The organism is Streptomyces sp. NPDC048566 (assembly GCF_043199735.1).
Lineage (GTDB): Bacteria > Actinomycetota > Actinomycetes > Streptomycetales > Streptomycetaceae > Streptomyces.
The window spans coordinates 1-48,056 of the sequence record NZ_JBICWL010000037.1; the positions used below are offsets into that span (position 1 = coordinate 1).

Consider the following 48,056-nt stretch of genomic DNA (forward strand, 5'->3'; position numbering starts at 1 on the left):
ACGCCCGGTTACATTCCGAACCCGGAAGCTAAGCCTTACAGCGCCGATGGTACTGCAGGGGGGACCCTGTGGGAGAGTAGGACGCCGCCGAACTAAATTTAGAGCTCCGGCTCTCAGGGATCTTTCCCTGAGAGCCGGAGCTTTTTTGTTTTCCGGAGGAATTCCCGGAGCGTTTTCGCCGACGCCTCCACCCCTCTGCTCGGGTACGTCGACGCTGCGGGTAAGGTCAGGGGGCATCGTCGGCTCGTTCACCACAGGAGGCCCCCGGGTGGAGGTCCAGGAGACCCGTGTCCAGACGGACCGGGTCCTCACCATCCCGAACATCCTCAGCATGGCGCGCCTCGTCGGCGTCCCCGTCTTCCTGTGGCTGATCCTCAGGCCGGAGTTCGGCGGCCCCAAGAGCGACGGGTGGGCCCTGCTCGTCCTCATGCTGAGCGGCATCAGCGACTACCTGGACGGCAAGCTCGCCCGGCGCTGGAACCAGATCAGCAGCCTCGGCCGGCTGCTGGATCCCGCGGCCGACCGGCTCTACATCCTTTCCACGCTCGTCGGTCTCACCTGGCGCGAAATCCTCCCCCTCTGGCTCACGGCCACACTCCTGGCGCGCGAACTCGTCCTGCTCGTGATGGTCGGCATCCTCCGGCGCCACGGTTATCCGCCGCCGCAGGTGAACTTCCTCGGGAAGGCGGCCACCTTCAACCTCATGTACGCCTTCCCGTTGTTGCTGCTCAGCGATGCCAGCGGTTGGATCGCGTCAGTCGGAGCCATTTTCGGATGGGCGTTCGCCGGGTGGGGTACAACCCTCTATTGGTGGGCAGGAGTCCTCTACATGGTGCAGGTCCGCCGGCTCGTCCGAGCGGACACCGTGACCGATTGAGCTCGGCCCCCCGAGGGGCGGCTTCCGGAACGCCCCGATGGCCCCCGCCCGGGAACTGCGGGACAATCAGGACGGGTGAAGTCGGCTGTACCGTCGTCTCTTAGAGGAGGACGCTTCCGACATGAAGGCCGTCGTGATGGCCGGCGGCGAAGGCACACGCCTTCGCCCGATGACCTCAAGCATGCCCAAGCCGCTCCTGCCCGTGGTGAACCGCCCGATCATGGAGCACGTGCTCAGGCTGCTCAAAAGGCATGGTCTCAACGAGACCGTCGTTACCGTGCAGTTCCTGGCCTCCCTCGTCAAGAACTACTTCGGTGACGGCGAAGAGCTCGGCATGGAGTTGACCTATGCCAATGAGGAGAAGCCACTCGGTACCGCCGGAAGCGTCAAGAACGCCGAAGAGGCGCTCAAGGACGACGCCTTCCTCGTCATTTCCGGTGACGCCCTCACCGACTTCGACCTCACCGAACTCATCAATTTCCACAAGGAGAAGGGTGCACTCGTCACCGTCTGTCTGACGCGTGTGCCCAATCCGCTCGAATTCGGCATCACCATCGTGGACGAGGAAGGCAAGGTCGAGCGCTTCCTGGAGAAGCCGACCTGGGGCCAGGTCTTCTCGGACACGGTCAACACGGGCATCTACGTCATGGAGCCCGAGGTCTTCGACTACGTCGAGGCCGACGTCTCCGTCGACTGGTCCGGCGACGTCTTCCCCCAGCTGATGAAGGAAGGCAAGCCGATCTACGGCTATGTCGCCGAGGGCTACTGGGAGGACGTCGGCACCCACGAAAGCTACGTGAAGGCCCAGGCGGACGTCCTCGAAGGCAAAGTCGACGTGGAGATCGACGGCTTCGAGATATCGCCGGGCGTGTGGGTCGCCGAGGGTGCGGACGTCCACCCCGACGCCGAACTCCGCGGGCCGCTCTACATCGGTGACTACGCCAAGGTCGAGGCGAACGCGGAACTCCGTGAGCACACGGTGATCGGCTCCAACGTCGTCGTCAAGAGCGGCGCCTTCGTCCACCGGGCCGTGGTGCACGACAACGTGTACATCGGGCAGCAGAGCAATCTGCGCGGCTGCGTCGTCGGCAAGAACACCGACATCATGCGAGCCGCGCGGATCGAGGACGGCGCCGTGATCGGCGACGAGTGCCTCGTCGGCGAAGAATCGATCATCCAGGGCAACGTCCGGGTCTATCCCTTCAAGACCATCGAGGCCGGCGCCTTCGTCAACACGTCGGTGATCTGGGAGTCCCGCAGCCAGGCGAACCTTTTCGGCGCCCGCGGTGTGTCCGGCATCCTGAATGTCGAGATCACCCCGGAACTCGCCGTACGGCTGGCCGGCGCCTATGCCACGACCCTGAAGAAGGGGTCCACCGTCACCACGGCGCGGGACCACTCCCGAGGCGCCCGCGCCCTGAAACGGGCGGTGATCTCGGCCCTGCAGGCCAGCGCCATCGACGTTCGCGACCTGGAGAACGTACCGCTGCCGGTGGCCCGCCAGCAGACGGCCCGGGGCAGTGCCGGCGGCATCATGATCCGCACGACCCCCGGAGTGCCCGACTCCGTCGACATCATGTTCTTCGACGAACAGGGCGCCGACCTCTCGCAGGCCGGGCAGCGGAAGCTGGACCGGGTGTTCTCCCGCCAGGAGTACCGCCGGGCGTTCCCCGGCGAGATCGGCGATCTGCACTTCCCCGCGAGCGTCTTCGACTCGTACACCGGGTCGCTGCTGCGCAACGTCGACACCACCGGCATCTCCGAATCCGGTCTCAAGGTCGTCGTCGACGCCTCCAACGGAAGTGCGGGCCTGGTGCTCCCCAGCCTGCTGGGCAAGCTCGGCGTCGACTCGCTGACCATCAACCCCGGTCTGGACGAGTCGCGGCCGACGGAGACCGCGGAGACGCGGCGGGCCGGACTGGTCCGGCTCGGTGAGATCGTCGCGTCGGCGCGCGCCGCGTTCGGTGTCCGGTTCGACCCGGTGGGTGAGCGTCTCTCGCTGGTCGACGAGAAGGGCCGCATCGTCGAGGACGACCGCGCCCTGCTCGTCATGCTCGACCTGGTGGCCGCGGAGCGGCGCAGCGGCCGGGTGGCACTGCCCGTCACCACGACGCGGATCGCCGAACAGGTCGCGGCGTATCACGGTACGCAGGTGGAGTGGACGACGACGTCCCCAGACGACCTGACGAGGGTCGGCCGGGAGGACGCCACCATCTTCGGAGGCGACGGTCGCGGCGGGTTCATCATTCCCGAGTTCAGCGGCGTCTTCGACGGCGCGGCCGCGTTCGTCAGGCTCATCGGCCTGGTCGCACGGACCCAGCTCACGCTCAGCCAGATCGACGCGCGGATCCCGCGGGCGCACGTCCTGAAGCGGGATCTCGCGACCCCGTGGGCGGTCAAGGGACTGGTCATGCGCCGGGTCGTGGAAGAGGCGGGAGACCGGTCCGTGGACACCACGGACGGGGTGCGTGTGGTCGAGGCCGACGGGCGCTGGGTCATGGTGCTGCCCGACCCCGCCGAAGCCGTCACGCACCTGTGGGCCGAGGGCCCGGACGACGCCTCCGCCGAGGCGCTGCTCGATGAGTGGGCGGCCGTGGTGGACAGCGCCGGCCGCTGAAACGAGCTTCACCCGTGCGTGTCGGACAAGTGCCCTCAAAGGGGCCTGTCCGGCACGCCGGTGGGGCCGTTCGGAGGTAGTACCCGCGGCGTGCGACGATGTGCGGCATGCCGCAGCAGCCCCCCGTTCGGAGCAGCGCTCCGCGCCCCCCGCGCCCGGACGCCTCCATGTCGCTGCTCACCAATGTCATGGACCACAGCCTCGACGACGGATACGCCGAGGCCGCGGCGCGCAAGCGGTCCGCGGGCGACGGCGGGCTCCCCAAGACGGTGCGGGCGAAGCTCGGTCTCGCCGCCGGCCTGGTCCTGGCCGGGCTCGTGGTCACGGTGGGAGCGGCGAACGCGCGACTGGCGGCGCCCGTCGTCGCCAAGGAGCGCCAGGAACTCATCGACCGCATCGAGCGGGAGTCGGCGTCCGCCGACAAGCTGGAGAACAACGTCGACACCCTGCGGGCCGAGGTCGACGCACGCCAGCGCGAGGCGCTGAAGACGACCGGAGACAAGCAGGCCGATTTGGTCGGCATCCTGTCGGGTGCCGTCGCCGTACACGGTCCGGGCGTGAAGCTCGTCGTGAACGACGCCAAGGAGGCCAGCACCGGGGGAGACGGCACCAACCCTCGCGAGACGTCCGGTTTCTCCGACACCGGACGCGTGCGGGACCGGGACATGCAGCGGGTGGTCAACGGGCTGTGGGAGTCGGGAGCCGAGGCGGTCTCCATCAACGGACAGCGGCTGACCGCCCTGTCGGCGATCCGCGCCGCCGGTGACGCGATACTGGTCGACAACAAGCCGCTGGTGCCGCCGTACACGGTGCTCGCGGTGGGGGACGGCAAGCGGCTCGCCACCCGCTTCCAGGACAGTGCCGACGGGCTGTATCTGCATGCCCTGGAGGAGAACTACGGCATCCGGACCGGGATTTCCGCCGAGGACGACGTCCGGTTGTCGGCCGCACCGAGTGTGATCGTACGTACAGCAGAGCCGAGAACAGAGAAGGGCACATCGTGATCGCCGTACTGGGCCTCGTCGTGGGAGTCGTGGCTGGACTGTTGGTCCGTCCCGAGGTTCCGGCGGTGGTGGAGCCGTACCTCCCGATCGCCGTGGTGGCGGCGCTCGACGCCGTGTTCGGCGGGTTGCGGGCGATGCTGGACGGCATCTTCGACGACAAGGTGTTCGTGGTCTCGTTCCTGTCGAACGTGGTCGTCGCCGCGCTGATCGTCTTCCTCGGCGACAAGCTGGGCGTGGGCGCCCAGTTGTCCACGGGTGTGGTGGTCGTGCTCGGCATCCGCATCTTCTCCAACGCCGCCGCCATCCGGCGGCACGTCTTCCGGGCGTGAGGCCGATGAGCAACGGTGACGAGACCCCGGGGACGCCCGAGACCTCCGGGACGCCCGACACGCCGGCAGCCCCCGCAGCGCCCGGCAACCCCCTGCGCAGGGAACTGCCGGAAGAGGTGCCCGCCGCGTCCGCGCAGGCTCCCGGAGCGGAGTCGGCGCAGGCGAGCGCCAGGCCGTCGTCGGCGGGCCGGCGGCGACTGGTCGAGGGGCTGTGGCCGCCGCGCGTGTCGCGCGCCCAACTGATCGTCGCCGTGCTGCTGTTCGGACTCGGCTTCGGTCTGGCCGTCCAGGTGGCGTCGAACAGCGACGGGGACAGCGCGCTGCGCGGCGCACGCCAGGAGGATCTCGTACGCATCCTCGATGAACTCGACAACCGCACGCAGCGTCTGGAAGACGAGAAGCAGGGTCTGGAGGACCAGCGGACCGAGCTGGAGAACAGCTCGGACCAGGCCGAGGAGGCCCGCCGGCAGACGGTCGAGAAGGAGAAGCAGCTCGGCATCCTCGCGGGCACCGTGGCCGCCCAGGGGCCCGGCATCACGCTGTCGATCGACGACACGAAGGGGACGGTCGAGGCGGACATGCTGCTCGACGCGATCCAGGAGCTGCGCGCCGCCGGTGCGGAGGCGATCCAGGTGAACGGCGTGCGTGTGGTCGCCGGGACCTACCTGGCCGACTCCGGGAGCGGGGTGAAGGTCGACGGGAACAAGATCGCCCAGCCGTATCGTTTCAAGGTCATCGGCAAGCCGCAGGATCTGGAGCCGGCGCTGAACATTCCGGGAGGCGTGGTGCAGACGCTGGAGAAGGAGCAGGCCACGGTCGCGGTGGAGCGGTCGACGAAGATCGTCGTGGACGCCTTGCGACCGGCGGAGCGGCCTGACTACGCTCGGTCGTCCTCCCCGTGAGGTGGGGCGCATGAGGTCGGCCGGGCGAGGGCATGAGGTTGCGGGGGGTCGACGCACCGAATGGGTGGTGCGTGGTGGAAACTGTCTGGTGGATACGGACGTTGTGAGGATGTCCGGGTCGACCGGTGTGTTCAATCAGTGTTCGTCCTGCCCCACGGGCGGGTCTGTTTCGGTCAAGGGGAATCGCCCGTGAAGTTGTTTGCGAAGTTGTTCGGCAAGAGCACGCGAGAGGGCAGCGGTGACAACGCGACCGCCCGTCACCGTGCACCGCGCCAGGCGGAGGGTGCGGACGCCCAGAGCGGCGACCGCCCGCTGTTCCGGGACCAGGTCGGCGATGCCGGTGGTCAGGGCGCGTCGTCTGTTGACCCTGCCCAGTCCGGCCGCATAGGTTTCGGGGAACCGTCAGCCTCAAGCTCGGGTGGAGGGTTCGCCTCCGACCCGTATGCGTCCCAAGCCCCCGGTGGGCAGCCGCGGCAGGAGGATCCGTCCATGTCGGCGCTGGTGTGTACGAGGTGCGGGAACCGGAACGCGGAGAACAGCCGGTTCTGCTCCAACTGCGGAGCTCCGCTGCGAGGTGGCGCCGAGCGCCCCTCCGAGACGACGTCGACGATCTCGATCTCCGGTATCGAGGCCTACGACGCCGAGGTGACGGGGCAGACGCCGTCCCCGACGCTGTCGCCCGAGGCGCAGGCGGCGGTCGACGCGCTGCCGCTGGGCTCGGCCCTCCTGGTGGTGCGCCGCGGTCCGAACTCGGGCAGTCGCTTCCTGCTGGACAGCGACCTGACCACGGCCGGGCGTCATCCGCAGAGCGACATCTTCCTCGACGACGTGACCGTGTCGCGCCGTCATGTGGAGTTCCGGCGCGGGACGGACGGGTCGTTCACCGTCGCGGACGTCGGCAGCCTCAACGGTACGTACGTCAACCGGGAGCGCATCGACCAGGTCGCGCTCTCGAACGGTGACGAGGTGCAGATCGGCAAGTACCGGCTGGTGTTCTACGCGAGCCAGCTGGGCGTCTGACCCTCCCCCAACTCCGTCCGGGGGGACACCGAGGGAATGTCCATGCTTCAAACACCGAGCGGCGGTGCCGGCAGCGGCACCGCCGCGGACAGCGGTCTGATGAGCATCGGCGCGGTGCTGAGCGTGCTCCGCGACGAGTTTCCCGAAGTAACCATCTCCAAGATCAGATTTCTGGAGTCGGAGGGGCTCGTCGAGCCGCGGCGGACCCCTTCCGGGTATCGCAAGTTCAGCGCCGGTGACGTCGAGCGCCTCGGGCACGTCCTGAGGATGCAGCGTGACCACTACCTCCCGCTCAAGGTGATCCGCGAGCACCTGGACGCCCTGGAGCGCGGTGAGCGGGTCCGTCTGCCCGCCGTGGGCCGTCCCCGCGGCTCGGGGGAGGAGGCGCCCTCCGCGGAGCTCTACGGAGAGCCACAGGAGCCCACCGCGGCCCGGGTCGGCCGTGCGGAACTGCTGGCCGCCGCCGAGATCGGTGAGCAGCAGCTCGCGGAGTGGGAGTCCTACGGCCTGATCGGGCCCCTGCCGGACGGCGTGTACGACGCCGAGGCGGTGACCGTGGCCGCCCTCGTCGTCGAGCTGGGGCGCTTCGGGATCGAACCGCGCCACCTCAGGGCGATGAAGGCGGCGGCCGAGCGCGACGCCGGCCTCGTGGACCAGGTGGTGGCTCCGCTGCGGCGGCATCGCAATCCGCAGACGCGGGCGCACGCGGAGGCCCGTACGAAGGAGCTGGCGGGGCTCACGGTGAAGCTGCACGCGGCGCTCGTGCAGACCGCGCTGGGCGTACGACTTCCCTGATCGGGGGCGCCCGCGGGGGTGGCGGATCGGGCACCCGTTCTGTGCCCGACTACCCAAACGTCCCGGGCACGGCCTAGGGTTGCTGTGTGAACGAGCTCGATGTCGTAGGTGTCCGGGTGGAAATGCCCTCCAACCAACCGATCGTGCTTCTGCGTGAAGTGGGAGGCGACCGCTACCTCCCCATCTGGATCGGGCCGGGGGAGGCGACGGCGATCGCCTTCGCCCAGCAGGGCATGGCCCCCGCTCGACCGCTGACCCACGACCTGTTCAAGGACGTGCTGGAGGCGGTCGGCCAGGAGCTCACGGAAGTGCGGATCACCGACCTCCGCGAGGGCGTCTTCTACGCCGAGCTCGTGTTCGCCAGCGGGGTCGAGGTCAGCGCGCGTCCCTCCGACGCCATAGCGCTCGCCCTGCGCACCGGCACGCCGATCTACGGCAGCGACGGCGTCCTGGACGACGCCGGGATCGCGATTCCGGACGAGCAGGAGGACGAGGTGGAGAAGTTCCGCGAGTTCCTCGACCAGATCTCGCCCGAGGACTTCGGGACCAACAGCCAGTGACGCCGTGAGCCCCGCGCGTTCCCGGCGGCATTTGCCCGCGGCGCGTGGGGTGTGGCGCGGCCCGCGCCGAGCGCATTCGGCTAGCCTTTCCCCGCGGTAGGACACGACAAACCACTCGTTGGGTGATTATCACCCGGCGTGCCGAGTGTGGCGATCGTTGACGCGCCCCTGGTGACTGCCTACCGTCGAGAAGGCAGGTCAAGGACGGAGGTCGGCGTGAGAAGCAGCGGCGACGGTACGGCTGGGGGTGCTCCCGGACGCGGTCTGGGGGAGAGCGGCCCGTACCCGCTTCATGGCAGCGCGGCCGATCACGCTCCGCGTCGGCCGGCGGCAGTGTCCGACGAGGGAGGGGCCGTTCCCGACGAGGTCGGATACCGGGGCCCCACGGCGTGCGCCGCGGCGGGCATCACCTACCGGCAACTCGACTACTGGGCGCGCACCGGCCTGGTCGAGCCCAGCGTGCGGCCCGCCTACGGGTCGGGGACCCAGCGGCTCTACAGCTTCCGCGACGTGGTGGTCCTGAAGATCGTCAAGCGCTTCCTGGACACCGGGGTCTCCCTCCAGAACATCCGCACCACGGTCCAGCACCTCAGAGAGCGCGGTTTCCAGGACCTCGAACGCATGACGCTCATGAGCGACGGCGCGACGGTCTACGAGTGCACCTCGCCCGACGAGGTCCACGCGCTGCTCCAGGGCGGCCAGGGCGTGTTCGGCATCGCCGTGGGGGTGGTCTGGCGGGATGTGGAGAGCGCCCTGTCGCAGCTCCACGGAGAGCGCGTGGACACCGGCGAGACCCTCCTCGCCCACCATCCCGCGGACGAGCTGGCCCGCAGGCGCAACCGCGCCGTGTGAGCGCGCTCCCCGTACCGGCATCCCGCCCCCGGCGTCGCCGGGGGCGTTGTCAGTGGCATGGGGCAGCATCGGACACGTGAGAAGCGCCCCGACGATCCTGCATCTCGACATGGACGCCTTCTTCGCCTCGGCGGAGCAGGCGTCCAAGCCGAGCCTGCGCGGGAAGGCCGTCGTCGTGGGCGGGCTGGGACCGCGCGGGGTCGTCGCCACGGCCTCCTACGAGGCGCGGGTGTACGGGGTGCATTCGGCGATGCCGATGGCGCAGGCGCGACGCCGGGCGCCGAACGCCGCGTATCTGGTGCCGCGCTTCGCTCTCTACCGGGAGATCAGCGAGCAGGTGATGGGTCTGCTGCGGGCCCTGTCGCCGCTGGTGGAGCCGCTGAGCCTCGACGAGGCGTTCGTGGACCTGGAGGCCGGTGGGGCGGCCCGGGACGCGCACTCGGCGCGCGAGGCCGGGGTACGGCTGAGGGCCGACATCCGCGCCGTCACGGGGCTCACCGGGTCGGTGGGGCTCGCCGGGTCGAAGATGCTGGCCAAGATCGCCTCGGAGCAGGCGAAGCCGGACGGCCTGGTGCTGATCGAGCCGGGCACCGAACGGGAGCTGCTGGGGCCGATGTCCGTGCGGACCCTGCCGGGGGTCGGGCCCGCGACCGGCGACCATCTGCGCCGCGCCGGGATCACCACCGTCGGGGAGATCGCCGAGGCCGGCGAGGACGAGCTGGTGCGGCTGCTGGGGAGGGCCCACGGGCACGCGCTGTTCGCGATGGCGCTGGCGCACGACGACCGGCCCGTGGTGTCCGAGCGGGAGACGAAGTCGGTGTCCGTCGAGGACACCTACGACGTGGACATCCACGATCGGGTCCGGGTGGGCCTGGAGGTGCAGCGGCTGGCCGACCGCTGTGTGGGGCGGCTGCGCGGGGCCGGGCTCTCGGGCCGCACCATCGTGCTGAAGGTGCGCCGGTTCGACTTCTCCACGCTGACCCGGTCCGAGACGCTGCGCGGCCCCACGGACGACCCCGGGGTCGTCCGGGAGGCCGCCGCGCGGCTGCTGGACGGTGTGGACACGACCGGAGGTGTGCGGCTGCTCGGCGTCGGGGTCTCCGGGCTCGCCGACTACACGCAGGAGGACCTGTTCGCCCAGGCCCACGCGCGGCAGATCCACGCCGAGGCCGCGGCCGAGGCCCCGGCGGCGGTGGAGCCGGCGGGAGGACCGCCGGTCGAGGGGCAGGCGGACGCCGGCCCGGCGGGCGGGAGGGAGCCGTCGGCCGAGCGGCGCTGGCCCGCGGGGCACGACGTCCGGCACGCCGAGTTCGGGCACGGATGGGTGCAGGGGAGCGGCCTGGGCCGGGTCACGGTCCGCTTCGAGACGCCGTACTCGGAGCCCGGCCGGGTCCGGACCTTCCGGACGGACGACTCGCGGCTGGAACCGGCCGATCCCCTCCCGCTGGTCCGGCCGGGGCGGTCGCCCGTGTCCGGAGACCACGGGCGGGCGGCCGGGGAGGTCGCCGAGGGGACGGCGGGAACCGGCGCTCCCGGCCGCGGTCCGGTGGCCCCGGCGCCGCTCCCGGAGTGCGGCCGTCAGGCGTCCTCGGAGCCCGCGAGCCGGCCGAAGTCGCGGTCCGGCGGCGGGGGAGGGGAGGCGACGTCGAGCCCGTAGTGGTGGTAGAGCTGGAGTTCCTGCTCGGGCGAGAGGTGCCGGCCCACGCCGAAGTCGGGGGCGTCCTTGATGAGCGCGCGGTCGAAGGGGATCCGCAGGGTTCCCTCGACGATCTCGCTGGGTTCCAGGGGCACGAACGCGTCCCTGCTGAACAGCCCGGTGCGTATGGCCGCCCACTCCGGGACCCCGGTCGCGTCGTCGAGATAGACCTCGTCGATGGTGCCGATCTTGGTGCCCTTGCGGTCGAACGCCTTGCGGCCGATCAGGTTGCGCGGATCGATGTCGGTCTGCACGGTCCCTCCTCGTGGTCGCAAACTCATCCGTAAGCACTACATCCGTAAGCACTACAAAAGAGCACATTCGGATGGGCGGCCACTCGAAAGCAGGCGTCTTGTCCCCGCTGGTAGGCTGGCGATGGCCGCTGATCCCGTGCGGGAGAGTCCTCCGGACGCCACCGGAGGCGCCGAAGGAGCAAATCCTCCCCGGAATCTCTCAGGCTCACGTACCGCACGGACGAGGTCACTCTGGAAAGCAGGGCGGGCGCCACGGGCTTCCGCTCTCACCGACGGTGAAAGCCGGGACGTCAGCGCACGGACCGGTGAAGCTCTCAGGTTGAGATGACAGAGGGGGAGGCCGTCGGGGTACCCGTGCCGGGGTACCCCTCGAAGGTCGCGTCAGACCAGGAGGCCTCCGCAATGACCGCCCCCCGCATTCCGCTCTCCGAGCTCGAACAGGGCATCCCCTTCGAGCAGCGCCACATCGGGCCCGACTCCGAAGCCCGGGCCAAGATGCTCGCGCAGGTCGGCTACGGCTCCCTCGACGAGCTGACGGCCGCCGCGGTGCCCGACGTGATCAAGAACGTCGACGCGCTGGACCTGCCGGCCGCCCGGACCGAGGCCGAGGTGCTCGACGAGCTGCGCTCGCTCGCGGACCGCAACCAGGTACTCGGGTCGATGATCGGCCTCGGCTACTACGGCACGTTCACCCCGCCGGTGATCCTGCGCAACGTCATGGAGAACCCGGCCTGGTACACGGCCTACACCCCCTACCAGCCGGAGATCTCGCAGGGCCGTCTGGAAGCCCTGCTGAACTTCCAGACCGTCGTCGCCGAACTCACCGGACTGCCCACCTCGGGCGCCTCGCTGCTCGACGAGGGCACCGCCGCCGCCGAGGCGATGGCGCTGTCCCGCCGCATGGGCAAGAACAAGAAGGGCCTCTTCCTGGTCGACGCGGACGCGCTGCCGCAGACCATCGCCGTCATCCAAACCCGGGCCGAGCCGACCGGCGTCGAGGTCGTCGTCGCCGACCTCGGCGACGGCATCCCGGCCGACCTCGCCGACCGGGAGATCAACGGCGTACTCGTCCAGTACCCCGGCGCCTCCGGTGCCGTACGCGACATCAAGCCGCTCGTCGAGCAGGCGCACGCGCTGGGGGCGGTCGTCACCGTCGCGGCCGACCTGCTGGCCCTCACGCTGCTGACCTCCCCCGGCGAACTGGACGCCGACATCGCCGTCGGCACCACGCAGCGCTTCGGCGTCCCGATGGGCTTCGGCGGGCCGCACGCCGGCTACATGGCGGTGCGCGAGAAGTTCGCCCGCAGCCTGCCCGGCCGGCTGGTCGGCGTGTCCGTGGACGCCGACGGACACAAGGCCTACCGCCTCGCCCTCCAGACCCGCGAGCAGCACATCCGCCGCGAGAAGGCGACCAGCAACATCTGCACCGCGCAGGTGCTGCTCGCCGTGATGGCCGGCATGTACGCCGTCTACCACGGCCCCGACGGTCTGCGGACCATCGCGCGGCGCACCCACCGCTACGCCACGGTCCTGGCCGCCGGGCTCACCGCCGGCGGTGTCGAGGTCGTGCACGGCGCGTACTTCGACACCCTCACCGTGCGGGTGCCGGGCCGCGCCGCCGCGGTCGTGGAGGCCGCCCGCGGCCTCGGCGTCAACCTCCACGGCGTCGACGACGACCACGTGTCGATCTCCTGCGACGAGACGACCACGCGCGGGCAGCTGGCCGCCGTGTGGACCGCGTTCGGCGTCGACGGCGACGTCGAGGCGCTGGACGCGAGCGCCGAGGACACCCTGCCGGCGGCGCTGCTGCGCGGGGACGACTACCTCGCCCACCCGGTGTTCCACCAGTACCGCTCCGAGACCGCGATGCTGCGCTACCTGCGCCGGCTCTCCGACCGCGACTACGCGCTCGACCGCGGCATGATCCCGCTGGGCTCCTGCACGATGAAGCTCAACGCGACCACGGAGATGGAGCCGGTCACCTGGCCGGAGTTCGGGCAGCTGCACCCCTTCGCGCCCGCCGAGCAGGCCCAGGGCTACCTCTCGCTCATCCATCAGCTGGAGGACCAGCTCGCCGAGGTCACCGGCTACGACAAGGTGTCGCTCCAGCCCAACGCGGGCTCGCAGGGCGAGCTGGCCGGTCTGCTGGCCGTCCGCGGCTACCACCGCGCCAACGGCGACGACCAGCGCACGATCTGTCTCATCCCGTCCTCCGCGCACGGCACCAACGCGGCGAGCGCCGTGATGGCCGGCATGAAGGTGGTCGTGGTGAAGACGGCCGACGACGGCGAGATCGACGTCGAGGACCTGAGGGCCAGGATCGAGCAGTACCGCGACGAGCTGTCGGTGCTGATGATCACCTACCCCTCGACCCACGGTGTGTTCGAGGAGCACGTCGCCGACATCTGCGCCCGGGTGCACGAGGCCGGCGGCCAGGTCTACGTCGACGGCGCCAACCTGAACGCCCTGGTGGGCCTCGCCAAGCCGGGCCACTTCGGCGGCGACGTCTCGCACCTGAACCTGCACAAGACGTTCTGCATCCCGCACGGTGGCGGCGGTCCGGGTGTGGGACCGGTCGGAGTGCGCGCCCACCTCGCGCCGTACCTGCCGAACCACCCGCTCCAGCCCGAGGCGGGCCCGGAGACCGGTGTCGGTCCGGTCTCCGCCGCGCCCTGGGGATCGGCGGGCATCCTGCCCATCTCCTGGTCCTACGTCCGGCTGATGGGCGGCGAGGGCCTCAAGCGGGCCACGCAGGTGGCCGTGCTGTCCGCCAACTACGTCGCCCGCCGCCTGGAGCCCCACTACCCGGTGCTCTACACGGGCCCCGGGGATCTGGTGGCGCACGAGTGCATCATCGACCTGCGCCCGCTGAGCAAGGCGACCGGGGTCAGCGTGGACGACATCGCCAAGCGGCTGATCGACTACGGGTTCCACGCGCCGACGATGTCGTTCCCGGTGGCCGGGACGCTGATGATCGAGCCGACCGAGTCCGAGGACCTCGGTGAACTCGACCGGTTCTGCGACGCGATGATCGCGATTCGCGCGGAGATCGAGAAGGTCGGTTCCGGTGAGTGGACCGCCGACGACAACCCGCTGCGCGGAGCGCCGCACACGGCCGCCGCGCTGAGCGGGGACTGGGAGCACGCCTACAGCCGGGAGGAGGCCGTCTTCCCGGCCGGGGTCTCGGCGGCCGACAAGTACTGGCCGCCGGTCCGCCGCATCGACCAGGCCTACGGCGACCGCAACCTCGTCTGCTCCTGCCCCCCGCTGGACGCCTACGAGGACTGATCACCGCCGTGTACGCGGGCGCCTGCGGACGGTGACACCCCGCGGGCAGGCGTCGGGGCCGGTACGGAGCGCAAGGCTCCGCACCGGCCCCTGATGCGTCCTGCCGGGTGTGCCGGCTCAGGCGGCCGTCATCACCGTGGCGCTGCCCAGCGGGCGGTGCGGGGCGATGATCCGGCCGTCCGGCAGGAGCTCACCGGTGTCCTCGAAGAGCAGAACGCCGTTGCACAGCAGGCTCCATCCCTGCTCGGGGTGGTGCGCCACGAGACGGGCGGACTCCCGGTCGGCGGACGCGGCTGACGGGCACGGCGGCTGGTGCTGGCACATGGAAGGGATCTTTCGCTGGGTCGAGAGGTCTGCGATGGCTGTGGTGTCTGTTCCGCGGCTCGGTGCACTCATGGCCGCTCCCCCGTTGATGTGTGGTCTGGAACCCAGTGTTGCCCTACGGGCGTCGATCCGCAGGGATTTGACGGCACCGCTTCTCACAGGTTCATGACGCATCACCCGAGCGGACGGTTCAGCCCAACTGGGCCGTCCCTTCGGGTGGTTCGCGGTGGCCGGATAGGGCTAGTCCGGTCGGGTCCGCGGGACGTTCCGCCTCGTACGAGCGTGGTGCCGCCCCGATGAGCGATCGGCCGCCGGGCAGCGGTGTGCCCCGCGACCGGCGGGCGGTCGCGGGGCACGGGGCGTGGTGTCAGGCGGGTGAGCCGAGCAGGGGGCCGGGGGTGACGGGTGCGACGGGGGTGACCCGGTGGGTGATCACCGGGAGGAGTTCGGCGACACGGTGCGGGCAGTGCGCGGCGATGCCGGGGGGCGCGGGGGCCAGCGGCACGAGGAGGTCGGCGGACGCGGGATGGCCGTCGGCGCCGTCGGCGGCGGTGTCCCCGTGCAGCCAGAGGGCGAGCATGTACAGCTCCGGAATCGACAGCAGGCGGGCCTGGTAGGGCTGCTGTAGGGTCTCCGCCTGCCCCAGAGCGTGTTCCGTGGCGGCGATGTAGGGCCCCTCGAAGAAGCGTGAGAAGGCCCAGCCGTCGGCGGTGAGCATGGTGTCGGCCGCGGCCACCGAACGTCCCTGGCTGCGCAGCAGGAACCGCCAGCCGGCGAGCCGGGTGGCGGAGGCGCCGGCAGGAGTGATGCGGTCCAGGACGTGGACCGGCAGGGGGACCTCGGGGGTGATCGGTCCCTGGGCCAGGCGCAGGGAGGGGGTACGGGCTTCACGGACGGCGGTGGGGGAACCGAGTGCCGTGAGGACGGTGCGCAGGGCGGGCGCGGGAGCCGGGGGTACGTGCAGCGGCATGGTGGGTCGCCTCTCATTCGACAGGCACGGTGGCGCGAGGGCGGGGGCGGACGGCGCTGTCAGCTCTCGGGTCAGAGGGGCGTGGGTCTCGATCCGCCGACAGGAATGCCGCCTGTCGTCGTCACGGTGACGACAGGACCTCGACCGCGAGCGCGAACTCTCTGCCTCGGTAGCGGAGTTTATACGACACGTGTTCATGCGATGTTTCGGCTAGTCGTCGCGCATATGAAGAGCAAGGCACTATTCGGTCGCGAAAAAGCGCGCTTCGTCCCGGTTCCGCGCCGCCGTCCCACGGAGTGACCTCGTATTGTTCGCGCTCAGCGGTCGGCCGATACTCGTCGGCGTTTTTCACGAGATCATGCGGGCGGTAAACTTGCTCATTGCCGCATGCCTCGTGAATGTGCCCGGGGAATCCGGTCCCAGGGTAGCGGCCGAAGGGCCGGCGCGGGACGTTATGGATCGCGTTGCCGGGGCATCATCCTCCGTACCCGGGACGCCGACGCCGCCGGAGCGCCGGTCGGCCCAGCCGAGGAGGGACATCGCGATGGGGGAGAAGGTCGTGGCGGGGTCGTTCGACCTGAGCGACCGACAGCGCCACCGGGACAAGCTCCGGCAGTGTCTGACGGTGCTGGAGAGGCTGCTGAAGGAGAAGCGGTTCGATCGGCCGAAGAACCTGATGGGTCTGGAGATCGAACTGAATCTCGCCGGGCCCGACGGCCTGCCGAGAATGATGAATGCGGAAGTGCTTCAGCGGATTGCCAGCCGTGATTTCCAAACAGAACTCGCCATGTTCAACCTGGAAGTCAACATCGCCCCGCACCGGCTGGGCGGCCGGGTATTCGACCGGCTCGCCGAGGAGCTCCGCACCTCCCTCGCGTACGCGCACAGAAAGGCGAGCGAGGTCGACGCGGGCATCGTGATGATAGGAATCCTGCCGACACTCGGCCAGGACGACCTGGTCTCCGCGAACCTGTCGGCCGTCGACCGGTACGCACTGCTCAACGACCAGATCGTGGCCGCGCGCGGCGAGGACTTCCCGCTCGACATCGACGGTGTCGAGCGCCTGGTGTGCCGCTCCGGCTCCATCGCGCCCGAGGCCGCCTGCACCTCCGTTCAACTGCATCTCCAGGTCACCCCGGGGCGGTTCGCCGACGTGTGGAACGCGGCGCAGGTGGTCGCCGCCCCGCAGGTGGCGGTCGGCGCGAACTCCCCCTTCCTGTTCGGGCACGAGTTGTGGCGCGAGTCGCGGCCCCCGCTCTTCCAGCAGTCCACCGACACCCGCCCGCCCGAACTCCAGGCGCAAGGGGTGCGGCCCCGCACCTGGTTCGGCGAACGCTGGGTCACCTCGGCGTACGACCTCTTCGAGGAGAACCTGCGGTTCTTCCCGCCGCTGCTGCCCATCTGCGACGACGAGGACCCGGCCGCGGTCCTGAACGCCGGCGGTGTGCCCCGGCTCGCCGAACTCGTCCTGCACAACGGCACCGTGTACCGGTGGAACCGGCCCGTGTACGACATCGCCGACGGCGTTCCGCACCTCCGGGTCGAGAACCGGGTCCTGCCCGCCGGTCCGACCGTCACCGACGTCGTGGCCAACGCCGCCTTCTACTACGGGCTGGTGCGCGCGCTCGCGGAGGAGTCCCGGCCCGTGTGGACGCGGATGCCCTTCGAGGCCGCCGCCGCCAACTTCGACGCGGCCTGCAAGCACGGCATCGAGGCCCGCCTGATGTGGCCGCGGCGCGGCCGGCACGGGGGCACCACCGAGGTGGACGCCGTGACACTGGTCCGCGACGAACTCCTCCCGCTGGCCTCCGCCGGCCTGGACGCGTGGGGTATCGAACCGGCCGATCGCGACCTGTACCTCGGTGTGATCGAGGACCGGTGCCGCCTGCGCATGAACGGCGCGGCCTGGCAGGCGGCCACCTTCCACCGCGCCCTGGAGAAGGGCCTGGGGCGGGACGCCGCGCTGGCCGCGACGACCCGGCGCTACGGCGAACTCATGCACCTCGGCGACCCGGTGCACACCTGGCCGGTCGGGCTCCTGGAACCCGTCCCGCTGGGATGAGCCGGCCCGGCGACCGGCCACGGCCCGGGCGGCCGGTCACGGCGGCTGGTGACCGGGCCCCGAGGGCCGCGCCGTGACCGGTCGCCGGGCCGGGGCCGGGCCGGGGCCGCGGAACCGCCCGCGGGTCGGTCCGGTCAGTCCGGAGTGCCCGAACCGGCCGCCATGATCGCCCTGAGCATCACCGCGTGGATCTGCGCCGGGTCGGTCACCTGCTGTCCGGAGCCGCCGGTCGCCCTCGCGATCCGGTCGAGTTCCCTGCGGTCGGCGTCGGGGCCCACCGCGATCGCTATCAGCGGCACCGGACGCTCCGGGTCGGCCAGCTTCCGCAGCGCGGCGAGGAGTTCGGAGCGCGAGATGCTGCCCGGGTCCTCGTTGGCGCCGTCGGTCAGGACGACGAGGGCGTTGAACCTGCCCTTCGCGTACGAGGCGACGGCCGCCTTGTACGCGGCCAGGGTGGTGTCGTACAGACCCGTCGCCCCGCCCGCCACGGGCTTGAGGGACCCGAACGCGGCGGACAGCCTCTCGCGCTGCGTGCCGCCGCCCTGAGCGGTGCCCAGCCGCGCGGTCGGCACCAGTACCCGGTAGTCCCGGTCGCCGTCGAGCTTCGTGGCGAACGTCCACACACCGATCTCGTCCTCGGGTGTGAACGTGGCGAGAGCCTGGAGCAGCGACGACTTCGTGACGTCCATACGGGTCTGGCCGGTGTCGCCCACCTGCTCGCCCATCGACGCCGAGGCGTCGACGACCGTGGTGATCCGGGCGCTCTGCACCGTGATCGTCCACATGCCCAGGGCTTCCTGCACGGCCGCCGCCGACTCGGGTCCGGTCGCGGTGCGGGTGTACGGCTGCGGGGAGCGCCCGCCGGCCGCGCGGACCAGGGCGGCGGACGGCCGCTGCGCTTCGGTGCGGAAGCCGTACCGGCGCAGGATGCTCTGCGGCGCCGGCTCGCCGAGCAGGGTCATGAACCGCAGGGCGGCCCGGCTCTGGTCGGTCGTCAGAGCGGACTCGTCGACGAGTGTGTAGGGGTAGTCGAGCAGCGGCGTGCCGTCCGCGGGGTAGAACAGGTCGAGGGCGCCCGGCCCGCCCCCGACCGCCGCGTTGTGGGCGAACGCCGCCTGTTCGGAGAGGACCAGCGCCTGGTTCCGCCTCGGATTGCCCTGTTCGGCTCCGGACGCGTCCCGGGGCAGGGTGTCGAGGAGCTCCGCGTCGCTGTCCGAGACGCGCTGCGAGAGGGACTTGGCCAGGGCCGCGGCCCGGACGCCGCCGTCCTCGGTCCGGGACGCGGCGGCGCTGATCCGGGTCAGGGCGAGCAGGGCGGTGGCGCTTCGCGCCGGGTCGGCGGCGCCGAGTCTGCGGGTGTCGTCCTGTGTCTCCTCGCCGGCCAGTTGCGTCCACGAGTAGGTCTTCCCCGGCCATCCCAGGGCCTTCGCCGCGGCCGGGACCATCGCGACGCCGACCGGGGTGGAGGCGACGTTGCCGGCGCCGGCGACCCGCGTCGCGGTGGCGGACGCGGCGACCCGCTGCACCCACAGTCCGGAATCCGGGACCCACACCTGCGTGCCGCCGGGCCTGCCGGCCCGCAGCGCGTCGGCCACCTCGTACGCGTCGCGAGCGCTCACCCGGACGTCGAGACAGCGGCCGTCCGAGGTGATGCCCCGGTCGCGGGCGTACGTGGCCGCGGCCGTCAGGGCGGGCGTGATGTCCGGCGACGCGGTCACCGCGAGGCGCACGGCGTCCTCCCGGCAGGAGTGACCGAGGGAGAGCATCCCGTCCCGGCCGGCGACGGCCGTGCCGCCGGCGCCGGTCAGGACGAGCACGGCCGCGACGGCCACCGTGCGGCGGCGCGCGCGGGCCCGGGGGTCGGCGGCGCCCGCCCGGGGCCTGTCGGGCAAGCTGTGACGTCCCATGACGGTGTGGTCCCTCCCAGGTGAGCCTGAGCCGTGGGACAACCGCAGAACAGGCGAAGGGGAAGGACACCCCGTACGGCGCCCGACCCCCGACGGCCTGTCGCGCACGATCTTCGTAACTTCTTTCGAGACCCTAGCGGGGCGAAGATGGGGATGAGGCGGGATTACTCAAGTGGAGGCGGGTGTGCAGGTGGAGGCGGGGTCGGTGGCCGGTTCTTTTCCCCAGGAGGGGCTGACGCGACGAATCCTCCGGGACGAGACGGTGCTCGTCCTGGCGTTGTCGCTCGGTGCGAGCGGAGTGTCCGCCCTGATCAGCTTTGTCGGGTCGGTCACCAAACCGGGGGGTCTGAAGGACCAGGCGGCCACCCTCAACGCATCGGCGGCGCCGGGCCGTCCGTGGCTCGATCTGGCCTGGCAGCTCTTCGGTATCGCGTCGGCTCTGGTGCCGGTCGCGCTCGTGGCGCACCTGCTGATGCGCGAGGGCCGGGGCATGCGGCTGATCGGCTTCGACCGCACGCGTCCCTGGCCGGACCTCGGGCGCGGTACCGCGGTCGCCGCGGTCGTCGGCAGCACGGGCATCGCCTTCTACCTGGCCGCCCGCGCGTTCGGCGCCAACCTGACCGTGGTGCCCGAGGCGCTGCCCGACGTCTGGTGGAAGTTCCCGGTGCTGATCCTCTCCGCGGTGCAGAACGCGGTGCTGGAGGAGGTCGTCGTGGTCGGCTACCTGCTGCGCCGGCTCGGGCAGTTGGGCTGGACGCCGGGTGCCGCGCTGGTCGCGAGCGCGGTGCTGCGCGGCTCGTACCACCTCTACCAGGGCATCGGCGGATTCGTCGGCAACATGGCGATGGGCGTCCTCTTCGTCTACCTGTACCGCCAGTGGGGCCGGGTCGGCCCGCTCGTGGTGGCGCACTCGCTGCTCGACATCGGTGCCTTCGTGGGATACGCGCTGCTCGCGGGCCGGGTGGGGTGGCTCCCGACGGCGTGACCCGACGGAAGCGCGGCGCGCCGGGCCCACGACGACAGGGCACTCCGGCGCGCGGCGACATTCCCCCTGCCGCCCCGCGCCGTCCCGTTACGCCAGCAGTTCGCCGTCGACGACCGTGACCGCGTGGCCGGTGAGTGTCGTCCGCTCCCCGCGCAGTTCGGTGCGCACCCGTCCGGAGCGGGGTGAGGCCTGCCATCCGGTGAGGGCCGGCCTGCCGAGGCGCTCGGACCAGAACGGTGCGAGGGCGGTGTGGGCGCTGCCGGTGACCGGGTCCTCGTCGATACCGACGTTGGGGAAGAAGCACCGGGACACGAAGTCGTACCCGCGTGCGGGGTCGCTTGCCCGGGCGGTGGCGATGACGCCGCGTTCCGAGTGGCGGGCGAGCGCCCGGTGGTCCGGGGCCAGGCCCAGGACCGCGCGCTCGTCGGCGAGTTCGACGAGCAGGTCGCCGAGGTTCGGGCCGGTGTCGAAGGCGGCCAGCGGAACGGCTCCGAGGGCCTCGGCGACACCTTCGGGGACGGCGACCTCGGTGAGCGGCGCGGTCGGGAAGTCGAGGGCGACACCACCGTCCTCGCCCGGTGTGGCGATGAGGACGCCACTGCGCGTGGCGAACCGGACCGGCCCCCGGTGCGCGCCGGTGGTGTGCAGGACGTGGGCGGCGGCCAGCGTGGCGTGCCCGCACAGGGCGACCTCGGTGGTCGGGGTGAACCAGCGCAGCGCCCAGTCGGCCTCGCCGCCCTCGGGGAGCGGGTGGGCGAACGCGGTCTCCGCGTGGTTGACCTCCCTGGCGACGTTCCGGAGCCAGGTGTCCTCGGGGAAGGAGTCGAGGAGGACGACCCCGGCGGGGTTGCCGGCGAAGGGCCGGTCGGTGAAGGCGTCGACGATACGTATCCGCATGGTCCGAACCTAGAGCCTCCGCGCGACCGGGGCCGAGGCGAGCCCGTCCCGGACCCCGCGGACGGTCCATGCCCGACCGGCACGGGCGGGCGATCGACACCCATGGGCGCAGGTCATCCGCCCCGTCCGCGACGGCCTTGTCGCGCGAGCGTTTCCGATATATCGTTGAAGCATCGCGATCGATCAACGATGGAATGGAGTGATGGCGATGCGTTCCCGTGGAGAAGACTTCGGATACGAGCATGAGCACGGACACGGACACGGGCGCCACGGAGGGCCCGGCCGTCGCGGACGGGGCGGCTTCGAGGGGCGGCGCGGGGCTTTCGGGCCGTTCGGCCCGGGGGGCCCTGGTGGTCCCGGCTTCGGCGGCCCGGGTTTCGGTCCCGGGCCGTGGGGCGGGCGCGGTGGCCGCGGTGGTCCGCGGGGGCGGGCGCGCCGCGGTGACGTGCGCGCCTCGATCCTCGCCCTGCTCAAGGACCGGCCGATGCACGGCTACGAGATGATCCAGGAGATCGCCGAACGCAGCGGCGGGGCGTGGAAGCCCAGCCCCGGTTCGGTGTACCCCACCCTCCAGATGCTGGAGGACGAGGGCCTCATCGCCAGTGAGGCCGAGGGCGGCAAGAAGCTGTTCTCGCTCACCGAGCCGGGCGCCGCGGCGGCCGAGGAGGGGCCGGACGCGCCCTGGGAGGAGGCCGGGCGAGGGGTCGACTGGGAGACGCTGCACGAGATCCGGCAGGCCGGATTCGGTCTCATGGAGGCCTTCGGCCAGGTCTGGAAGACGGGCAGCAAGGACCAGCGCGACAAGGCGCTCAAGGTCGTCAACGAAGCCCGCAAGAAGCTGTACCTGATCCTCGCCGACGAGGGCTGAGGGCATGCCGTGGTACCTGCCGGCGCCCCGCGGAAGCGTTTCCTCGGGGCGCCTGTCCGCATACGGGGTGGCGCCGGCGTCGCGGACGGCGGCGGCAGCCGCCACGGCCCCACGGACCGGTGGACTGCCGGGCCGCCGGGCACGGACGTCCGCCGAGGGTCTCGGGGGAGCGGGCAAGACGGCGCGCTGAGTGCGCCGCGGATCGGCGTGAAGTCATCCGCAAGGAGGAGGTCCCGCGCGGCCGTGCCCACCCTGTGTCGGACGGCAGGATGCTGCCTGCCGGGGATGTTCCGGCGCGCGCGGGCTGATGAGGTGAGGGTGTGTCCTCCCGTATCCCCCGGCAGTCCGCCGAGAGTGGCCTGACTCCCCCCGACAACGATGCCGGTCTCGGCGCGGAACTCTCTGCGGTGGTCGCGGGTGCGCGAAGACGGGCACTGCGGGACGGCGACCGGCAGATCGACACCGCCCACCTGCTGCACTCGCTGCTGGAGTCGGACGCCGAGGTGCGCGGCCTGTTCGACGAGGAAGGACGACTGGCCCGGCTCCTCGGCTACCTGGTGCAGCGCAGCATCGGCTACGGGCTGCGCTGGCAGGGCACCGTGGAGGATTCCGGCGCGGTCGCGGTGGCCGCCGACCCGGGCTGGTCGCCCGCGGCGGCGGGCGCCATGGAGCGGGCGCGCCGGGACGCGGACGTGCGCGGCGGCGGACCCGCCCGCGGCCTCGACCTGTTCGCCCAACTCGTCGCGGACCCCCGGTCCCGAGCCGTCGAGGTCCTCGCGCACGCCGGGGTCGGCGTCCCGGGGGCGCCGGGCCGGGCACGGGCGGAGTCCAGCCGTTGAGACAGGTGCCATCGAGGGTGACGGTCATGTCATCGCCTGTCATCATGTGGCCGTGCATACGTCTCAGGGGAGCCAGGGCGGCGGCAAGGGGTTCGGCCTCGGCCTCGCCCTCGTGTCGGCGGTCGCCTTCGGCGGATCGGGTGTCGCGGCCAAGCCGCTGATCGAGGCGGGGCTGGACCCGCTGCACGTGGTGTGGCTCCGGGTCGCGGGCGCCGCGCTCGCCATGCTGCCGCTGGCCGTCCGGCACCGCGCCCTGCTGAAGCGGCGGCCGGCCCTGCTCGTCGGATTCGGACTGCTCGCCGTGGCGGGCGTCCAGGCCTGCTACTTCGCCGCCATCTCCCGGATTCCCGTGGGCGTCGCCCTGCTCGTCGAGTACCTGGCCCCCGCGCTCGTCCTCGGCTGGGTGCGGTTCGTGCAGCGCAGGCCCGTCACCCGCGCCGCCGCCGTCGGCGTCGTCCTCGCCGCCGGCGGACTCGCGTGCGTCGTCGAGGTCTGGTCGGGACTGCGCTTCGACCTCGTGGGACTCCTGCTCGCCCTCGGCGCCGCCTGCTGCCAGGTCGGCTACTTCGTCCTCTCCGACCAGGGCAGCGACGCCGGGGCGCAGGCGCCGGACCCCTTGGGCGTCATCGCGTACGGACTGCTCGTCGGCACCGGCGTCCTGACCGCCGTCGCCCGCCCGTGGACCATGGACTGGTCCGTCCTCGGCGGCCGGGCGGACCTGGACGGGACCTCCGTCCCCGCCGCGCTGCTCCTCGGCTGGATCGTGCTGATCGCCACGGTCGCCGCCTACGTCACCGGCGTGCTGTCGGTCCGCAGGCTCTCCCCGCAGGTCGCCGGAGTGGTGGCCTGCCTCGAAGCCGTCGTCGCCACCGTGCTCGCCTGGGTGCTGCTCGGCGAGCACCTCTCGGGACCGCAGATCATCGGCGGCGCGATCGTCCTGGTCGGCGCGTTCATCGCCCAGTCGTCCACACCGGCCAAGCCCTCCGACGGGCCGGTGGCCGGTTCGGGCGGCGACCCCGAAAGGGAGTTGTCGGCCCGCGGAACGGCCGTCTAGCCAGCTAGTGTGCGGATCGTGCCAGTGACGCTCGTACTTCCGCCTCCGGCCGCCTGAGGCGGGCATCCCCGACCGGCCCGGCCCCGCGCCGGGCGGCACGGCGCTGCCCGCAGAAGCAGTCCGAGGACCTTCCCGTACGCCCGCCGTCCCGGCGCGGGCGACGACGTGGTCCCTTCCCCACCTTCCGCGGAGAGAACACGTGTCGAACACGCACACCGCCTCCGGCCTGCCCGTCGGGCGTGGCCTGCTCTACCTGATCGCCGCCGGTGCCGCCTGGGGCACCGCGGGCGCCGCCGCGTCGCTGGTCTACCGGGCCGGCGAGATGGGACCGGTCGCCCTCTCCTTCTGGCGCTGCGCGGGCGGTCTCGCCCTGCTGCTCGCCGCACGTGCCCGGACGCGGCGCCGCCCCGACCACCGGGAGGTGCGGACGCCGCTCGGCACCAGGGCCCTGCGGACGGGTCTCACGGGGCTCGGGCTCGCGGTCTTCCAGACGGCCTACTTCGCCGCCGTCGGGGCCACGGGGCTCGCCGTGGCGACCGTCGTCACCCTGGGCGCCGGCCCCGTGCTCATCGCACTCGGCGCCCGGTTGGCGCTCGGCGAGCGGCTCGGGCGCGGCGGCGCCGCCGCCGTCCTCGGCGCGCTCGCCGGGCTCGGGGTGCTGGTCCTCGGTGACGCGGGCGCGGCCGTGCGCCCCTCGGGTGTGGCGCTCGCCCTGCTGTCCGCGGCCGGCTACTCGGCGATGACGCTGCTTACCCGCCGCTGGGGGCGCGAGGGCGGGGCCGGCGGAGCCGGCACGACCGTGGGGGCCTTCGCCGTCACCGCCGTCTGCCTGCTGCCTTTCGCGTGCGCCGAGGGGCTGGCGCCCGGCTCGGCCCATCCCGTCGAGGTCCTGGCCCTGCTGGCCTATATCGCGGCCGTGCCCACGGCGCTCGCGTACGCCCTGTTCTTCGCGGGCGCCGCCGTGGTCCGTTCCGCGACCGTGTCCGTGATCATGCTGCTGGAACCCGTGAGTGCCGCGGTGCTCGCCGTCGGGGTGCTCGGCGAACGGCTCACCGCGTCCACCGTCGCGGGCACGCTGCTCCTGCTGTGCTCGGTCGGCGGCCTCGCGGTGGCCGAGGCGCGTGCCGCGGGCGCCGGACGGGCCGCGGCGGCGGAACGGGACGCGGCGCTCGTGTGAGAGCGGGGCGTGCGGTGCCGGGGGAGGGTCGGCGGAGGCGGGCACCCCGTTCCCCGGCCGCCGCGCCGTCCGCGTCACCGCCCCCGCCGGGTGCTCCCGGCCGGGGACCCTCGCGGTGAGGCGGTCAGGAGGTCAGATAGGCGGGCAGGCCGATGCCGGGCGCCAGGTCGTCCGCCGGGACCGGGGTGCCGTGTCCCCTGGTCACGGGGATCACACCGGTCCAGTACGGGAGGCCGAGGTCCTCGGCGTCGTCGTTCGGACCGCCGGTGCGCAGCTTGGCCGAGACCTCGTTCAGGTCGAGGCTGATCACGGCGGTGGCGGCGAGTTCCTTGGCGTTGGCGGGGCGGGAGTCGGCCGAGCGGCCCGCGACGACCTGGTCGACCAGCGCGTCGAGCGCCACCCGCTTCTCGTCGGGGTCCGTCACCTGGTGCGCGATGCCGTGCACCACCACCGAGCGGTAGTTCATCGAGTGGTGGAAGGCCGACCGGGCGAGGACGAGTCCGTCGACGTGCGTCACGGTGAGGCACACCGCGAGGCCGGGGTCGGCCTGTCCCGCCATCCGCAGCGGACGCGACCCGGTCGAGCCGTGCACGTAGAGCCGCTCGCCGGCCCGCGCGTACAGGGTCGGCAGCACGACCGGCGCACCGTCGCGGACGAAGCCGAGGTGGCAGACGTAGCCCTCGTCGAGTATCGAGTGCACCAGCGCGGTGTCGTACGCGGCACGCTCCCGGGAGCGGGTGGGGACGGTGCGGTCGGTCGGAGCGTAGGCGGCGGGCCGCGGTGTCCTCGGCTGGGTGGTCGTCTCCGGCATTGCGGCCTCCATTGCACTAGTGCATAATCATGTTTGTGCTAGGAGAGTATCGGATCGAGGGGCGCCGCGCAGCCGACATCGCGGCGGGCGTCGAGCGCGCGGTGGGATCGGGTGAGCTGGAGCCGGGCCACCTGCTGCCGCCGATGCGGGAGTTGGCGCAGCAGCTCGGGGTCAATCCCAATACCGTCGCGGCCGCCTACCGGACGCTGAGGGAGCGCGGGGTCATCGAGACGGCGGGCCGGCGCGGCAGCCGGGTGCGGTCGAAGCCGGTCACCACCGGCCGGGACTCCGTGCGCGTGGAGGTCCCCGAGGGGGTGCGGGACCTGGGCCACGGCAACCCCGACCGGTCTCTGCTGCCGGCCCTCGGTCCCGCCTTCGCGGTGGCGGCCCGGGAGTCCGACCTGCGGCCCGTGCAGTACGGGGAGGAGGCCGTGGAGCCGGAGCTGGCCCGGCTCGCCCGTGCCGACCTCGACGCGGACGGGGTTCCCGCCGGGCCCGTCCTCGTCACCTCCGGATCGCTCGACGCCATCGAGCGGGTGCTGGCCGCGCACCTCAGGCCCGGAGACGCCGTCGCCGTCGAGGACCCCGGGTGGGGCAGTGTCCTCGACCTCGCCCCGGCGCTCGGCCTGCGCACCGTCGGGGTCGGCGTGGACGACGAGGGTCCGCTGACCGACGACGTGCGGCGGGCGCTGGACGGCGGGGCGCGCGCGCTGATCGTCACGGACCGGGCGCAGAACCCGACCGGCGCGTCGGTGAGTGCCGCACGCGCGCAGGCGCTGCGGTCCGTCCTCGCGGACCGTCCCGGGACGCTGCTCGTGGAGGACGACCACGGGCACCGGATCGTCGACCTGCCCCTGCACCCGCTCGCCGGGGTCACCCGCCACTGGGCGTTCGTGCGCTCCGCCGCCAAGGCCTACGGCCCCGACCTCCGGCTCGCCGTGCTCACCGGGGACGCCGTCACCGTCGACCGGGTGCACGGCCGGCAACGGCTCGGTCCCGGCTGGGTGAGCCGGCTGCTGCAGAAGGCCGTGGTCCACCTGTGGTCCTCCGGCGCGATCGACGCCTCCACGGTGGCGGACGCCTACGGCCGGCGGCGGACGGCGTTGATCGCGGCCCTGGAGGCGCGTGGCGTGGCCGCCCGCGGACGGAGCGGGATGAACGTGTGGATCCCCGTCCCGGACGAGACCGGAGCCGTCGCCCGGTTGCTGCACGCCGGCTGGGCGGTCGCGCCCGGAGCCCGCTTCCGGATGAGCGCGCCGCCCGGAATCCGCATCACCGTCTCGACCCTCGCCCCCGAGGACGTCGAGCCGCTCGCGGACGCCGTCGCCGCGGCCGTGGGACCGGGACCCGCCCGCCGCTACGGCTGAGGGCGGGAGTCCGGCGGTCCGCCCGCCCGGGCCCGCCGGGTCGCGCCGCGGGCCGGCCTCGCCTGGGTGAGCGCCGCGCCCGCGAGGACGACCACGGCGCCGACCGGCGTGGACCAGGTCGGCGTTTCGCCCAGGAGGGCGACGCCCGCGGCGGTGGCGATGACCGGGATGAAGTACGTGACCATCTGGGCCGTCGTCGGGCCGACCTCGGCGACGATGCCGTACTGGAGGAAGACGGCGAGGCCGGTGCCGAGTGCGCCCAGCGCGAGGACGGCGAGCAGCGGGACGACGGCGAACCGGCTCGGCACCGTGGTGAACAGTGGTGTGACGACGGCGAGTTGCCCGGTCGCCAGCAGCAACTGGGCGCCCGTCAGGGACAGCTGCGAGGAGTCCGTGCCGGCCAGGGTACGGCGGACGTGGATCCAGCCGACCGGATAGCTGAGCGAGGCGAGCAGGGCCATCGCCGTCCCCGTGGGGTCCAGGCCGTGGAAGCCCTGCCACACGCCCAGGACGGTCAGCACGCCGAGGAAGCCGATACCGAGCCCGGCGACCCTGCGCCGGGTGGGCCGGTCCTCCGAGAGGGCGACCAGGGAGAGGGCCATGCCCCACAGCGGCGAGGTCGCGTTGCAGATGCCGGCGAGCGTGGACGGGATCGTCAGCTCGGCGTAGGCGAACAGCGAGAAGGGCAGGGCGTTCAGCAGCAGGGCCGCGACGGCGAGATGGGCCCAGGTGCGGACCCCGCGCGGCAGCCGCTCCCGCTTCACCGCCATCGCGGCCATCAGCACGGCGGTCCCGAACAGCAGCCGGCCGAAGGTGACCTGGAACGGCGCGTACCCCTCCGTGCCGACCTTGATGAACAGGAAGCTGAACCCCCAGATGAGGGACAGCGCGGCGAAACGGATGCGCCAGTCGAGCGCGCGGCGCGCGCCGGACGGGGCGGGGGATGCCGGTGGGGCGCCCGCCGGTGCGGGCGGTGCGGGCCGGGGGGACGGGGCTGCGGCGCGGGGCGCGGGGGCGGTGGTCATGGGGTCAACGATGAGACCGCGTGATCCCTTAGCACAAGCGAGAAAAGGGGAGCGGTATCTCGTAGCATCGCTTACATGTTGAATCTTGAGCGCCTGCGCACGCTGGATGCCCTCGCCCGGCACGGATCGGTGAGCGCGGCGGCCGAGGGCCTGCACGTCACGACCTCCGCGGTCTCCCAGCAGATGTCCAAACTGGAGCGCGAGGTGGGCCAGCAACTGCTCGCCAAGAACGGCCGCGGAGTGCGTCTCACCGATGCCGGACGGCTGCTGTCCGAGCACGCGGCGCGCATCCTGTCCCAGGTCGAACTGGCCCGCTCGGATCTGGAGGCGCATCGCGGCCAGGTGGTGGGCGAACTGCGGCTGGCGGCGTTCCCGACGGCGGCCCGCGGGCTGTTCCCGGCGGCGCTCGCCGCGCTGCGGGCCGACCACCCGGGGCTGCGGGTGCGCTCCAGCGAGCTGGAACCGGAGGCCGGGGTCGCCGGAGTGGTCCGCGGCGACCTGGACCTGGCGGTGGTCCTGGACTGGTACAACAAGCCGATGCCGCTGCCCGACGGGCTGGTGAAGGCGTCCCTGCTCGACGACCCCGCGGACGTGGCGATGCCGGCGGGCCACCGGCTCGCGGACCGCCGGGAGGTGGACCTCGGGGACTTCGCCGACGACGAGTGGATCACCTGGGGCGAGGGCGAGTTCTGCCACGAGTGGCTGCTGTTCACGCTGCGGTCCCAGGGCGTCGAACCCAACGTCGGGCACCGCGCGGCGGAGACGCACACGCAACTCGGCCTGGTCGCCGCCGGACTGGGCGTGTGCGTGGCTCCGCTCCTCGGGCGTCATCCGGTGCCCGCGGGCGTCGTCACGGTCCCGGTGCGGCAGCGGGTGCGGCGGCACGTCTACGTGGTGTGGCGGGCCGACGCCGACCGCCGGCCGTCCATCCGGGCGGCGGTGGACGCCCTGCGCACAGCGGGCGAAGCCGTCGAGTGAGCCGGTCCCGCCGGTGCCCGGCTACACCGGGGGCAGCTTGCGGAAGTCCCAGGACGCGATCGCGTCCGGCGTCAGCCGCATCCACGCGTGGCGGCCGTCGTGCGGCATCTCCTCCAGACCGAAGTTCTTCCGGGCGAACAGGGTTTCCGGCACGTCGAGTTCGGCGCACAGATCCCCGGTCCGCGGGATCTCGCCCACGAACTCGACGGAGCCGGACAGCTCGACGCCGCGCAACTCCCCGTACTCCTCGCCGGAGTCGACCACCACGGCGACCCGCGGGTCGTTGCGCAGCTGCACCCACCGCTTGCTGCGCACCACCGAGTAGAGCCACAGGGAGGTGCCGTCCCAGGCGAACCAGAGTGCGCTGACGTGAGGGGCGCCGTCCTTGGACACGGACGCCACACGGCAGGTGCGCTGCGTGGTGAGGAACTCGTCCAGTTCACCGGGAGTCATCATGATCTTCCGGCCTCGGCGCTGTGTGACGGCCATGCGGTCCCCTCGTCCTGTGTCCGCCACCCGGGCCCTCCGGTCCGGGTGACAACGTGTCGAAAGCATGAGGTCTCCTCCGCCCCCACGCAACGGTCGCCCGCCCCGGCCCGTGCTGCCCGGGAGGGCCGTGCCCTGTCCGCGCCTCGGCCACGTCCCCGGCTCCGCGGCTGCGGTGCCGCTCGCCGGCGAGCGGCGGCAGGGCTTCGTGAGCCGGCGCCCTGCCCGAACGCGCCGTGGGCGTCCGCTCGTCCGGGGCGTCCGCCGCGGTGGCCCGCCCGGCCGACGCGGCCCCGGGAGGGCGCGGCCGGTCCACCGCCGCCGCCGGAAGGATCCCGGACGGCACCGGGGCGAACCGGCCCGCCCGGCTGTTCCGTGCCGGCGGGCGCCTGCTGGTCCCGCTGCTCCCGTCCGGAGCCGCCGTCATCCGAGCGCGGACGCCTCGTCGAGGCGGCCGATGAGGACGTCGCCGGAAGCCGGCTGCACGGCGGGCCGCCCGGGCGGGGGCCGAGGTCGATCTGCCGCCGCGCGATCGGGACCGCCGGGCGCTCGTCGCCACCGGCGAGCCGGCCCGCAGCGCCGTGCTCGCCGGCCCCCCCCTGGTGCACGGGCCCCGGCGGTGGGGCGGGGCTCAGGCGAGTTTGATCGCATCGCCCTCCACGGTGATGGCCGCGGCGGCGAGGGCGCTGGTCGCCGGGCCCTTCTTCACGCTGCCGTCGGTGGCCGAGAACTGACTGCCGTGGCAGGGGCAGGAGATCACGCCGTCGGCGATGCCCTTCACCGCGCATCCCTGGTGCGTGCACTTGGACGAGAAGGCCTTGAAGGTGCCGGCCGCCGGCTGGGTCACGACGACGCCCTGGTCGGCGAAGACCTTGCCGCCGCCCTCCGGGATATCGGCGGTCTTCGCCAGCTCCGTGCCGCCGGCCTCCTGACCGGTCGACTCCTTGCCGCCGCCCGTGTCGCCGGCACCCGCGGACGGCGAGGACGAGTCGTCCGAACCGCAGGCGGTCAGGGCCGCGGCGATTCCCGCCGCGCCGACCGCCGCCACGACGGTGCGCCGTGCCGGTCCCTGGCGGGGGTGAAGCGGTGCGCTGGTCATGCTGGGGTTCCCTTCGGGAGACGGGGGGACAGGTCCGATCAGGAGTACGGCCGGGACGTCCGCCCTGTTCAGGACGTGAACACTTCGCGACCGGATCGGCGGCGCCCGACGGGGCGAGAGGAGCCGACAGCGGCGCCGCGGCCAGGAGGCCGGTCCCCGCGGACGTTCGAACGGCGGGCCCCGGTGGCGGCCCGGCGCCTCGCGCGCGGGGCCGGTGGGCGGCGCCGCGCGGTCCGTGTCCTTCGGACCGGAACACCCCAGTAGCCTGGGCGGATGCTCAAGGAAGTCACCGCGACCCGGTACATCACGCCGCTGCGTGAGGGCGGCTCGCTGCCGGGGCTCGTCGAGGCCGACGACCTCGGTACGTACGTCATGAAGTTCACCGGGGCCGGTCAGGGCCGCAAGACCCTGGTCGCCGAGGTCGTCTGCGGGGAACTGGCACGCCGGCTCGGTCTGCGCGTGCCCGGTCTCGTGACGATCGGCCTCGATCCGGTGCTCGGCCTCGGCGAACCGGACACGGAGGTGCAGGAGCTGCTCAAGTCGAGCGGCGGCGCGAACCTCGGGATGGACTTCCTGCCCCGCGCCCTCGGCTTCGATCCGCTGGCCTTCCCGATCACACCCGAGGAGGCGGGACGCGTCGTCTGGTTCGACGCCCTCGTCAACAACGTCGACCGGTCCTGGCGCAACCCCAACCTGCTGATGTGGCGGGGCGAACTCTGGCTCATCGACCACGGCGCCACCATGATCTGGCACCACCACTGGCCCGGCGCCGAGGCGTCCGCCGCCAAGCCGTACGACATCACCGACCACGCCCTCGCGTCCTTCCGCCCCGACGTCGCCGCGGCCGCCGCCGAACTGGCCCCGCTGGTCACCGAGTGCCTGCTCGCCGAGGTCACCGCGGAGATCCCCGACGCCTGGCTGGCCGACGAACCCGGCTTCGACTCCGCCGACGCGCTGCGCCGCGCCTACGCCCGGCCGCTGCTGGCCCGGGCCGGCACCATCCACCAAAGGATCACGGGCGGCGCCGGCGCCCACGGAACCGAGGGGGACGCGTGAGCGAACGGGACGTCTTCGAGTACGCGCTGCTGCGCGTCGTGCCGCGGGCGGAGCGCGGCGAGTGCTTCAACGCGGGCGTGCTCGTGTACTGCCGGGCGCGGTCCTTCGTCGCGGCCCGCACCCATCTGGACGAGGGCAAGCTGCTCGCGCTCGACCCGGGCGCCGACGTGGCCGGGGTGCGGGCGGCGCTGCGCGCCGTCGAGGGCGTCTGCGCCGGCGGGAACGCGGCCGGTCAGGCGGCCGGCGACGACGCCGGACGCCGGTTCCGCTGGCTGATCGCGCCCCGCTCGACGGTGGTCCGGCCGGGTCACGTGCACACCGGGCTGACGGCGGATCCGCAGGCCGAGACGGAGCGGTTGCTCCGCCTGCTGGTCAGGTAATGGATCACATGCGCGCGGTGTGCCGTTGACACCGGGTGCCAGGGCTTCTAGCGTCACGTCTGCTGAAGGTACTAAGCGGTCGCTCACCGGACGGGCGTACCGTGTGAGCCGCAGGGCCTTCGGGGCTCCCGAAAGCCCCGCAGGGTTGTCGAGACAGCTTGGCCGGGCTTGGGCCGGCTTTTCCAAGGGCGAGGAGAACCAGCAATGTCCACCACTGAGCAGCGCGTCGCCGTAGTCACCGGCGCCGCGCGCGGCATCGGCGCCGCGACCGCCGTACGTCTGGCCGCCGAGGGCCGCGCCGTCGCGGTGATCGACCTCGACGAGGCCGCGTGCAAGGACACCGTGGAGAAGATCACCGCCGCGGGCGGCACGGCGCTCGCGGTCGGCTGCGACGTCTCCGACGAGGCCCAGGTCGAGGCCGCCGTCAGCCGCATCGCCGAGGAGCTGGGCGCGCCCACCATCCTGGTGAACAACGCGGGCGTCCTGCGCGACAACCTGCTGTTCAAGATGAGCGCGTCGGACTGGGACACCGTCATGAACGTGCACCTGCGCGGCGCGTTCCTGATGGCGAAGGCCGTCCAGAAGTACATGGTGGAGGCCAAGTTCGGCCGGATCGTGAACCTGTCGTCCTCCTCGGCGCTGGGCAACCGCGGGCAGGCCAACTACTCCACGGCCAAGGCCGGTCTCCAGGGCCTCACCAAGACCCTCGCCATCGAGCTCGGCAAGTTCGGCGTCACCGCCAACGCCGTGGCGCCCGGCTTCATCGTCACCGACATGACGGCCGCCACCGCCGCCCGCGTCGGCATGGACTTCGACGACTTCCAGGCCGCCGCCGCCACCCAGATTCCCGTGCAGCGCGTCGGCAACCCCGACGACATCGCCAACTCCATCGCGTTCTTCACCGGGGAGGCCGCGGGATTCGTCTCCGGCCAGGTGCTGTACGTGGCCGGCGGACCGCTCAACTAGGGCCGGGGGACAGGACATGAGCACACTTCCCGAGCTCTCCGGCAAGGTCGCGCTCGTCACGGGCGCGAGCCGCGGCATCGGCTACGGCATCGCGGAGGCCCTGGTCGCCCGCGGTGACCGGGTCTGCATCACCGGCCGCAACGAGGACGCCCTGAAGGAGGCGGTCGAGGCGCTCGGCGCCGACCGCGTCATCGGAGTCGCCGGCAAGGCCCACGACGAGGCCCACCAGGCCGTCGCCGTGGAACGCACCATGGAGGCCTTCGGCCGCGTCGACCACCTCGTCAACAACGCCGGTACGAACCCGGTGTTCGGCCCCATCGCCGAGCTGGACCTGAACGTGGCGCGCAAGGTCTTCGAGACCAACGTCGTCTCCGCGCTCGGCTTCGCCCAGCAGACCTGGAAGGCATGGCAGAGCGAGAACGGCGGCGCGATCGTCAACATCGCCTCCGTCGCCGGACTCGCGCCCTCGCCCTTCATCGGCGCCTACGGCATCAGCAAGGCGGCGATGATCAACCTGACGGTGCAGTTGGCGCACGAGTTCGCGCCCAAGGTGCGCGTCAACGCGATCGCACCGGCCGTCGTGAAGACGAAGTTCGCCGCCGCGCTCTACGAGGGCCGTGAGGCGGAGGCCGCCGCCGGCTACCCGCTCAACCGGCTCGGCGTGCCCACCGACATCGGAGGCGCCGCCGCCTTCCTCACCTCGGACCAGTCCGACTGGGTCACCGGTCAGACACTCGTGGTCGACGGCGGCCTGTTCCTGAAGGCCGGCGTCGCCTGACGCACCGTCGCAAGACGCTCCGCGACGCGAGAGCCGGTGGTCCCCCGAACGCGGGGGACCACCGGCTCTCGCGTGGGGGGAAACGGCGGCGCCGAACACCGCGAGGCGCGACGCCGAGTCCGCTATCCGGAGCGCCGGCGGCACCGGGAACTCTGACAACGTAGTCACAAAGATGCTGATCAAGTGCACTGCGGCGAAGACGGTTCCACCGGCGGAGTGCTGCGGTATGGTCTGCCGACCCTTGGTACGGCAGATCGAGGAGCGCGCGCGTGTTCAACCGGAACAGATGCCTGGGACACCTGGCTGCGATCACGTCCATAGCCCTGGTCGCCGGTTGTGGCGTCTTCTCCTCGGGGTCGTCCGAGGACAAGGGACCGATCGTGGTGGGCACCACCAGCGCCCCGAGCACGCTGGACCCGGCCGCCTCCTGGGACGGGTCGTGGGAACTGTTCCGCAACATCTACCAGACCCTGCTCGGCTACCCCAACGGCTCGGCCACCCCGCAGCCCGACGCGGCCGAGAAGTGCGCGTTCACCGACGAGACCAATCGCAACTACCGCTGCGAACTGCGCCCGAACCTCACGTTCTCCGACGGCGACGCCCTGGACGCCGCCGCCGTCAAGCACTCCGTCGACCGCATCCGGAAGATCAACGTCCGCGGCGGTCCGGCCGGTCTCCTCGGCAGCCTCGAACGGGTTCAGGTGCTCGGCGCGCGCGAGATCGTCTTCCACCTCAACAAGCCCGACGCCACGTTCCCGTTCGTCCTGGCCACCCCCGCGATGTCGATCGTCGACCCCGACGACTACCCGGCCGACGCCCTGCGCAAGGACCACGGGATCTCCGGGTCGGGGCCCTACAGCCTCCAGTCCTACCAGGAGGGCAAGCAGGCGGTCCTCGTCGGCAACGGGCGCTACCGGGGCTTCGCCAAGCGCCACAACGACGCGGTCACCATCCGCTACTTCCAGGACTCGGACCAGATGGTGGAAGCCCTGAAGGACGGGAAGATCGACCTCACCTACCGCGGACTCGCCGCCTCGGACATCGTCGACCTCCAGGGCGGCGCCGCCGACCAGGATCTCCAGCTCGTGGAGGGCACCGGCACCGAGATCAGCTACCTGGTCTTCAACCCCAAGGACCCCTGGGCGGGCAAGGCGGCCGTCCGCCGGGCGATCGCACAGGTCGTGGACCGGCCCGCCATCGCGCACAAGATCTACCGGGACACCGTCGACCCGCTGTACTCCATGGTCCCCGCCGGCCTGGTCGGCCACACCACCGGCTACTTCGACGCCTACGGCAGCCCCAGCGTGTCCAAGGCGCGCGGCATCCTCCGCGACGCCGGGATCGACCAGCGCGTCCCGCTCACCCTCTGGTACACCACCGACCGCTACGGTTCCGAGACCGCACCGGAGTTCCGCGAACTCAAGCGCCAGCTCGACGGATCGGGCCTCTTCAGCGTCACCCTCCGCAGCCGCCCGTGGAAGACCTACGAGGCCGGCTACCGCAAGGGCGAGTACCCGGTGTTCGGGCGCGGCTGGTTCCCCGACTTCCCCGACGCCGAGAACTTCATCGCCCCCTTCGTGGGCGAGCAGAACGCCCTCGGCACGCCGTACCCGTCGCCGCGCATCACCGACCGCCTGCTGCCCGAGTCCCGCGGGGTGAGCAACCGCGCCGCCGTGGTGAAGGAGTTCGAGGAGGCCCAGCAGATCCTCGTCGACGACGCCCGGCTGCTGCCCCTGTGGCAGGGGCGGCAGTACGTGGCCGCGAGCGGGGAGATCTCCGGCGGCGAGCGCGCCCTCGACCCCTCGACGATCATGACGATGTGGGAACTGGACCGCAAGACCAGCTGGTAGCGGGCGCGCCCGCTACCGGCGCTCGGAGCCGCGGAGGGCGTTGTCAGTGGCCGGCGGTAGGTTCTGTGCTCGGGAAGTGACAGCACACCAAAGGACGTTGACGTGACCGATATCGCCATGCTGCCCGAGTCCTGGCGCGGCGTACTGGGCGAGGAGCTCCAGCAGCCCTACTTCAAGGAACTCGTCGAGTTCGTCGAGGAGGAGCGTGCGAAGGGTCCCGTCTACCCTCCGCGGGAGGAGGTCTTCGCCGCGCTCGACGCCACGCCGTACGACCGGGTGAAGGTCCTCGTCCTCGGCCAGGACCCGTACCACGGCGAGGGTCAGGGGCACGGCCTGTGCTTCTCGGTCCGTCCGGGCGTGAAGACCCCGCCGTCGCTGCGGAACATCTACAAGGAGATGAAAGAGGAGCTCGGCACCCCGATCCCCGACAACGGCTATCTGATGCCGTGGGCCGAGCAGGGCGTGCTGCTGCTCAACGCGGTGCTCACGGTCCGTGCGGGCGAGGCCAACTCGCACAAGGGCAAGGGCTGGGAGAGGTTCACCGACGCGGTCATCCGCGCGGTCGCCGAGCGGCCCGACCCCGCCGTCTTCGTGCTGTGGGGCAACTACGCCCAGAAGAAGCTCCCGCTGATCGACCAGACACGGCATGTCGTCGTCAAGGGAGCGCACCCCTCGCCACTGTCCGCGAAGAAGTGGTTCGGTTCGCGTCCCTTCACGCAGATCAACGAAGCCGTGGCCGCGCAGGGGCACACGCCGATCGACTGGAGCATTCCGGACCTCGGCTGACCGGCGCCGGCCCTCGCCGCCGGGCCGCGGCCGTCACCGGCCTGGCCCAGCGGCGCACGGCGGTCCCCGGCCGGGACGGCCGCCGGTCCGGGCCGGGGACCCTCCCCTCGGGGCGCCGAGTTGGCGGCGCCGACCACCGCACGCTCCCGGTCCGGCCGCCCGGCGCCGCGCATCCCGCGTTGTCGGATCGCGCGGGCCCGCCCACTATGAGACCGGGCCCTCCGCCGGGCGGGGCACGCCTCCGACGCCGCGCGCCGATCCCCGCGCGACGCCGGGAGAACGGCCCGGCGCGGACGGAGACAGCGACGAGCCTGGAGGACGCGTGGCGGACCAACAGCAGCAGGCGGTGCCGGACGCCATGATGACCAGGATCGGGCAGACCGTCATACTGCATCACGCCGGAGACCGGGAAGAGGCGCGGACACGGTTCCTTCAGCTGTGGACGGAGATCGGCGCGGCCGGCGACCCGCTGCACCGCTGCACCCTGGCGCACTACATGGCCGACACGCAGGACGACCCGGCGGACGAACTCGCCTGGGACCTGCGCGCCCTGTCGGCCGCCGAGGAACTCACCGGCGACCGGACGGGCGAGCGGCGCTCGTTCCTCGCCGTGCGGGCGCTGTATCCCTCCCTGCACCTCAACCTCGCGGCCGACTACGTGAAGCTGGGCCGTCCCGCGGCGGCCCGCACCCACCTGAGCCGGGCGCGCGGGGCGACCGGCGTACTCGCGGACGACAGCTACGGCGACGGCGTCCGGGCCGCGATCGGCCGACTGGACCTCCGTATCCGGGACAGCGCAGATCCGGCGGGCGGTGAGGAGCCGGGCCGTTTCGGCGACCCCGGCGGCGAGACGCTGGGTCCGCCGCGGCAGCGTCCGTGACAGTCCCGGGGAGCGGCGGCGGGCCCGTCAGTTCCCGTAGGCACCGGAACAGATGACCGCCTGCGGACTGTCCGCCTTCCACCCTCCGTAGGTTCGGCCCAGGGCGCACACGTCCGTGTTTCCGGGGGCCTCGGGGGCGGCCGGTGCGGTGGGGGTGCGGGGCTCCGGCCGGTGGGGTTCCGGGCGCGGTGCCGGACGCGAGGGGCGCGGGTGCGGGCGGCCCGACGCGGCCGGAGCCGGTGCCGGCGGGGGAGCGGCCCGCCGCGGAGCCGGCGCCACGGGCCGCGGTTCCTTCGAGGGGGCGGTGCGCTCCAGGGCCTCGCGGGCGGGCGCCTGCACGATCTGCGGTTCCTTCACACCGTTCGGATCGGGTGCCGCCGCTCCGGACGGCGCGGTGTGCGGGCCGGGGGCGCTCGGCCGGTGGACGGTCACACAGCCGGAGAGGGCGGTGACCGCCACGGTCACCAGGAGCGTCGCGGCCGTCGTCGTTCGCTGCATCCGACCAACTCTGCTGTGTCCGGACGGCTTTCGGGAGCGGAAGGGGACAGGTTGCCCCGCACGAGTGATCCTTGCGCTCCTCCGGGCGGGGGCCGCCGACTGCGGCGCACCCCCGCGCCCCGAACGTCCCGGGCCCGCGCCCGCTCCCGCGGCCGCTGACACCCGGTGGCCGCCTTCGGGGGGCCCGCGCGCCGGGCGGGGCCCGCGGACACCCCCATCGGACGGGGCCGGGGACCGGAGGGATCGGTCACCGCCGGCCTCGGCACGGTCGCCGTGGGACGCCCACCGCCGCAACCGCCGTCCGTCCGCCGCGTGCTCCGGGCAGGGGGACGCGGCACCGGACATCGGACGCGGACCACGGGGCAGGGCGGGCGGCGCCGGGGGCGGGAAGCGGCGGCCGGCGCCGGCCGGAAGGGAACGACGGCGCGGCCGGACCAGGGCTTTTGCCCGCTCAGCGGCCGGGAGCGCCTGCGACGGCCCGTCCGGGCGGCCGTATGCTTCCGACGGGACACGGAGTCGGGCCGCCGGTTCCGGGCGGGCGGGCCGGGACGGGTGGCCCGGCCGGGCTCGGACGAACGAAGGAGAGCGCTGTGAAAGTCGGCTGCATCGGACTCGGCGACATCGCGCAGAAGGCGTATCTGCCCGTGCTCGGGATGCAGCCGGGCATCGAACTGCACCTCAGGACGCGCCGGGCCGAGACCCTCGACAGGGTGGCCGACACCCTCCGGCTTCCGCGGGCGCAGCGCCACACCGACCTCGACGAGCTGCTGGCCCAGGACCTCGACGCCGCGTTCGTGCACGCCGCCACGGTCGCCCACCCGGAGATCGTCACCCGCCTGCTGGAGGCCGGCGTGCCGACCTACGTCGACAAGCCGCTCGCCTACGAACTCGCCGATTCCGAACGGCTGGTGCGCCTCGCCGAGGAGCGGAACGTCAGCCTCGCCGTCGGCTTCAACCGGCGCCACGCACCCTCCTACGCGCAGTGCGTCGAGCATCCGCGTGAACTGATCCTCATGCAGAAGAACCGCACCGGGCTGCCGGAGGCGCCCCGCACCATGGTGCTCGACGACTTCATCCACGTCGTCGACACGCTGCGGTTCCTGGTGCCGGGTCCGGTCGACGACGTCACGGTCCGCGCCCGCACCGTGGACGGCCTGCTGCACCACATCGTGCTCCAGCTCGCCGGGGACGGCTTCACCGCCCTCGGCGTGATGAACCGGATGAGCGGTTCGAACGAGGAGATCCTGGAGGTCTCCGGCCAGGACACCAAGCGGCAGGTCGTCAACCTCGCGGAGGTCGTCGACCACAAGGGCCAGCCGACGGTGCGGCGGCGCGGGGACTGGGTGCCGGTGGCCCGGCAGCGGGGCATCGAGCAGGTGGTCCTGACGTTCCTCGACGCCGTCCGCGCGGGGAAGGTGCTCAGCGCCCGGGACGCACTGGCGACTCACGAGTTGTGCGAGCGGGTCGTCCTGGCGGTTCGGGAGCGCTCCGCCACGCCCTGACGGCGCGGGTGGCGTCCACCAGGACCAGGGCCGCGAGCACCAGCAGGGCACCGTGCACCGGCCAGTCGCCGAAGCGGGCGTACGGGGTGACGCCGGTCGCGAGCGGCACCTCGTACACCGCGGCGGCGCTCGCGTCGGTCCCGAGCCGGGAGCCGATCCGCTCACCGCTCGGGCCGTAGACGGCGGAGACGCCGGTCAGCGTCGCGTGCACCATGGGGCGGCCGGTCTCGGCGGCGCGGAGCGCGGCCAGGGAGGCGTGCTGCTCGGGCGCCCAGGAGTGCTGGAAGGTCGACGTCGAGGACTGGGCGAGCAGCACCGCGGCGCCGTCGCGGGCCAGATGGCGGCTCATGTCGGGGAAAGCGGACTCGAAGCACACCATCGGGCCGACCCGCAGCCCGTGTCCGACGTCCATCACCACCTGCCCGGTGCCCCGTATGCGGTCCTCGCCCGCGGCCTTCCCGACGGAGGTGGCCCAGCCGAGCAGGGACCGCGCGGGCACGTACTCGCCGAACGGGACCAGCCGCATCTTGTCGTAGCGGTCGCCTGTCGGGCCCTGCGGGCCGACCAGGACCGAACTCTTGTAGATCCCCGGCCGGTCGGAGCGGCGGGCGTCGACGTTCACCAGGATGTCGGCGCCCACCTGCCGCGACAGCGCCGCGATGCGACGCGCCAGGTCGGGCCGGTCGGCCAGGTCGAAGCCCACACTGCTCTCACCCCAGACGACCAGGTCGGCCCCCCGGCCCGCCAACTGCCGGGTGAGGGCCTCCTCAAGGTCGAACCGCCTGTTCCCGCTGTCCCCGTTCCCGCTGTCCGCGCCGTCCCCGCCGTTCACGACACCCGGCTGGACGACGGCGACGCGGACTCGGCCCTCGACATCCGGACGCGGCGACCCCACCCAGGCGGCCGAGGTCGCGGCGGCGGCCGCGAGCAGTCCGGCCACGGCCGGCACACGGGACTCGCGCACCGCGACCAGGACGGCGACCGCCACGTTCACGGCGACCACAAGGAAGCTGATCAGCCACACGCCGCCGACCGAGGCCAGCCGGAGGGCGGCGCCGACCTGCCACTGACTCGAACCGAGCAGGCCCCAGGGGCCGCCCAGTCCCTGCCAGGAGCGCACGAGCTCCACGCCGAGCCAGCCGGAGGGCAACACGAGCAGCGCGGCGGCCGTCCGGCCCGCCGAGGGCGTTCCGGCCAGGAAGCGCCGCACGAGCAGGCCCCAGGGGGCCCACAGCGCGCCGAGCAGGGCCGCTATCAGGACGGTGAAGACGTGCAGACTCGGCAGCAGCCAGTGGTGCACGGCGAACATGAACCCGAGCCCGCCGGACCAGCCGTCGTACGCGGCACGCCGGGCCGTCGGCGCGGAGCGGGCCAGCAGCATCCAGGGGACCAGCGCGACGTAGGCGAACCACCACCAGGACGGGGCGGGGAAGGCGAGCATCGGCAGGGCGCCGGCCAGCGCCGCCACCGCGCTCCGTCGCCAGGGGGAGACCAGCCATCGCTCGAACGAACGATCGGCTTTCTTCACGGCGTGCCTCCCTCCCCGGTGGTCCCTCCAGTGTGCGCGCCTTTCGCGATCTACGACAGGTGGCGCGGAGGGAGGGGCGGGGCGCGCGGCTGGGCGGCGATCCGGGTCACGGCCCCCCCGGTCGCGTCGGTGGGAAGGGGAACGGGGAAGCGGCCGCCGGTGCCGCCCTCCCGCGCATGCCGTTTGGATGCGCGGTTGGTTGGCTACTCGGTCGTCTCGTCGCCGGGGCCGGCGTGCACCGGGGAGCGGACGTGGTGCCGGCGGCGTCCACGAGAACGGGCTCGGGCCCACCTCCCGTCGAGGGGTGCCGGTCCGCGGTGTCACTGGCCTGTGGTGGGATGGCCGCGCTCTGTCAGTCGCTGTGGGGAGGCCGTTCCATGTCCGGGTATGCGTCGCTGACACGCGCTCTGGCGGAGGCCCTGGTCGACGTCCTCTGGTGCGTGGACGCGTGTGAGGACGAGCAGATGGACCCGGACGACGCGGTGAAGGTTCTGGAAGGCGTCGCCGCTCTGGTGTCCCACCTGTCGAACGACCAGCGTCGCGAGTTCACCGACCTGCTCGGTTCGATGGCCGCGCAGGAGACCAACCCCTCGCGTCGCGCGTTCCTGGAAGACTTCCCCGAGGGGTTCGGTGTGGTCGAGGAAGACTCCTGAGCTGCTCCCGAGACGGTCGCCGGCCGCAATCGGGTCGGCGACTGAGCCCGCATGCGGGACCTCGCCTAGGCAGCGGCTTTGGTGGGGTTTCGTTCGGCATGGGGAGCAGTTCGGGCATCCCTGGGGCGGCACGCCGGTTCCGGAGCCGGGAACGGGCAGGCGACAGACGGCGACACCGGGGAACAGGAGGTGGGAACCGGGGCACCGGGCAGCAGGGGCGGGGCGCGGGACACCGGGTTCATCCGTGTCGGCGAACGATGTCAGGTGGCGGCCGTGGGGGCGTCCCGGTGCTCGGGCGATCGGCGCCACAGCTCCTCCACGACGACCTGCCGCAGCCGCCATCCCTCCTCCGTCCGGACCAGGCCGAAGGAGGAGCGGCCCCCGCACACCAGGTCCGGCGCGGTGTCCTCTTCCTCCCGGGTGCCGGCCAGCCGCATCGGTGTGACGTAGTCCGCGCGGAGCACTGCCGTGTCTCCCGGGTTCTGGTCCAGGAGGTCGATGCGCACCTGTCGATTGACGATGAGGTGCTGGCACAACTCGAAGCGTTCCAGGCTGCGGGCGAGCCACCGGGCGACCTCGGCCGCGGTGCCCTCGATGCCGCCGGCCGTCCGGTAGTCGGCGCGACCGTCCTCGGTGAACAGCCGTCGGTAGGCGTCCCAGTCACCCTCGTTCACCGCTGCCGCGTACTCGGTGACGATTCCGTCCACGGCCAGCCGGTCCATCACGGTCGCGAGTTCCACGCGCTGCGTCATCGGCTCAGTGTTGGCCAACGGGCGTGCCACGCCAAGGGGGTGGGCGGGGATATTCGCCGCCCCGAGCGCGGTGCGTGCCGTTGCCGCCGGTCGCCGGCGCTGAACCGCGCGTCGGACCACCGGGGGAGGAGCCCCGAGAGCCGACGCGGCGGTACGGGGTACCGCCCGGCGGCGCGTTGCAGGTGGCGCGGGACCGCGACCGTACGTCCTGATGGAGCGTCAGCGGGAGTGTGTGTCCGCGCCGTCGGCCGCCGGGAGGGGTACGTCACCGTCGTGGCGACGGAGCGATGCTCCCCCCACGCGGCCCACGGGAAGCGGCCGTTCACCAGGGCCGGAGGCCGGCGCCAGCCGGCGATGGGTCCGGTGGGCGGCGCCGGATCGGGTGCCCTGGTCACGCTGCCTCGATGATCTCCCCGCGGATCGCCTCGGCCCATCGCACGACCAGCGTCTCGTACTGGGCTCTCTCCTGAGCGGACAGGGACCCGCCCGCCCGTGTCCACAGGGCGCGGATCTCTTCGTTCAACGCGGCGGCGGAGCGCACGGAACCAGAGCGATCGAAGTCGGGGGACATGCGCACCAGCCTAGGGGCAGGGACTGACACTGCGCTACCGGACGGCTACGCAACCGATATGTACTTCGTCACGGTCCGCCGGGGCAACCGTGCGCGCAGTGCCGAACCGGCCCCGGGGAGAGGGCGGTTGCTCCTGCGCGGGCGCCGTATCGGCGATGCGCCGCGCTGCGCCGTGATCCGGTCCGGCCACCCGCTGTCTGCGGGTTCCCACCGTGCCGAAGGAGGTGAGCCGTGCTGCGGCTTGCGGTGGGGAACGGCTCCCGCCGGTCCCCCGTCGCGGGCGCCGTGGAGGCGCCCTCGCCCCGGCCGGACGGCTGCGGCCGGCCTCAGCCGGAGGACTCGGCGGCGTGCGGGCTGAGGACGCCCATGCCGACCAGCGCGATGATGACGATGCCGAGGGCGATCCGGTACCAGACGAACGGCATGAAGCTCTTGTGCGAGATGAACTTCATGAACCAGGCGATGACGGCGTAGCCGACGGCGAAGGCGATGAGGGTGGCGAACATCGTGGGCCCCCAGGCGACATGCCCCTCCTCCGCCGCGTCCTTCAGCTCGAAGGTGCCGGAGGCGAGGACGGCGGGCATGGCCAGGAGGAAGGAGTAACGGGCCGCCGCGGCACGGGTGTAGCCCATGAAGAGGCCGCCGGTGATCGTCGCGCCCGAGCGGGAGACGCCGGGGATCAGGGCCATCGCCTGGCAGAAGCCGTAGACGAGGCCGTCCTTGGTGTTCAGCGCTTCGAGGGTCTTGCGCTGCTTGGCCGCCCGGTGCCGGCCGCCCGTCTCGTCGCGCGCCGCGAGCCGGTCGGCGATGCCTATGACGATGCCGACCACGATCAGCATCGTGGCGGTGATCCGCAGGTCGCGGAAGGGACCCTCGATCTGGTCCTTGAGCGTGAGGCCCAGCACGCCGATCGGGATGGAGCCGACGATGACCAGCCAGCCCATCTGGGCGTCGTGGTCGCGGCGCATCGCCTTGTCGGTGAGGGAGCGGAACCACGCCGACAGGATGCGCCCCACGTCCTTGCGGAAGTAGATCAGCACGGCCGCCTCGGTGCCCAGCTGCGTGATCGCGGTGAAGGCCGCGCCGGGGTCCTGCCAGCCGGCGAACGCGGCGGTCAGCCGCAGGTGCGCGCTGGAGGAGACGGGAAGGAATTCGGTCAGCCCCTGGACCAGCCCGAGGATGAGGGATTCGAACCAAGACATGAAGTGACGTCGTCCAAGCGCTGATCGAGGGAGGGCGGCGGGCACGCCGTATCGCGGAGCCGGTGATCACGGGTGTTGAGGGCAGCGTAGCGCCCGCGCGGCGGGGCCTTGCCACAGGGGCGTGCGCCGCCCGCACCGTCGGCCGACCGGCCGGAGGCCGCCGTGCCGGCCGGCCGTCGTGCAGGGGAGAGACCCCGCTAGGAGGCGGCGCCGCGCAGGTGGTGGCGCTTGCGCCAGGCCACCACAGCGCCGAGCAGGCCCGGGACCGCGATGAACGCCATCGCGACCAGGAAGGCCGGAGAGGTCGGCGCCGAGGCGCGGGCCCCGGCGACGGCGTACGCGGCGGTGTTCGGGAGCGAGCCGAGGCCCGTGGCCAGCAGGAAGGGCAGCCAGCCCATGCGGGAGACGGCGGCACAGTAGTTGGCGGCCCAGAACGGTACGCCGGGGAAGAGGCGGGCCACCATCATCGAGCGGAAGCCGTGCCGGCTGAGCTGCCCGTCCGCCGCCTTCAGCCAGCGGGCCCGCAGCAGGGGGCGCAGGGCGTCCTGACCGAGGACCCGGCCCAGCCCGAACGCGAGACCCGCCCCGAGCACGGTGCCCGTCAGGGCGGTGCCCAGCCCCAGTTGGGACCCGAACAGGGCGCCTGCCGCCAGGTTGAGCAGCGGGCGGGGGACGAACGCGACGGTGCACAGCCCGTACGCCACCGCGAAGGCGACGGCTGCCGCGGCCCCGCCCAGCTGGGGCGGCCAGCCGTCGGCGAGCAGGCGCTGGGGTTCGAAGAGCAGCACGCCCGTCGCGGCGCCGGCGAGCAGGACGATCAGCAGGGAGAGCCGGGACCAGGGAGAGAGCAGCGCTCTCAGGCAGCGGCCGGCCGGGCCGGTGGGTGCGGTGAGGGCGGCGGGCGCCGCACCGGCGGGTGCCGCGGTGAGGGCCGGTTCGGCGGCGCAGACGAGCCTGGGCGCGGTGGCCTGGGGAGTGGCCGTGGCGGTGCCCCCAGAGCGGTTGGTGGCATCGAACATCCGGCGACACTAACCGACGGATGTGTGTGATCGCCGTATGGTCCTTCTCATGGGCTTCACAGCTTCCGGTCCGTCAGGTCCTCCGTTCGCGATGCCGGACAGCGCCCTCGCGGACCTCCTGACGGAGCGGCTCACGGCCGTCTACGGGTCCGCGGCGGACCCCGTTCGGGCCGCGTCGATGCGCGCGTACATGAAGGACGTCGCCCCCTTCCTCGGGATCGCGACACCCCGGCGCCGGGCGCTTTCGCGCACGGTTCTGCGGGACACCGGGCGTCCCGGAGAGCAGGACTGCGTGGCGCTCGCCCTGCGCTGCTGGGCGTTGCCGGAGCGCGAGTACCACTACTTCGCCGTCGACTACCTCCGCCGACACGTACAGCGGCTGTCGTCGGACTTCCTGCCGGTGGCCCGGCACCTGATCGCGACCGTCTCCTGGTGGGACACCGTCGACGCGCTCGCCGCGCACGTCGTCGGCGGGCTGGTGGCCGCCGACCCCGGTCTGCGGACCGCCATGGACCGCTGGATCGAGGACGGCGACCTCTGGATCGCCCGGACGGCGCTGCTGCACCAGCTCCGCTACGGGCCGGACACCGACACCGACCGGCTGTTCGCGTACTGCCTGCGCCGGTCCGGGGACACCGGGTTCTTCATCCGGAAGGCGATCGGGTGGTGCCTGCGCGAGTACGCCAAGACCGACCCGCGGGCGGTGCGGGAGTTCGTGGCCGCGCGGCGCGAGGACCTGGCGCCCCTCTCGGCACGTGAGGCGCTCAAGAACATCGGCGCCTGACCCGGCTGCCTCCGGCCGGGGACCGTCCTTGCGGCCCGCCCGCGCGAGGGCGTCCGCGAGGCGCGGGCACGCGGACGGGGACGGCCCGGTGTGCCCGTCCGCGGCTGCGGCGTTCGACTCCGCCCTCCCGGGCGCCCGGCGGGCACCCCGCGGTCGTGGCGGCTGCGGCGGGCCCGGGCCCGGACGGGCGGAAAACCGGTCGACGGGGGCGCTCGCGTCGGCGAGGATCTGCTCATGTTCCGGTACGCCTTCCTCTGTGCGGCATCCGCACTCGCGGATGCCCCGAAGGCTGCCGTCCTGATCGTCACGGCAGCCGTCGACGGCGCCCGAAGCTGACCCTCCCCGGATCGCCCGGCGGACCCCGCAGGGGGAGGGTCGGGCAGTCGCTCGGGGTCCCCGCTCCGGCCCCATCGAGCCGGAGCCCCTCCCGTCAGCTCCGCTGACACCGCAGAGGCTTCGAGGTACAGCCATGCCCAAGACGGCTTACGTGCGCACCAAACCGCACCTCAACATCGGCACCATGGGTCACGTCGACCACGGCAAGACCACCCTGACCGCCGCCATCACCAAGGTCCTCGCCGAGCGCGGCTCCGGCACCTTCGTCCCGTTCGACCGCATCGACCGGGCGCCCGAGGAGGCCGCCCGCGGCATCACCATCAACATCGCCCACGTCGAGTACGAGACCGACACCCGGCACTACGCCCACGTCGACATGCCCGGCCACGCCGACTACGTCAAGAACATGGTGACGGGCGCGGCCCAGCTCGACGGGGCGATCCTGGTCGTGTCCGCGGTGGACGGGATCATGCCGCAGACCGCCGAACACGTGCTGCTCGCCCGGCAGGTGGGCGTCGACCACATCGTCGTGGCCCTGAACAAGGCGGACGCGGGCGACGAGGAGCTCACCGACCTCGTGGAGCTGGAGGTCCGCGAGCTGCTCTCCGCGCACGGCTACGGCGGGGACGGCGTACCCGTCGTGCGGGTCTCCGGCCTCAAGGCCCTTGAGGGGGACCCCCGCTGGACCGCGGCGATCGACGCGCTGCTCGACGCGGTGGACACCTACGTGCCGATGCCCGAGCGCTATCTCGACGCGCCGTTCCTGCTGCCCGTCGAGAACGTGCTCACCATCACCGGCCGAGGGACGGTCGTGACCGGTGCCGTGGAGCGCGGCACGATCCGGGTCGGTGACCGCGTCGAGGTGCACGGTGCCGGTCACGACACGGTCGTCACCGGTCTGGAGACCTTCGGCAAGCCGATGGAGGAGGCTCAGGCCGGTGACAACGTGGCGCTGCTGCTGCGCGGGGTGCCCCGCGACGGGGTGCGCCGCGGGCACGTCGTCGCCGCGCCCGGCAGCGTCGTCCCGGCGCGCCGCTTCACGGCGCGCGTCTACGTCCTGTCCGCCCGCGAGGGCGGCCGGACGACGGCCGTCGCCACGGGATACCGGCCGCAGTTCTATCTCCGCACCGCGGACGTGGTCGGCGACGTCGACCTCGGCGAGCGGGCCGTCGCCCGGCCCGGCGACACCGTCACCATGACGGTCGAACTCGGGCGGGAGGTTCCGCTGGAGCCGGGGCTCGGTTTCGCGATCCGTGAGGGCGGCCGGACGGTGGGGGCCGGCACCGTGACGTCGGTCGGCTGATCCGGCGCACCGGGTCGGCCGCGTGCCGTCCGGGCCAGGGAGGCGGGGCGGCGGGGGCCCGGGCGCCCGGGCCCCCCCCCCCGGGGGGCCCCCCCCCCCCCCCCCGGGGGGCCCCCCGGGGGGGCGCCCCGCCCCCCCCCCGGGGGGCCCCCCCGGGGGGGGGGGCCCC

The 48,056-nt window shown here is 72.6% G+C and carries 45 protein-coding genes, 1 rRNA gene and 1 riboswitch; of the genes, 31 read left to right on the forward strand and 15 right to left on the reverse strand.

What is annotated here, in order from left to right; all coding sequences use genetic code 11:
* The 11 genes from rrf to ACGFS9_RS31070 all read left to right on the forward strand — a co-directional run.
* Positions 1 to 93 (forward strand): 5S ribosomal RNA (rrf, locus tag ACGFS9_RS31020); the annotation flags it as partial.
* A gap of 175 nt (positions 94 to 268) precedes the next feature.
* The gene (locus ACGFS9_RS31025; protein ID WP_393257894.1) at positions 269 to 877 is read left to right on the forward strand and encodes a CDP-alcohol phosphatidyltransferase family protein; all 609 of its coding nucleotides are present in this window, start codon (positions 269 to 271) and stop codon (positions 875 to 877) included.
* A 121-nt stretch (positions 878 to 998) separates the two neighbouring features.
* Positions 999 to 3,494 carry a sugar phosphate nucleotidyltransferase gene (locus ACGFS9_RS31030; protein ID WP_393257897.1) on the forward strand — a complete coding sequence of 832 codons (2,496 nt, stop codon included), beginning with the start codon at positions 999 to 1,001 and terminating at the stop codon, positions 3,492 to 3,494.
* 98 nt (positions 3,495 to 3,592) lie between these two features.
* Positions 3,593 to 4,498, forward strand: coding sequence for a DUF881 domain-containing protein (locus ACGFS9_RS31035; RefSeq protein WP_393257899.1), 906 nt, complete (start codon positions 3,593 to 3,595; stop codon positions 4,496 to 4,498).
* Complete coding sequence (locus tag ACGFS9_RS31040) at positions 4,495 to 4,827, forward strand: small basic family protein (RefSeq protein ID WP_003988855.1); 333 nt, start codon at positions 4,495 to 4,497, stop codon at positions 4,825 to 4,827. The genes ACGFS9_RS31035 and ACGFS9_RS31040 overlap by 4 nt, the downstream gene beginning before the upstream one ends.
* A 5-nt stretch (positions 4,828 to 4,832) precedes the next feature.
* A complete protein-coding gene (locus ACGFS9_RS31045; RefSeq protein WP_393257902.1) occupies positions 4,833 to 5,729 on the forward strand; it encodes a DUF881 domain-containing protein in 897 nt (298 codons plus the stop codon).
* Positions 5,730 to 5,789: 60 nt separating this feature from the next.
* A complete protein-coding gene (locus ACGFS9_RS31050) occupies positions 5,790 to 6,749 on the forward strand; it encodes an FHA domain-containing protein (RefSeq protein WP_393257904.1) in 960 nt (319 codons plus the stop codon).
* A 42-nt stretch (positions 6,750 to 6,791) separates the two neighbouring features.
* Positions 6,792 to 7,544, forward strand: a complete 753-nt coding sequence (locus ACGFS9_RS31055) for a MerR family transcriptional regulator (RefSeq protein WP_393257907.1) — start codon at positions 6,792 to 6,794, stop codon at positions 7,542 to 7,544.
* A gap of 86 nt (positions 7,545 to 7,630) precedes the next feature.
* On the forward strand, positions 7,631 to 8,104 hold the full coding sequence (locus ACGFS9_RS31060; protein ID WP_006123076.1) for a bifunctional nuclease family protein: 474 nt from the start codon (positions 7,631 to 7,633) through the stop codon (positions 8,102 to 8,104).
* A gap of 216 nt (positions 8,105 to 8,320) precedes the next feature.
* A complete protein-coding gene (locus tag ACGFS9_RS31065; RefSeq protein WP_393257910.1) occupies positions 8,321 to 8,956 on the forward strand; it encodes a MerR family transcriptional regulator in 636 nt (211 codons plus the stop codon).
* Between the two features lie 76 nt (positions 8,957 to 9,032).
* Complete coding sequence (locus tag ACGFS9_RS31070; protein ID WP_393257913.1) at positions 9,033 to 10,613, forward strand: DNA polymerase IV; 1,581 nt, start codon at positions 9,033 to 9,035, stop codon at positions 10,611 to 10,613.
* Here ACGFS9_RS31070 and ACGFS9_RS31075 read toward each other — a convergent pair.
* Positions 10,535 to 10,906, reverse strand: a complete 372-nt coding sequence (locus ACGFS9_RS31075; protein ID WP_393257916.1) for a PRC-barrel domain-containing protein — start codon at positions 10,904 to 10,906, stop codon at positions 10,535 to 10,537. The genes ACGFS9_RS31070 and ACGFS9_RS31075 overlap by 79 nt on opposite strands.
* Positions 10,907 to 11,035: 129 nt before the next feature.
* A riboswitch (glycine riboswitch) is annotated at positions 11,036 to 11,131 on the forward strand.
* A gap of 177 nt (positions 11,132 to 11,308) precedes the next feature.
* Here ACGFS9_RS31075 and gcvP point away from each other — a divergent pair.
* Positions 11,309 to 14,194 carry an aminomethyl-transferring glycine dehydrogenase gene (gene gcvP / locus ACGFS9_RS31080; RefSeq protein ID WP_393257919.1) on the forward strand — a complete coding sequence of 962 codons (2,886 nt, stop codon included), beginning with the start codon at positions 11,309 to 11,311 and terminating at the stop codon, positions 14,192 to 14,194.
* 117 nt (positions 14,195 to 14,311) lie between these two features.
* Here gcvP and ACGFS9_RS31085 read toward each other — a convergent pair whose 3' ends face one another.
* Both ACGFS9_RS31085 and ACGFS9_RS31090 read right to left on the reverse strand, forming a co-directional pair.
* Positions 14,312 to 14,518: a DUF5999 family protein gene (locus tag ACGFS9_RS31085; protein ID WP_393257922.1), complete on the reverse strand. Its 207-nt coding sequence runs from the start codon at positions 14,516 to 14,518 to the stop codon at positions 14,312 to 14,314.
* Between the two features lie 367 nt (positions 14,519 to 14,885).
* Positions 14,886 to 15,488 carry a hypothetical protein gene (locus ACGFS9_RS31090; RefSeq protein ID WP_393257925.1) on the reverse strand — a complete coding sequence of 201 codons (603 nt, stop codon included), beginning with the start codon at positions 15,486 to 15,488 and terminating at the stop codon, positions 14,886 to 14,888.
* 544 nt (positions 15,489 to 16,032) lie between these two features.
* On the opposite strand from ACGFS9_RS31090, the gene ACGFS9_RS31095 reads away from it, so the two are divergent.
* Positions 16,033 to 17,550 carry a glutamate--cysteine ligase gene (locus ACGFS9_RS31095; RefSeq protein ID WP_393257927.1) on the forward strand — a complete coding sequence of 506 codons (1,518 nt, stop codon included), beginning with the start codon at positions 16,033 to 16,035 and terminating at the stop codon, positions 17,548 to 17,550.
* Positions 17,551 to 17,684: 134 nt separating this feature from the next.
* Here the strand turns inward: ACGFS9_RS31095 and ACGFS9_RS31100 are convergent, their stop codons facing one another.
* Positions 17,685 to 19,457, reverse strand: a complete 1,773-nt coding sequence (locus ACGFS9_RS31100) for a substrate-binding domain-containing protein (RefSeq protein WP_393257930.1) — start codon at positions 19,455 to 19,457, stop codon at positions 17,685 to 17,687.
* 184 nt (positions 19,458 to 19,641) lie between these two features.
* On the opposite strand from ACGFS9_RS31100, the gene ACGFS9_RS31105 reads away from it, so the two are divergent.
* Positions 19,642 to 20,442 (forward strand): CPBP family intramembrane glutamic endopeptidase, encoded by an 801-nt coding sequence (locus tag ACGFS9_RS31105; protein ID WP_393257932.1) that lies wholly within the window; start codon positions 19,642 to 19,644, stop codon positions 20,440 to 20,442.
* 87 nt (positions 20,443 to 20,529) lie between these two features.
* On the opposite strand, the gene ACGFS9_RS31110 is transcribed toward ACGFS9_RS31105, so the two are convergent.
* Positions 20,530 to 21,339, reverse strand: a complete 810-nt coding sequence (locus tag ACGFS9_RS31110) for a PhzF family phenazine biosynthesis protein (protein ID WP_393257934.1) — start codon at positions 21,337 to 21,339, stop codon at positions 20,530 to 20,532.
* A gap of 208 nt (positions 21,340 to 21,547) precedes the next feature.
* Here ACGFS9_RS31110 and ACGFS9_RS31115 point away from each other — a divergent pair, with 208 nt between their 5' ends.
* The 4 genes from ACGFS9_RS31115 (at position 21,548) to ACGFS9_RS31130 (ending at position 25,277) form a co-directional block, all read left to right on the forward strand.
* Positions 21,548 to 22,207: a PadR family transcriptional regulator gene (locus tag ACGFS9_RS31115; protein WP_393257937.1), complete on the forward strand. Its 660-nt coding sequence runs from the start codon at positions 21,548 to 21,550 to the stop codon at positions 22,205 to 22,207.
* A 320-nt stretch (positions 22,208 to 22,527) separates the two neighbouring features.
* Entirely contained in the window at positions 22,528 to 23,046 is a 519-nt protein-coding gene (locus tag ACGFS9_RS31120; protein WP_393257939.1) for a Clp protease N-terminal domain-containing protein, read from the forward strand.
* 46 nt (positions 23,047 to 23,092) lie between these two features.
* The gene (locus tag ACGFS9_RS31125) at positions 23,093 to 24,100 is read left to right on the forward strand and encodes a DMT family transporter (protein WP_393257941.1); all 1,008 of its coding nucleotides are present in this window, start codon (positions 23,093 to 23,095) and stop codon (positions 24,098 to 24,100) included.
* A gap of 199 nt (positions 24,101 to 24,299) precedes the next feature.
* Positions 24,300 to 25,277, forward strand: coding sequence for a DMT family transporter (locus ACGFS9_RS31130; RefSeq protein WP_393257943.1), 978 nt, complete (start codon positions 24,300 to 24,302; stop codon positions 25,275 to 25,277).
* 124 nt (positions 25,278 to 25,401) lie between these two features.
* On the opposite strand, the gene ACGFS9_RS31135 is transcribed toward ACGFS9_RS31130, so the two are convergent.
* The gene (locus tag ACGFS9_RS31135; protein ID WP_393257945.1) at positions 25,402 to 26,088 is read right to left on the reverse strand and encodes a pyridoxamine 5'-phosphate oxidase family protein; all 687 of its coding nucleotides are present in this window, start codon (positions 26,086 to 26,088) and stop codon (positions 25,402 to 25,404) included.
* Between the two features lie 35 nt (positions 26,089 to 26,123).
* Between ACGFS9_RS31135 and ACGFS9_RS31140 the strand changes: the two genes are divergently transcribed.
* Positions 26,124 to 27,455 carry an aminotransferase class I/II-fold pyridoxal phosphate-dependent enzyme gene (locus ACGFS9_RS31140; RefSeq protein ID WP_393257947.1) on the forward strand — a complete coding sequence of 444 codons (1,332 nt, stop codon included), beginning with the start codon at positions 26,124 to 26,126 and terminating at the stop codon, positions 27,453 to 27,455.
* On the opposite strand, the gene ACGFS9_RS31145 is transcribed toward ACGFS9_RS31140, so the two are convergent.
* A complete protein-coding gene (locus ACGFS9_RS31145; RefSeq protein WP_393257949.1) occupies positions 27,446 to 28,480 on the reverse strand; it encodes a DMT family transporter in 1,035 nt (344 codons plus the stop codon). The genes ACGFS9_RS31140 and ACGFS9_RS31145 overlap by 10 nt on opposite strands.
* A 75-nt stretch (positions 28,481 to 28,555) precedes the next feature.
* On the opposite strand from ACGFS9_RS31145, the gene ACGFS9_RS31150 reads away from it, so the two are divergent.
* Positions 28,556 to 29,458: a LysR family transcriptional regulator gene (locus ACGFS9_RS31150; protein WP_393257951.1), complete on the forward strand. Its 903-nt coding sequence runs from the start codon at positions 28,556 to 28,558 to the stop codon at positions 29,456 to 29,458.
* A gap of 21 nt (positions 29,459 to 29,479) precedes the next feature.
* On the opposite strand, the gene ACGFS9_RS31155 is transcribed toward ACGFS9_RS31150, so the two are convergent.
* Positions 29,480 to 29,947 (reverse strand): pyridoxamine 5'-phosphate oxidase family protein, encoded by a 468-nt coding sequence (locus ACGFS9_RS31155; RefSeq protein ID WP_393257953.1) that lies wholly within the window; start codon positions 29,945 to 29,947, stop codon positions 29,480 to 29,482.
* A gap of 628 nt (positions 29,948 to 30,575) precedes the next feature.
* A complete protein-coding gene (locus ACGFS9_RS31160) occupies positions 30,576 to 31,043 on the reverse strand; it encodes a Rieske (2Fe-2S) protein (RefSeq protein WP_393257955.1) in 468 nt (155 codons plus the stop codon).
* A 273-nt stretch (positions 31,044 to 31,316) separates the two neighbouring features.
* Between ACGFS9_RS31160 and ACGFS9_RS31165 the strand changes: the two genes are divergently transcribed.
* The 7 genes from ACGFS9_RS31165 to ACGFS9_RS31195 all read left to right on the forward strand — a co-directional run bounded on the left by ACGFS9_RS31165 (position 31,317) and on the right by ACGFS9_RS31195 (position 37,739).
* Positions 31,317 to 32,099: a HipA family kinase gene (locus ACGFS9_RS31165; RefSeq protein WP_393257957.1), complete on the forward strand. Its 783-nt coding sequence runs from the start codon at positions 31,317 to 31,319 to the stop codon at positions 32,097 to 32,099.
* Positions 32,096 to 32,479, forward strand: a complete 384-nt coding sequence (locus ACGFS9_RS31170) for a DUF3037 domain-containing protein (RefSeq protein WP_393257959.1) — start codon at positions 32,096 to 32,098, stop codon at positions 32,477 to 32,479. The genes ACGFS9_RS31165 and ACGFS9_RS31170 overlap by 4 nt, the downstream gene beginning before the upstream one ends.
* 204 nt (positions 32,480 to 32,683) lie before the next feature.
* The gene (gene fabG / locus ACGFS9_RS31175) at positions 32,684 to 33,445 is read left to right on the forward strand and encodes a 3-oxoacyl-ACP reductase FabG (RefSeq protein WP_393257961.1); all 762 of its coding nucleotides are present in this window, start codon (positions 32,684 to 32,686) and stop codon (positions 33,443 to 33,445) included.
* A 16-nt stretch (positions 33,446 to 33,461) separates the two neighbouring features.
* The gene (locus ACGFS9_RS31180; protein ID WP_393257963.1) at positions 33,462 to 34,223 is read left to right on the forward strand and encodes an SDR family oxidoreductase; all 762 of its coding nucleotides are present in this window, start codon (positions 33,462 to 33,464) and stop codon (positions 34,221 to 34,223) included.
* A gap of 269 nt (positions 34,224 to 34,492) precedes the next feature.
* A complete protein-coding gene (locus ACGFS9_RS31185) occupies positions 34,493 to 36,073 on the forward strand; it encodes an ABC transporter substrate-binding protein (RefSeq protein WP_393257964.1) in 1,581 nt (526 codons plus the stop codon).
* Between the two features lie 102 nt (positions 36,074 to 36,175).
* Positions 36,176 to 36,859 carry a uracil-DNA glycosylase gene (gene ung, locus ACGFS9_RS31190; RefSeq protein WP_393257966.1) on the forward strand — a complete coding sequence of 228 codons (684 nt, stop codon included), beginning with the start codon at positions 36,176 to 36,178 and terminating at the stop codon, positions 36,857 to 36,859.
* Between the two features lie 322 nt (positions 36,860 to 37,181).
* Entirely contained in the window at positions 37,182 to 37,739 is a 558-nt protein-coding gene (locus ACGFS9_RS31195) for a hypothetical protein (RefSeq protein ID WP_393257968.1), read from the forward strand.
* Between the two features lie 27 nt (positions 37,740 to 37,766).
* Here ACGFS9_RS31195 and ACGFS9_RS31200 read toward each other — a convergent pair whose 3' ends face one another.
* Positions 37,767 to 38,237 carry a hypothetical protein gene (locus tag ACGFS9_RS31200; RefSeq protein WP_393257971.1) on the reverse strand — a complete coding sequence of 157 codons (471 nt, stop codon included), beginning with the start codon at positions 38,235 to 38,237 and terminating at the stop codon, positions 37,767 to 37,769.
* A gap of 590 nt (positions 38,238 to 38,827) precedes the next feature.
* Here ACGFS9_RS31200 and ACGFS9_RS31205 point away from each other — a divergent pair.
* Positions 38,828 to 39,739 (forward strand): Gfo/Idh/MocA family protein, encoded by a 912-nt coding sequence (locus ACGFS9_RS31205; RefSeq protein ID WP_393257973.1) that lies wholly within the window; start codon positions 38,828 to 38,830, stop codon positions 39,737 to 39,739.
* Here ACGFS9_RS31205 and lnt read toward each other — a convergent pair.
* A complete protein-coding gene (gene lnt, locus ACGFS9_RS31210; protein WP_393257975.1) occupies positions 39,657 to 41,267 on the reverse strand; it encodes an apolipoprotein N-acyltransferase in 1,611 nt (536 codons plus the stop codon). The two genes, ACGFS9_RS31205 and lnt, sit on opposite strands and share 83 nt — an antisense overlap.
* A gap of 377 nt (positions 41,268 to 41,644) precedes the next feature.
* Between lnt and ACGFS9_RS31215 the strand changes: the two genes are divergently transcribed.
* Positions 41,645 to 41,920 carry a hypothetical protein gene (locus ACGFS9_RS31215; protein ID WP_393257976.1) on the forward strand — a complete coding sequence of 92 codons (276 nt, stop codon included), beginning with the start codon at positions 41,645 to 41,647 and terminating at the stop codon, positions 41,918 to 41,920.
* 260 nt (positions 41,921 to 42,180) lie between these two features.
* Here ACGFS9_RS31215 and ACGFS9_RS31220 read toward each other — a convergent pair whose 3' ends face one another.
* The 4 genes from ACGFS9_RS31220 to ACGFS9_RS31235 form a co-directional block, all read right to left on the reverse strand.
* Complete coding sequence (locus ACGFS9_RS31220; protein WP_393257979.1) at positions 42,181 to 42,672, reverse strand: nuclear transport factor 2 family protein; 492 nt, start codon at positions 42,670 to 42,672, stop codon at positions 42,181 to 42,183.
* 391 nt (positions 42,673 to 43,063) lie between these two features.
* Positions 43,064 to 43,243 (reverse strand): hypothetical protein, encoded by a 180-nt coding sequence (locus ACGFS9_RS31225; RefSeq protein WP_393257982.1) that lies wholly within the window; start codon positions 43,241 to 43,243, stop codon positions 43,064 to 43,066.
* 326 nt (positions 43,244 to 43,569) lie between these two features.
* Entirely contained in the window at positions 43,570 to 44,445 is an 876-nt protein-coding gene (locus ACGFS9_RS31230; RefSeq protein ID WP_393257985.1) for an undecaprenyl-diphosphate phosphatase, read from the reverse strand.
* A 197-nt stretch (positions 44,446 to 44,642) separates the two neighbouring features.
* Positions 44,643 to 45,464, reverse strand: coding sequence for a TVP38/TMEM64 family protein (locus ACGFS9_RS31235; RefSeq protein WP_393257987.1), 822 nt, complete (start codon positions 45,462 to 45,464; stop codon positions 44,643 to 44,645).
* A gap of 49 nt (positions 45,465 to 45,513) precedes the next feature.
* On the opposite strand from ACGFS9_RS31235, the gene ACGFS9_RS31240 reads away from it, so the two are divergent.
* The gene (locus tag ACGFS9_RS31240) at positions 45,514 to 46,248 is read left to right on the forward strand and encodes a DNA alkylation repair protein (RefSeq protein ID WP_393257989.1); all 735 of its coding nucleotides are present in this window, start codon (positions 45,514 to 45,516) and stop codon (positions 46,246 to 46,248) included.
* 469 nt (positions 46,249 to 46,717) lie between these two features.
* On the forward strand, positions 46,718 to 47,887 hold the full coding sequence (gene tuf / locus ACGFS9_RS31245; protein ID WP_393257991.1) for an elongation factor Tu: 1,170 nt from the start codon (positions 46,718 to 46,720) through the stop codon (positions 47,885 to 47,887).
* The last annotated feature ends 169 nt before the right edge of the window (positions 47,888 to 48,056 follow it).

What these genes read in the sequence shown, in the direction of transcription:
- ACGFS9_RS31045 (WP_393257902.1), top strand. Translation starts at nt 4,833, where the DNA reads ATGAGCAACGGTGACGAGACCCCGGGGACGCCCGAGACCTCCGGGACG.
- ACGFS9_RS31160 (WP_393257955.1), bottom strand. Translation starts at nt 31,043, where the DNA reads ATGACCAGCGCACCGCTTCACCCCCGCCAGGGACCGGCACGGCGCACC.
- ACGFS9_RS31035 (WP_393257899.1), top strand. Translation starts at nt 3,593, where the DNA reads ATGTGCGGCATGCCGCAGCAGCCCCCCGTTCGGAGCAGCGCTCCGCGC.
- ACGFS9_RS31090 (WP_393257925.1), bottom strand. Translation starts at nt 15,488, where the DNA reads ATGCCGCTGCACGTACCCCCGGCTCCCGCGCCCGCCCTGCGCACCGTC.
- gcvP (WP_393257919.1), top strand. Translation starts at nt 11,309, where the DNA reads ATGACCGCCCCCCGCATTCCGCTCTCCGAGCTCGAACAGGGCATCCCC.
- ACGFS9_RS31240 (WP_393257989.1), top strand. Translation starts at nt 45,514, where the DNA reads ATGGGCTTCACAGCTTCCGGTCCGTCAGGTCCTCCGTTCGCGATGCCG.
- ACGFS9_RS31050 (WP_393257904.1), top strand. Translation starts at nt 5,790, where the DNA reads ATGGGTGGTGCGTGGTGGAAACTGTCTGGTGGATACGGACGTTGTGAG.
- ACGFS9_RS31215 (WP_393257976.1), top strand. Translation starts at nt 41,645, where the DNA reads ATGTCCGGGTATGCGTCGCTGACACGCGCTCTGGCGGAGGCCCTGGTC.
- ACGFS9_RS31220 (WP_393257979.1), bottom strand. Translation starts at nt 42,672, where the DNA reads ATGACGCAGCGCGTGGAACTCGCGACCGTGATGGACCGGCTGGCCGTG.
- ACGFS9_RS31145 (WP_393257949.1), bottom strand. Translation starts at nt 28,480, where the DNA reads ATGACCACCGCCCCCGCGCCCCGCGCCGCAGCCCCGTCCCCCCGGCCC.
- ACGFS9_RS31115 (WP_393257937.1), top strand. Translation starts at nt 21,548, where the DNA reads ATGCGTTCCCGTGGAGAAGACTTCGGATACGAGCATGAGCACGGACAC.
- ACGFS9_RS31155 (WP_393257953.1), bottom strand. Translation starts at nt 29,947, where the DNA reads ATGGCCGTCACACAGCGCCGAGGCCGGAAGATCATGATGACTCCCGGT.
- ACGFS9_RS31180 (WP_393257963.1), top strand. Translation starts at nt 33,462, where the DNA reads ATGAGCACACTTCCCGAGCTCTCCGGCAAGGTCGCGCTCGTCACGGGC.
- ACGFS9_RS31030 (WP_393257897.1), top strand. Translation starts at nt 999, where the DNA reads ATGAAGGCCGTCGTGATGGCCGGCGGCGAAGGCACACGCCTTCGCCCG.
- ACGFS9_RS31135 (WP_393257945.1), bottom strand. Translation starts at nt 26,088, where the DNA reads ATGCCGGAGACGACCACCCAGCCGAGGACACCGCGGCCCGCCGCCTAC.
- ACGFS9_RS31165 (WP_393257957.1), top strand. Translation starts at nt 31,317, where the DNA reads ATGCTCAAGGAAGTCACCGCGACCCGGTACATCACGCCGCTGCGTGAG.
- ACGFS9_RS31095 (WP_393257927.1), top strand. Translation starts at nt 16,033, where the DNA reads ATGGGGGAGAAGGTCGTGGCGGGGTCGTTCGACCTGAGCGACCGACAG.
- ACGFS9_RS31225 (WP_393257982.1), bottom strand. Translation starts at nt 43,243, where the DNA reads ATGTCCCCCGACTTCGATCGCTCTGGTTCCGTGCGCTCCGCCGCCGCG.
- tuf (WP_393257991.1), top strand. Translation starts at nt 46,718, where the DNA reads ATGCCCAAGACGGCTTACGTGCGCACCAAACCGCACCTCAACATCGGC.
- ACGFS9_RS31150 (WP_393257951.1), top strand. Translation starts at nt 28,556, where the DNA reads ATGTTGAATCTTGAGCGCCTGCGCACGCTGGATGCCCTCGCCCGGCAC.
- ACGFS9_RS31235 (WP_393257987.1), bottom strand. Translation starts at nt 45,464, where the DNA reads ATGTTCGATGCCACCAACCGCTCTGGGGGCACCGCCACGGCCACTCCC.
- ACGFS9_RS31230 (WP_393257985.1), bottom strand. Translation starts at nt 44,445, where the DNA reads ATGTCTTGGTTCGAATCCCTCATCCTCGGGCTGGTCCAGGGGCTGACC.
- ACGFS9_RS31055 (WP_393257907.1), top strand. Translation starts at nt 6,792, where the DNA reads ATGCTTCAAACACCGAGCGGCGGTGCCGGCAGCGGCACCGCCGCGGAC.
- ACGFS9_RS31085 (WP_393257922.1), bottom strand. Translation starts at nt 14,518, where the DNA reads ATGTGCCAGCACCAGCCGCCGTGCCCGTCAGCCGCGTCCGCCGACCGG.
- ACGFS9_RS31200 (WP_393257971.1), bottom strand. Translation starts at nt 38,237, where the DNA reads ATGCAGCGAACGACGACGGCCGCGACGCTCCTGGTGACCGTGGCGGTC.
- ACGFS9_RS31100 (WP_393257930.1), bottom strand. Translation starts at nt 19,457, where the DNA reads ATGGGACGTCACAGCTTGCCCGACAGGCCCCGGGCGGGCGCCGCCGAC.
- ACGFS9_RS31110 (WP_393257934.1), bottom strand. Translation starts at nt 21,339, where the DNA reads ATGCGGATACGTATCGTCGACGCCTTCACCGACCGGCCCTTCGCCGGC.
- fabG (WP_393257961.1), top strand. Translation starts at nt 32,684, where the DNA reads ATGTCCACCACTGAGCAGCGCGTCGCCGTAGTCACCGGCGCCGCGCGC.